The organism is Frigoribacterium sp. PvP054 (assembly GCF_040547465.1).
Lineage (GTDB): Bacteria > Actinomycetota > Actinomycetes > Actinomycetales > Microbacteriaceae > Frigoribacterium.
In genome coordinates this window covers 1-57362 of sequence record NZ_JBEPPU010000006.1, presented here as the reverse complement: position 1 = coordinate 57362, position 57362 = coordinate 1, and the positions used below count along the sequence as shown (strand labels likewise).

General features: G+C 70.7%; 52 protein-coding genes, 1 tRNA gene, 1 rRNA gene and 1 pseudogene (1 of these 55 running past the window's edge). 18 read left to right on the top strand and 37 right to left on the bottom strand.

Going from position 1 to position 57362, the window contains the following annotated elements; genetic code table 11:
- The 4 genes from ABID81_RS09835 to ABID81_RS09820 all read right to left on the bottom strand — a co-directional run.
- Positions 1 to 173, bottom strand: partial view of a glycoside hydrolase family 43 protein gene (locus tag ABID81_RS09835; protein WP_354594617.1) — the start only. It extends 907 nt beyond the left edge of the window; only the first 173 of its 1080 coding nucleotides appear in the window; it begins with the start codon at positions 171 to 173; its stop codon lies beyond the left edge, outside the window.
- A 171-nt stretch (positions 174 to 344) separates the two neighbouring features.
- Entirely contained in the window at positions 345 to 1256 is a 912-nt protein-coding gene (locus ABID81_RS09830) for a carbohydrate ABC transporter permease (RefSeq protein WP_354594616.1), read from the bottom strand.
- Positions 1256 to 2191: a carbohydrate ABC transporter permease gene (locus tag ABID81_RS09825; protein ID WP_354594615.1), complete on the bottom strand. Its 936-nt coding sequence runs from the start codon at positions 2189 to 2191 to the stop codon at positions 1256 to 1258. The genes ABID81_RS09830 and ABID81_RS09825 overlap by 1 nt, the downstream gene beginning before the upstream one ends.
- Complete coding sequence (locus ABID81_RS09820; RefSeq protein ID WP_354594614.1) at positions 2184 to 3497, bottom strand: ABC transporter substrate-binding protein; 1314 nt, start codon at positions 3495 to 3497, stop codon at positions 2184 to 2186. Before ABID81_RS09820 ends, ABID81_RS09825 begins: the two co-directional genes overlap by 8 nt.
- A 168-nt stretch (positions 3498 to 3665) precedes the next feature.
- Between ABID81_RS09820 and ABID81_RS09815 the strand changes: the two genes are divergently transcribed.
- The 4 genes from ABID81_RS09815 to ABID81_RS09800 all read left to right on the top strand — a co-directional run bounded on the left by ABID81_RS09815 (position 3666) and on the right by ABID81_RS09800 (position 8305).
- The gene (locus tag ABID81_RS09815; RefSeq protein WP_354594613.1) at positions 3666 to 4691 is read left to right on the top strand and encodes a LacI family DNA-binding transcriptional regulator; all 1026 of its coding nucleotides are present in this window, start codon (positions 3666 to 3668) and stop codon (positions 4689 to 4691) included.
- Between the two features lie 36 nt (positions 4692 to 4727).
- Complete coding sequence (locus ABID81_RS09810; RefSeq protein ID WP_354594612.1) at positions 4728 to 6584, top strand: glycoside hydrolase family 2 protein; 1857 nt, start codon at positions 4728 to 4730, stop codon at positions 6582 to 6584.
- A gap of 215 nt (positions 6585 to 6799) precedes the next feature.
- Entirely contained in the window at positions 6800 to 7780 is a 981-nt protein-coding gene (locus ABID81_RS09805) for an amidohydrolase family protein (protein WP_354594611.1), read from the top strand.
- 81 nt (positions 7781 to 7861) lie between these two features.
- The gene (locus ABID81_RS09800; RefSeq protein WP_354594610.1) at positions 7862 to 8305 is read left to right on the top strand and encodes an Lrp/AsnC family transcriptional regulator; all 444 of its coding nucleotides are present in this window, start codon (positions 7862 to 7864) and stop codon (positions 8303 to 8305) included.
- A 181-nt stretch (positions 8306 to 8486) separates the two neighbouring features.
- Here the strand turns inward: ABID81_RS09800 and ABID81_RS09795 are convergent, their stop codons facing one another.
- A complete protein-coding gene (locus ABID81_RS09795) occupies positions 8487 to 9857 on the bottom strand; it encodes an aspartate aminotransferase family protein (protein ID WP_354594609.1) in 1371 nt (456 codons plus the stop codon).
- Positions 9858 to 10056: 199 nt separating this feature from the next.
- On the opposite strand from ABID81_RS09795, the gene ABID81_RS09790 reads away from it, so the two are divergent.
- Together ABID81_RS09790 and ABID81_RS09785 are read left to right on the top strand one after the other, a co-directional pair.
- Positions 10057 to 10353 (top strand): hypothetical protein, encoded by a 297-nt coding sequence (locus tag ABID81_RS09790; protein ID WP_354594608.1) that lies wholly within the window; start codon positions 10057 to 10059, stop codon positions 10351 to 10353.
- A gap of 12 nt (positions 10354 to 10365) precedes the next feature.
- Positions 10366 to 10647, top strand: a complete 282-nt coding sequence (locus tag ABID81_RS09785) for a hypothetical protein (RefSeq protein WP_354594607.1) — start codon at positions 10366 to 10368, stop codon at positions 10645 to 10647.
- A gap of 59 nt (positions 10648 to 10706) precedes the next feature.
- On the opposite strand, the gene ABID81_RS09780 is transcribed toward ABID81_RS09785, so the two are convergent.
- Together ABID81_RS09780 and ABID81_RS09775 are read right to left on the bottom strand one after the other, a co-directional pair.
- Positions 10707 to 11516 carry a nuclease-related domain-containing protein gene (locus tag ABID81_RS09780; protein WP_354594606.1) on the bottom strand — a complete coding sequence of 270 codons (810 nt, stop codon included), beginning with the start codon at positions 11514 to 11516 and terminating at the stop codon, positions 10707 to 10709.
- Positions 11517 to 11734: 218 nt separating this feature from the next.
- A complete protein-coding gene (locus tag ABID81_RS09775) occupies positions 11735 to 12499 on the bottom strand; it encodes a G5 domain-containing protein (RefSeq protein WP_354594605.1) in 765 nt (254 codons plus the stop codon).
- Between the two features lie 254 nt (positions 12500 to 12753).
- Here ABID81_RS09775 and ABID81_RS09770 point away from each other — a divergent pair, with 254 nt between their 5' ends.
- Positions 12754 to 13305, top strand: coding sequence for a hypothetical protein (locus ABID81_RS09770; RefSeq protein ID WP_354594604.1), 552 nt, complete (start codon positions 12754 to 12756; stop codon positions 13303 to 13305).
- A gap of 49 nt (positions 13306 to 13354) precedes the next feature.
- Here the strand turns inward: ABID81_RS09770 and ABID81_RS09765 are convergent, their stop codons facing one another.
- The gene (locus tag ABID81_RS09765; protein WP_354594603.1) at positions 13355 to 13720 is read right to left on the bottom strand and encodes an SdpI family protein; all 366 of its coding nucleotides are present in this window, start codon (positions 13718 to 13720) and stop codon (positions 13355 to 13357) included.
- Between the two features lie 192 nt (positions 13721 to 13912).
- On the opposite strand from ABID81_RS09765, the gene ABID81_RS09760 reads away from it, so the two are divergent.
- From ABID81_RS09760 to ABID81_RS09750, 3 genes are all read left to right on the top strand, one after another.
- A complete protein-coding gene (locus ABID81_RS09760) occupies positions 13913 to 14410 on the top strand; it encodes a GNAT family N-acetyltransferase (RefSeq protein ID WP_354594602.1) in 498 nt (165 codons plus the stop codon).
- Positions 14411 to 14687: 277 nt separating this feature from the next.
- Complete coding sequence (locus tag ABID81_RS09755; RefSeq protein WP_354594721.1) at positions 14688 to 15047, top strand: GrpB family protein; 360 nt, start codon at positions 14688 to 14690, stop codon at positions 15045 to 15047.
- Between the two features lie 69 nt (positions 15048 to 15116).
- Entirely contained in the window at positions 15117 to 16034 is a 918-nt protein-coding gene (locus tag ABID81_RS09750) for a pentapeptide repeat-containing protein (protein WP_354594601.1), read from the top strand.
- 188 nt (positions 16035 to 16222) lie between these two features.
- Here ABID81_RS09750 and ABID81_RS09745 read toward each other — a convergent pair whose 3' ends face one another.
- Complete coding sequence (locus ABID81_RS09745) at positions 16223 to 17986, bottom strand: DNA recombination protein RmuC (protein ID WP_354594600.1); 1764 nt, start codon at positions 17984 to 17986, stop codon at positions 16223 to 16225.
- A gap of 618 nt (positions 17987 to 18604) precedes the next feature.
- Between ABID81_RS09745 and ABID81_RS09740 the strand changes: the two genes are divergently transcribed.
- Both ABID81_RS09740 and ABID81_RS09735 read left to right on the top strand, forming a co-directional pair.
- Positions 18605 to 18967 (top strand): uracil-DNA glycosylase family protein, encoded by a 363-nt coding sequence (locus ABID81_RS09740; protein WP_354594599.1) that lies wholly within the window; start codon positions 18605 to 18607, stop codon positions 18965 to 18967.
- A 420-nt stretch (positions 18968 to 19387) separates the two neighbouring features.
- Positions 19388 to 19993, top strand: coding sequence for a hypothetical protein (locus ABID81_RS09735; RefSeq protein WP_354594598.1), 606 nt, complete (start codon positions 19388 to 19390; stop codon positions 19991 to 19993).
- Here the strand turns inward: ABID81_RS09735 and ABID81_RS09730 are convergent.
- The 3 genes from ABID81_RS09730 to ABID81_RS09720 form a co-directional block, all read right to left on the bottom strand.
- Positions 19990 to 20745 carry a small multidrug efflux protein gene (locus ABID81_RS09730; protein ID WP_354594597.1) on the bottom strand — a complete coding sequence of 252 codons (756 nt, stop codon included), beginning with the start codon at positions 20743 to 20745 and terminating at the stop codon, positions 19990 to 19992. The two genes, ABID81_RS09735 and ABID81_RS09730, sit on opposite strands and share 4 nt — an antisense overlap.
- A gap of 107 nt (positions 20746 to 20852) precedes the next feature.
- Positions 20853 to 21563: a GOLPH3/VPS74 family protein gene (locus ABID81_RS09725; RefSeq protein WP_354594596.1), complete on the bottom strand. Its 711-nt coding sequence runs from the start codon at positions 21561 to 21563 to the stop codon at positions 20853 to 20855.
- Positions 21560 to 22438 (bottom strand): MerR family transcriptional regulator, encoded by an 879-nt coding sequence (locus ABID81_RS09720; RefSeq protein WP_354594595.1) that lies wholly within the window; start codon positions 22436 to 22438, stop codon positions 21560 to 21562. The genes ABID81_RS09725 and ABID81_RS09720 overlap by 4 nt, the downstream gene beginning before the upstream one ends.
- 195 nt (positions 22439 to 22633) lie before the next feature.
- On the opposite strand from ABID81_RS09720, the gene ABID81_RS09715 reads away from it, so the two are divergent.
- Positions 22634 to 23581: an SRA domain-containing endonuclease gene (locus ABID81_RS09715; RefSeq protein WP_354594594.1), complete on the top strand. Its 948-nt coding sequence runs from the start codon at positions 22634 to 22636 to the stop codon at positions 23579 to 23581.
- A gap of 94 nt (positions 23582 to 23675) precedes the next feature.
- On the opposite strand, the gene ABID81_RS09710 is transcribed toward ABID81_RS09715, so the two are convergent.
- A tRNA-Pro gene (locus ABID81_RS09710) sits at positions 23676 to 23752 on the bottom strand.
- A gap of 266 nt (positions 23753 to 24018) precedes the next feature.
- Here ABID81_RS09710 and ABID81_RS09705 point away from each other — a divergent pair.
- The 3 genes from ABID81_RS09705 (at position 24019) to ABID81_RS09695 (ending at position 27226) form a co-directional block, all read left to right on the top strand.
- Positions 24019 to 25101: an ABC transporter ATP-binding protein gene (locus ABID81_RS09705; protein ID WP_354594593.1), complete on the top strand. Its 1083-nt coding sequence runs from the start codon at positions 24019 to 24021 to the stop codon at positions 25099 to 25101.
- Positions 25098 to 26156: an aliphatic sulfonate ABC transporter substrate-binding protein gene (locus ABID81_RS09700; RefSeq protein WP_354594592.1), complete on the top strand. Its 1059-nt coding sequence runs from the start codon at positions 25098 to 25100 to the stop codon at positions 26154 to 26156. Before ABID81_RS09705 ends, ABID81_RS09700 begins: the two co-directional genes overlap by 4 nt.
- A 113-nt stretch (positions 26157 to 26269) precedes the next feature.
- On the top strand, positions 26270 to 27226 hold the full coding sequence (locus tag ABID81_RS09695; RefSeq protein WP_502915207.1) for an ABC transporter permease: 957 nt from the start codon (positions 26270 to 26272) through the stop codon (positions 27224 to 27226).
- A 534-nt stretch (positions 27227 to 27760) separates the two neighbouring features.
- On the opposite strand, the gene ABID81_RS09690 is transcribed toward ABID81_RS09695, so the two are convergent.
- From ABID81_RS09690 to nirB, 3 genes are read right to left on the bottom strand one after another with little or no spacing between them, the layout of a single operon-like run.
- Positions 27761 to 28900, bottom strand: coding sequence for a uroporphyrinogen-III synthase (locus tag ABID81_RS09690; protein ID WP_354594590.1), 1140 nt, complete (start codon positions 28898 to 28900; stop codon positions 27761 to 27763).
- On the bottom strand, positions 28897 to 30036 hold the full coding sequence (gene cobA, locus ABID81_RS09685; RefSeq protein ID WP_354594589.1) for a uroporphyrinogen-III C-methyltransferase: 1140 nt from the start codon (positions 30034 to 30036) through the stop codon (positions 28897 to 28899). Before cobA ends, ABID81_RS09690 begins: the two co-directional genes overlap by 4 nt.
- 2 nt (positions 30037 to 30038) lie before the next feature.
- Positions 30039 to 32660, bottom strand: a complete 2622-nt coding sequence (gene nirB, locus ABID81_RS09680) for a nitrite reductase large subunit NirB (protein ID WP_354594588.1) — start codon at positions 32658 to 32660, stop codon at positions 30039 to 30041.
- 262 nt (positions 32661 to 32922) lie between these two features.
- Between nirB and nirD the strand changes: the two genes are divergently transcribed.
- Positions 32923 to 34053 (top strand): nitrite reductase small subunit NirD, encoded by a 1131-nt coding sequence (gene nirD, locus ABID81_RS09675; RefSeq protein ID WP_354594587.1) that lies wholly within the window; start codon positions 32923 to 32925, stop codon positions 34051 to 34053.
- A 184-nt stretch (positions 34054 to 34237) separates the two neighbouring features.
- The gene (locus ABID81_RS09670; RefSeq protein ID WP_354594586.1) at positions 34238 to 35530 is read left to right on the top strand and encodes an NADH:flavin oxidoreductase/NADH oxidase; all 1293 of its coding nucleotides are present in this window, start codon (positions 34238 to 34240) and stop codon (positions 35528 to 35530) included.
- Positions 35531 to 35728: 198 nt separating this feature from the next.
- Here ABID81_RS09670 and ABID81_RS09665 read toward each other — a convergent pair whose 3' ends face one another.
- The 21 genes and pseudogenes from ABID81_RS09665 to rrf form a co-directional block, all read right to left on the bottom strand.
- Complete coding sequence (locus ABID81_RS09665) at positions 35729 to 36295, bottom strand: hypothetical protein (RefSeq protein ID WP_354594585.1); 567 nt, start codon at positions 36293 to 36295, stop codon at positions 35729 to 35731.
- 212 nt (positions 36296 to 36507) lie between these two features.
- Positions 36508 to 36921 carry a hypothetical protein gene (locus tag ABID81_RS09660; RefSeq protein ID WP_354594584.1) on the bottom strand — a complete coding sequence of 138 codons (414 nt, stop codon included), beginning with the start codon at positions 36919 to 36921 and terminating at the stop codon, positions 36508 to 36510.
- Between the two features lie 125 nt (positions 36922 to 37046).
- On the bottom strand, positions 37047 to 38831 hold the full coding sequence (locus ABID81_RS09655; protein ID WP_354594583.1) for a hypothetical protein: 1785 nt from the start codon (positions 38829 to 38831) through the stop codon (positions 37047 to 37049).
- Positions 38828 to 39136 carry a hypothetical protein gene (locus ABID81_RS09650; RefSeq protein WP_354594582.1) on the bottom strand — a complete coding sequence of 103 codons (309 nt, stop codon included), beginning with the start codon at positions 39134 to 39136 and terminating at the stop codon, positions 38828 to 38830. Before ABID81_RS09650 ends, ABID81_RS09655 begins: the two co-directional genes overlap by 4 nt.
- Positions 39137 to 39289: 153 nt before the next feature.
- Complete coding sequence (gene der, locus ABID81_RS09645; RefSeq protein WP_369814040.1) at positions 39290 to 40738, bottom strand: ribosome biogenesis GTPase Der; 1449 nt, start codon at positions 40736 to 40738, stop codon at positions 39290 to 39292.
- Positions 40739 to 40809: 71 nt separating this feature from the next.
- Positions 40810 to 41487 carry a (d)CMP kinase gene (cmk, locus tag ABID81_RS09640; protein ID WP_354594720.1) on the bottom strand — a complete coding sequence of 226 codons (678 nt, stop codon included), beginning with the start codon at positions 41485 to 41487 and terminating at the stop codon, positions 40810 to 40812.
- 134 nt (positions 41488 to 41621) lie between these two features.
- Positions 41622 to 42719 carry a prephenate dehydrogenase gene (locus tag ABID81_RS09635; RefSeq protein WP_354594719.1) on the bottom strand — a complete coding sequence of 366 codons (1098 nt, stop codon included), beginning with the start codon at positions 42717 to 42719 and terminating at the stop codon, positions 41622 to 41624.
- 1469 nt (positions 42720 to 44188) lie between these two features.
- Positions 44189 to 44989: pseudogene (locus ABID81_RS09630) on the bottom strand (pseudouridine synthase); the annotation flags it as partial.
- The gene (scpB, locus tag ABID81_RS09625; RefSeq protein WP_354594581.1) at positions 44979 to 45608 is read right to left on the bottom strand and encodes an SMC-Scp complex subunit ScpB; all 630 of its coding nucleotides are present in this window, start codon (positions 45606 to 45608) and stop codon (positions 44979 to 44981) included. The gene scpB and the pseudogene ABID81_RS09630, both read right to left, overlap by 11 nt.
- Positions 45598 to 46452 carry a segregation and condensation protein A gene (locus ABID81_RS09620; RefSeq protein WP_502915203.1) on the bottom strand — a complete coding sequence of 285 codons (855 nt, stop codon included), beginning with the start codon at positions 46450 to 46452 and terminating at the stop codon, positions 45598 to 45600. Before ABID81_RS09620 ends, scpB begins: the two co-directional genes overlap by 11 nt.
- Positions 46436 to 47335 carry a ParA family protein gene (locus ABID81_RS09615; RefSeq protein WP_354594580.1) on the bottom strand — a complete coding sequence of 300 codons (900 nt, stop codon included), beginning with the start codon at positions 47333 to 47335 and terminating at the stop codon, positions 46436 to 46438. The genes ABID81_RS09620 and ABID81_RS09615 overlap by 17 nt, the downstream gene beginning before the upstream one ends.
- Before the next feature lie 196 nt (positions 47336 to 47531).
- Positions 47532 to 48446, bottom strand: a complete 915-nt coding sequence (gene xerD, locus ABID81_RS09610; RefSeq protein WP_354594579.1) for a site-specific tyrosine recombinase XerD — start codon at positions 48444 to 48446, stop codon at positions 47532 to 47534.
- A 49-nt stretch (positions 48447 to 48495) separates the two neighbouring features.
- Positions 48496 to 49092, bottom strand: coding sequence for an NUDIX domain-containing protein (locus ABID81_RS09605; RefSeq protein WP_354594578.1), 597 nt, complete (start codon positions 49090 to 49092; stop codon positions 48496 to 48498).
- Positions 49089 to 50798 carry a CTP synthase gene (gene pyrG, locus ABID81_RS09600; RefSeq protein ID WP_354594717.1) on the bottom strand — a complete coding sequence of 570 codons (1710 nt, stop codon included), beginning with the start codon at positions 50796 to 50798 and terminating at the stop codon, positions 49089 to 49091. The genes ABID81_RS09605 and pyrG overlap by 4 nt, the downstream gene beginning before the upstream one ends.
- Positions 50799 to 50849: 51 nt before the next feature.
- Positions 50850 to 52571: a DNA repair protein RecN gene (gene recN / locus ABID81_RS09595; protein ID WP_354594577.1), complete on the bottom strand. Its 1722-nt coding sequence runs from the start codon at positions 52569 to 52571 to the stop codon at positions 50850 to 50852.
- Positions 52568 to 53557, bottom strand: coding sequence for an NAD kinase (locus ABID81_RS09590; RefSeq protein WP_488627867.1), 990 nt, complete (start codon positions 53555 to 53557; stop codon positions 52568 to 52570). The genes recN and ABID81_RS09590 overlap by 4 nt, the downstream gene beginning before the upstream one ends.
- Positions 53521 to 54336: a TlyA family RNA methyltransferase gene (locus tag ABID81_RS09585; protein WP_354594576.1), complete on the bottom strand. Its 816-nt coding sequence runs from the start codon at positions 54334 to 54336 to the stop codon at positions 53521 to 53523. The genes ABID81_RS09590 and ABID81_RS09585 overlap by 37 nt, the downstream gene beginning before the upstream one ends.
- Positions 54333 to 54578 carry a hypothetical protein gene (locus ABID81_RS09580; protein WP_354594575.1) on the bottom strand — a complete coding sequence of 82 codons (246 nt, stop codon included), beginning with the start codon at positions 54576 to 54578 and terminating at the stop codon, positions 54333 to 54335. The genes ABID81_RS09585 and ABID81_RS09580 overlap by 4 nt, the downstream gene beginning before the upstream one ends.
- A 58-nt stretch (positions 54579 to 54636) precedes the next feature.
- Complete coding sequence (locus ABID81_RS09575) at positions 54637 to 55641, bottom strand: HAD-IIA family hydrolase (protein WP_502915201.1); 1005 nt, start codon at positions 55639 to 55641, stop codon at positions 54637 to 54639.
- The gene (locus tag ABID81_RS09570) at positions 55634 to 56596 is read right to left on the bottom strand and encodes a hypothetical protein (RefSeq protein ID WP_354594573.1); all 963 of its coding nucleotides are present in this window, start codon (positions 56594 to 56596) and stop codon (positions 55634 to 55636) included. Before ABID81_RS09570 ends, ABID81_RS09575 begins: the two co-directional genes overlap by 8 nt.
- A 674-nt stretch (positions 56597 to 57270) precedes the next feature.
- Positions 57271 to 57362: ribosomal RNA gene (gene rrf, locus ABID81_RS09565) — 5S ribosomal RNA — on the bottom strand; the annotation flags it as partial.

The following is a 57362-nucleotide window of genomic DNA, read 5'->3' as shown; positions in this document are numbered from 1 at the left end:
AACCAGACCGAGGGGTCGGCTCCGTTCGAGATCGGGTTGGACAGGGTGCAGGCGGGTGCGGCCTCGACGGGCGAGGCCGGTGTGGCGGCCAGGGGGACGGCGAGTCCGACGGCGAGCAGCAGGGCCCCCGCCCCGGCGGCCACCGCGCGGGTGAATCGTGTGCGTGTGATCATGTGCGGCCCGCCTCCTCGCGGGCGTTCCCGGGTCTCCGTCGATCCGGGCGGTCCTGCTCGACGTCGAGCAGGAGGCGCGGGACGCTGAGGTGCATCCGCGCCGGTCGTTCGGCTGGTCGTGGGGTGCACCACGGGCGCGCCGTGCGGTCGACGACGCCGTGCACCCCTCGGTCAGCCCTTCACCCCCGACGCCGCGACGCTGTCGACGATCTGGCGCTGGGCCAGGGTGAAGAGGATCAGCACGGGCACCGAGGCGACGACGGCGCCGGCCATGACGACGCCGTAGTGGGTCGAGAAGGCCCCCGAGAGCACCGACAGGCCGGGCTGCAGGGTCAGGTTCTCGGGGCTGAGCAGCACGTACACCGGCCACAGGAAGTCGTTCCAGTTCGCCAGGAAGCTCAGCACGGCGAGGGTCGCCAGGGCCGGCCGCGACAACGGCAGCACGATCTGCAAGAAGATGCGCAGGTCGCCGGCGCCGTCGAGCCGGGCGGCCTCCTCGATCTCGGTCGGCAGCCCGACGAAGAACTGCCGCAGGAAGAAGATGCCGAAGGCTCCCGCCGCGCCGGGGACGGTGATCGCCCAGATGGTGTCGAGCCAGCCCAGGTTCTGCACGATCAGGTAGTTCGGGATGAGGAAGATGACCGGGGGCACGAGCAGCGTCGCCACGATCATGCCGAAGACGATCTTCTTGCCCCGGAACTCGAGCCGGGCGAGGGCGTAGGCGCCGGTGGAGGCGGTGACCAGGATGATCGCGGTCTGCAGCACGCCGGCGGCGAGGCTGTTGACGAACCACCGCAGGATGGGCTGCTGCCCGCCCGCGAGCGTCTGGTAGGCCTCGGTCGTGAACGGGTCGGGGATCGGCGAGGCCGGTCGGCTGATCGCGTCGAAGTCGGTCTTGAACGACGTCAGGACGATCCAGACGAGAGGCAGGACGATGCCCAGGGCGACCACGCCGAGCACGACGTAGAGGACCGCGTTCGGCACGTGCCTGCTCCAGCGTCGACGACGAGGAGGCGCGCTCGGCAGACGGTCGAGCGGTTGCGGTGCCGCGGCGGGCAGCCGTTCGGGGGCGAGCTGCGTCATCACGCCTTCTCTCGTTGGATGCGGAAGTTGACGATGCTGATGACGGCCAGGGCGGCGAACAGCACGTAGCTCATGGCGGAGGCCGCGCCCATGTTGCCCTGGGACAATCCCTGGTCGGCGATGTACATGATCGCCGTGCGCGTCTGGTTGCCCGGTCCGCCCTGGGTCAGCAGGAACGACTGGCCGAACATGTTGGCCGAGGCGAGGATCGTCGTCGTCGTGACGAAGACCATGACCGGTCGCAGGCCCGGCAGGGTGACGCTGACGAACTTGCGCACGGGCCCGGCGCCGTCGAGCGACGCGGCCTCGTACAGGTCGGCGCTGATGCCCTTCAGCCCGGCGAGGACGATGACGGTGTTCAGGCCGGCCGTCCACCAGATGGTGACGCCGACGAGCGAGATCCACGCCCAGGGCACGTCGACCGTCCAGGGCGTCCGGTCGGGCAGTCCGAGCAGGCCGAGCAGGTGGTTGACGACGCCGGCCTGGGGGTCGAGCAGGTACTTCCAGATGACGCCGATGACCGCGACGCCGAGGACGTAGGGCGCGAAGAACACGGCGCGGAACACGGTGGTGCCCCGCAGCCTCTGGTTGAGCAGCACCGCGGCGACCAACGGCACCGCCACCAGCAACGGGACGCTGAACAGCGTGAAGATGCCGGTCGCCCGCATGCTGGTCCAGAAGTCCGAGGACGTGAGCGAGTCCGGCGTGAAGAGGTCGACGTAGTTCTGGAGGCCGACGAACGGGTGGATCGGCACGAGGCTGTTCCACCGGTGCGTGCTGATGTACAGCCCGTAAACCGCGGGGGCGATGACGAACACCGCGAAGATGAGCAGGAACGGGGCGAGGAACGCGTAGGCGGTGAGGTCCCGCCGGGGGGCGCCCGCCCGCACCGGCCGGGTGGCCTGTGCGGGCGAGCGCGTGAGGGTGTCAGCCACCGTAGGTCTGCGCGTTCTGCTCGAGGATCTTGTCGGCTTGAGCCGCCGCGTCGTCGAGGGCGTCCTGGGGCGACTTCTTGCCGAGCACGGCCTCGCCGACCGCCGTCGTGATCTCGGCCGTGGCGGCCGAGATGCCGGGGGCGACCGTCTCGTAGTGGGCGTAGGGCAGCTGCTCGAGGAACGGCTCGAGGTTCGGGTACTTCTCCACCAGTGCCGGGTCGTTGCGCACGTCGTTGGCGGCGGGCAGCTCACCGGTCTCGGCCCAGCCGGCCGAGTTGTCGTTCATCCACTTGACGAACGTCGCGGCGGCCGAGGTCTCGTTGGTGTCCTGACCCTTGTTGTTCGGGAAGATCCAGTCGGTCGAGCTCGACCAGACAGCCTTCTCGGTGCCGATCTGTGGCACCGGGGCGACCGAGAAGTCGACGTCCTGCAGGGCCTCGTTCGTCGTCTGCCAGACGCCGTTCCAGTTGTAGGCGGTCTCACCGGCCACGAGGGCGTTGAAGTTGCCGTCCTGGGGCACGTTCGCCGGGCTGTAGCCCTTGTCGATCTGGTCGACCATGTGGGTCAGGGCCTTGACCCCGGCCTCGCTGTTGAAAGTCGCCTTGGTCACGTCGTCGTTGAACAGGTCGCCGCCGAACTGCCAGACCAGCGACTCGAACTCGAAGGTGCCCGTGAAGACGTAGCCGTCGACCCACTCACCCTGCACGCCCGCAGCCTTCAGCGCGGCCAGGTTCTCCTCGTAGGACGCGGCGTCGGTGGGCGCCGTTGTGTCGACCCCGGCCGCCTTCAGCACGTCGTTGTTCGTGTACAGGCCGAGCGGGGTGACGCTCCACGGGATGCCGTACTGCGTGCCCTGGTACTGGTTGCCCTCGAACAGGCCCTCGGGGAAGTCGTCCTCGCCGTAGCCGAGCGTGTCGACGATGTCGCCGCTGTCGAGCAGCAGCCCCTGGGCGGCGTAGGTCGCGACGTCGTCACCGTGGGCGACCGCGACGTCCGGGCCCTTGCCGGCCTTGATCGCGAGCGGCATCTTGGCGGCGATGTCGGCCCACTCCATGGCCACGTTCTTCACCTCGATGTTCTCGTGCTCCGCGTTGAACTTCTCGATCAGGGCGGGGACGATCTTCGGGGCCGCGCCACCCGTCCAGCCGTTCCAGAAGTCGATGGTCACCTTCGGACCCGTGTAGTCGGCGCTGTCGACCGCCGCCGCTCCGCCCGTGGCGCCTCCGCTGCTGCAGCCGGCCAAGGTGATTCCGAGGCCGACGGTCGCGACGATCGCGACGGCCTTCGTGACGAGGTGCTTGTTCATCGTGGGTGCTCTCCTTTGAGTACGGACCCGCTGCCGTGCCAGGGGTGGCACGCTGTCGGCAGCCTCGCCGTGAGTGGGGGTCCTGGGTTGTTTTTACAGCGCTGTAAAGCGTCCGTCAAGCCGTCCCCCTAAGATCGGTCCAGAAAAGTCCGACGAGGGGACGCCGCCGTGGCCAAAGCGAGATTGCAGGACGTCGCCGAACTGGCGGGCGTGTCGATGAAGACCGTGTCGAACGTGGTCAGGGGCTACGTGCACGTGCGGCCCGACACCCGCGCCAGGGTGCAGCGCGCCATCGACGACCTCTCGTACAGCCCGAACGCGTCGGGCCGCAGCTTGGCGACGGGGCGGAGCGGCCTGCTGGCGCTCGCCTTCAGCGACATCAGCATCCCCTACTACTCGGAACTGGCCCGCTGCGTCTCGACGCTGGCGCGCGACCGGGGCTACCGGCTGCTGCTCGAGCAGACCGACGGCACCCTCGAGGCCGAGCGCGCGATCGTCTCGGCGTCCGAGGCCGGGCTCGTCGACGGCGTCCTCTTCCAGCCGTCGGTGCTCGGCTCGGCCGAGATCGCGCAGCACCGGGGCGACGTGCCGGTCGTGCTGCTGGGTGAGGCGACGGCGCCGATCTCGGTCGACCACGTGATGATCGACAACGTCCGCGCCGCGTCCGAGGTCACGCAGCACCTGGCGTCCCTCGGTGCGAAGCGCATCGCCTTCGTCGGCCACGAACGCGCGACGCTCAGCCCGACCTCGAAGGTGCGCCTGGCCGGGTACCAGCAGGGCCTCGAGGAGGCGGGGCTGTCGCTCGACATGGACCTGCTGCTGCCCAGCCACGCCGTGTCGTCGCACGACGCGGCCCGAGCCGTGAGCGGCGCGTTCGACGCCGGCGTGGCGTTCGACGGACTCGTCTGCCGTGACGACCTGGCCGCCATCGGCGCCCTCCGAGCCCTGGACGAGGCCGGCGTCCGCGTGCCCGACGACGTCGTCGTCAGCGGGTGGGACGACGTCTCGATGGCGTCGTTCACCCGGCCCGGCCTGACGACCGTCCGACCCGACCTGCTCGCCCTGGCGACGTCGGCGCTCGACATGCTCGAGCAGCGCATCGCGGGCTACGACGAGATCGGTCGACACCGTCTCGTCGACTTCGAGCTCGTCTACCGGGGCAGCGCACCCGAGCGACGCGTCGCTGCCGGTTAGATTTACAGCGCTGGAAAATTACGCCACACTGTCGCCATGCAGAACTACGACGGCGACGGTGCCGCCCCGCTCGCACCCGCCACCGGGCAGGACGGCACGTACCCCCGGCCCCAGCTGATGCGGCCGAGGTGGACCGACCTCGGCGGCCCGTGGGGTTTCGCCCACGACGACCTCGACGTCGGGTCGGCGGAGGGCTGGCACCGACGCGCGCTCGTCGAGCGGACGATCGTCGTGCCCTTCCCGCCCGAGTCGCCGGCGTCCGGCATCGGTGACACGGGGTTCCACCCCGTCGTCTGGTACTCCCGGTCGGTGACCCGCGCCGAGATCGAGGCGGCGGGCGCGTCGTCAGGCGACCCGCGCCTCCTGGTCCACTTCGGGGCCGTGGACCACCACGCCCGCGTGTGGCTCAACGGCGTGCTGCTCGGCGAGCACCGGGGCGGGCACACGCCGTTCACCCTCGACGCGACGGACGCCGTCGACGATTCGCTCGACGAGCAGCTGCTCGTCGTCCGCGCCGAGGACGACCCCCACGACGTGACCCAGCCCCGCGGCAAGCAGGACTGGAAGCTCGATCCGCACGACATCTGGTACCACCGCACGACGGGCATCTGGCAGACGGTCTGGCTCGAGGCCGTGCCCGAGGTCGCGGTGCGGTCGCTGAGGTGGTCGAGCGACCTCGTGCGCGGCGAGGTGCGACTGGGGGCCGACCTGCGCGGGCGCGTGACGGCCGGCCACCACCTCCTGGTCTCGCTCTCGTACGAGGGCGAGCCCCTCGGCTCGACCCGGGTGCCCGTCACGTCGTCGCACGTCGACGTCGTGGTCGACCTGCCGCGTCAGCACAACGGGCAGGCGTACGAGCACCTGCTCTGGAGCCCCGAGCACCCCCGCCTGGTCGACGCCGAGGTCCGGCTCGTCGCCGCCGACGCCGCCGGCGGGGGCGGAGGCGCGACGGTCGACCGGGTCGCGTCGTACCTCGGGCTGCGGTCCACCGTCGTCGCCGAGGGGGCCTTCGTGCTGAACGACCGCCCCTACCCGGTGCGCAGCGTCCTCGAGCAGGGCTACTGGCCCGAGTCGCACCTCGCCGCGCCGTCGGTCGACGCGCTGCGCGTCGAGGTCGAGCTGATCAAGTCGCTGGGCTTCAACGCCACGCGCATCCACCAGAAGATCGAGGACCCGCGGTTCCTGTGGTGGGCCGACAGGTCGGGCCTGCTCGTCTGGGGCGAGATCGCCGGGGCGTTCGAGTTCTCGCCGACGGCCGTGGGCCTGCTCACCCGCGAGTGGATCGAGGCGGTCGAGCGTGACGTGTCGCACCCCTGCGTCGTCACGTGGGTGCCGGTCAACGAGAGCTGGGGCGTGCAGCACATCGCCCACGACCCGGCGCAGCAGGCCTTCGCCCGGTCGCTGGCCGAGCTGACGCGCGCCCTCGACCCCACCCGACCCGTCATCTCGAACGACGGTTGGGAGCACGTGTCGTCGGACATCCTCAGCGTGCACGACTACGAGGCCGTCCCCGAGGTCGTGAGGGCGCGCTACGCCGACGACGACGCACGGGCCGCGCTGCTGGCGGGCTTAGGGCCGGCCGGGCGACGGATGCTGGTCGGCGGCGTGGTCGACGCCGGGGCACCGGTCATGCTGACCGAGTTCGGCGGCATCCAGTTCGACGTCGGCGATGCGCAGGCCGACGGCTGGGGGTACTCACGGGCCACGGACGGCGACGACTTCGTCGAGCGTCTCGGTGGTCTGCTGCGGGCCGTGCAAGCCAGCTCGTTCCTGGCGGGCTGGTGCTACACGCAGCTGACCGACACGGTGCAAGAGGTCAACGGCCTGCTCGACGAGAACCGTCGCCCGAAGGTGCCGATCGAGACGCTGCGGGCGCTCATCGACCCGAGCTGATCGTCGCCCCCGGCCACTCAGACCTCCGTTCGAGGTCGACTCCGTCCCTCGGGCCCGTCCTCGCACCTCGATCGAGTGGTCGGAAATCGTCCTTCGCGGCGTGATGAAGGACGATCTGGGACCACTCGACCGGCCGACCCTGGCACCCGACGGCGGGCAGGCGTTGACTGGCGCTCGCGACGGCGCACCCGCGCACGCCCGACGAGAGGTGCCCCATGCCCCTGATCGGCATCGAAGAGCACTGGACCACCCCCGAGCTGAAGGCCGCGCTCGAGTCGCTGCCGCCCGAGCTGCGCGACGACAGCCTCGCCTTCAACGAGCGGGGCGACCACCTGGCGCGGCTCGAGGACGTGGGTGACGGGCGGATCGCCGCGATGGACGAGCAGGGCGTCGACGTGCAGGTGCTGTCGGTGGCTCCTCCGGCGACCGGGCCGTTGCCGCCGGCCGATGCCCGTCGGCTCGCGCGAGAGCTGAACGACGTCGCGGCCGGGGCCGTGGCCCGGCACCCGACGCGCCTCCGGGCGTTGGCGACGCTGCCGATGGCCGATCCGGCTGCGGTGGCGGGCGAGTTCGAGCGGGCGTCCGCGGCCGGCTTCGTCGGGGCGATGGTCTACGGCCGGACCGGCGACGTGCCGCTCGACGACCCGCGGTACGACGACCTCTTCGCCACGGCGGCGCGACTCGGCAAGCCGCTCTTCATCCACCCGCAGATACCGACCCGGGAGGTGCGCGCGGCCCAGTACGGAGGCCTCGGCGACCTGACGGGGCTGGCCCTGTCGACGTTCGCGTGGGGCTGGCACCTCGAGGCGGCGACGGCGGCGTTGCGGTTGATCGCGAGCGGCGCGTTCGACCGGCACCCCGAGCTGCAGATCGTGCTGGGGCACTGGGGAGAGCTGCTGCTGTTCTGGCTCAGCCGTGCCGACGGGTTGTCGGGGCTGGCGGGCCTCGATCGCACGGTGAGCGAGTGCATACGGCAGAACGTGCACATCACGGCGTCGGGCATGTTCGAGCCGGCCTTGCTCAGGCACGCGCTCGAGGTCACGACGATCGACCGGCTGCTTTTCTCGACCGACTACCCCTTCCAGCACCCGACGGGCGACGAGGTGCAGGCCTTCCTCAGCGAGTTCGCGACGGACGCCGACCGTGACGCCTTCACCGGCGGCAACGCGGCGCGCCTGTTCGGCATCGACGTCTGACCAGGAGGCGCGGGTCGCGTCAGCCGTGCCCGTCGCCTCCCGGCCGCGGCCGTCGTCCCCGGGGCACGGCACAATCGACCCATGGACCGCATCGATCGCGCAATCATCGACCAGTTGCGCCGCAACGGTCGCCTGTCGAACCTCGAGCTGGCCGAGGCGGTCGGGCTGTCGCCGTCGCCCTGCCTGCGGCGGGTCCGGCGCCTCGAGCAGGACGGCGTGATCGCGGGCTACCACGCGCGCATCGCACCCGCGGCGCTCGACCGCTCGTTCGAGGTGCTGGTCGACATCGAGCTCAAGGAGCAGTCCGCCGAGATCCTCGCCCGCTTCGAGGCCGAGCTCGTCGCGTTGGACGAGGTCCTGGAGGCGCGGCGCACGTTCGGCGCGCCGGACTACCTCGTGCTCGTGGGCACGAAGGACCTCGCCGCGTACGAGGCGTTCGTCGCGACGAAGCTTTTCGCGCTGCCGGGACTGGGGCGCTTGCAGTCGCGGTTCCCGATGGCGACGATCAAGCGCGACCTGGGGTGAGGCGGGCGTGTCTCGGAGAGGCGGGCGTGTCTCGGTGAGGCGGGCTTGTCTCGGTGAGGCGGGCGCGCCTCCTCGGCGTGGGTGCGCCTCCCCATGGCGGGTGCGCTTCCTCGGGGCGGGTGCGCCTCCTCGGGGCGGGTGCGCCTCCTCGGGGTGGGCGCGCCCCCTCGGGGTGCGCGCCTCAGCTCTGCTCGTCCGCCAGGGTGAGTGCCTGGTCGAGGATCGCGAGGGCGGTGTCGAGCTCGTCGTCGGTGACGGTGAGCGGCGGGGCGAGCCGCAGGATGCTGTTGACGCCGGGCAGCTGGGCGATGTTGAGATGCAGGCCGAACTCGAGGCAGATCGACGTGACCAGGGTGCCGTAGGCGTCGGCCGGGGTCTTGGTGACGCGGTCGGTGACGAGTTCGACGCCCTGCAGCAGTCCGCGACCGCGGACGTCGCCGATGCGCTCGTGGCGTGATTGCAGGTCGAGCAGTCCGGCGCGCAGGCGGTCGCCGAGTCGGCGGGCGACGGCGTCGAACCCGCCGGCCTCGAGCGTCTCGACGACGGTGAGTCCGACGGCGGCGGCGAGCGGGTCGGACACGTGGGTGGTGGTGAACATGAAGCCGCGCTCGGCGGCGACGGCCTCGATGGCGTCGGTGGTGACCACGGCGGAGACGGGCAGGCCGGCGCCGAGGGTCTTCGACAGGGTGAGGATGTCGGGCACGATGCCGTGTCGGGTGAAGGCGTACCAGTCTCCGGTGCGGCACAGGCCCGTCTGGGCCTCGTCGACGATGAGGAGCATGCCGCGCTCGTCGCACTTCTGCCGCAGGGCGGAGAAGTAGCCGGGAGGTGGCTCGATGACGCCGCCCGTGCTGAGGATCGGTTCGGCGATGAAGGCGGCGAGCCTGCCGACCGACTGGCGGTCGACCATCGCGAAGCCGAAGTCGAGCTCGGCCTGCCAGTCGTGGACGCCGTCGCGCACGAAGGCCGACCGGTAGGCGTTCGGGGTCGGGATGACGTAGTTGCCGGGGGCGACCGGCCCGTAGCCCGAGCGCGAGATGCTGAAGGTCGCGGCCCCCGAGGCGTGGGTGACGCCGTGGTACGACTGGTCGAAGGAGACGACCTCGAACCCGCCGGTGACCAGCTTGGCCATCTTGAGGGCGGCTTCGTTCGACTCGCCGCCCGTGCTGAGGATCATCGTCTTGGTCAGCTCGTCGGGCAGGGTGCGCGACAGGGCGGCGGCGAGGTCGACGACGGGCCGGCTGAGCATGCCGCTGAAGAGGTGGTCCAGGGTGCCGATGGAGGCGCGGACGGTCTCGACGACGGCCGGGTGAGAGTGGCCGAGCAGCGAGCTCATCTGGCCCGAGGTGAAGTCGATGATGGCGCGGCCGTGCTCGTCCCAGAGCGTCGCCCCGGAGGCGCGCTCGACGATCGAGGGCACGAACCCGCCGCGTCCGTACCGGATGAGGTGCCGTTCGGCCGTCGCCCAGAAGTCGGCCGGGGTCTGGCGGGGGTGGCCGGCGTGGTCGTTCGCGGCGGGGCGCGTCGGGTTCGTGGCGTCGATCGTCGTCATGGCGTCCACGCTAGGGAGGTGGCTCAGCCACGCGATGGCGCATCTGCCCGTTCGGATCGACCTGACGCAACGGCGCATCACTTCCGGCTGTCGGAGCGCAACATCGTGCTCATGCCCCCGCGCAGCACTCGACTCGAAGCCCCGGTTCTGGTGCGCAAACGACGTGGTGCTCGGCGTAACAGGCCCCTACCCTGGGCACATGAGCGCGTCGCCCTCGATGAGATCTCTCCCCCTCATGGGGCGCTTCGCCATCGCCTTCGGCTTCGTCGGCCTGCTGGCCTTCGGAGGGGCCGCGCTGGTCGACTGGCTGGCCTTCGAGCACACCGGCAGCGTGCGGTATTCGACCGGGCCCGTGATCGACTGGTTCTCGATCGCGTTCGTGGCTGGGCCCCTCATGCTCGTCACCGCCGCGATCGCCGTGGTGACGGCGGCGGTGTTGGCGCTGATCGTGCTGGTGCGGTGGGTCGTCCGTTCGCGCGCCACCCGCGCCTCCTGATCGGGGCCGCCCGTGGTCAACCTCGTCGCACTCGTCCCGGCCCTGCTCACGGCGGTCGCTCTTGCTGCCGTGCGCTGGGCGCCACGAGGGACGCCCACAGACCTCCGCCGGTGGAGCACCCGAGCCCTCACGCTCTGGTCGGCCGTCGCGGCGGGCACCCTGGTCGCCCTGCTCGTCGGCCTCCACCTGCAGCACGCCGGCCTCGCCGTCTGGTCGGCGTTCGCGCTCATCGCGGCGGCCCTCGCGGCCGTGACCGCGGTCGCCGTGCGGGCGGCGTCGTCGTTCGCGCGTTGATCCGGTACGTACCGGATCACCGCACACGGGGCCCTCGTGTCGGCTCAGCGGGCCGGCTGCTACCCCAACGTCGAGACGACCGTGCTCGTGACCGTCGCCACGAGTGCGATGGCGACTCCCCCGCCCGCCCCCAGCACGCCGAGCGCCGTGCCGACGCGCCACCGCCGACGCCGCCGGGCCGCGTCGTCGATCTCGCGGCGCAGGCGGTCGAAGCGGTGTTCGTGACGGAGCGTGTCCGTCAGCACCAGCGCCTCCGTGTGCCAGGTGCCGCGTTCTTCGGCGAGCAGCGCGAAGTAGGCGACCGCCTCGTCCGAGTGCTTGCGCGGCAGGGTCAGCAGCCACTTCCGCAGCTGGGCGACGGTGAGCACGGGGACGACCGGTGCCTTCTTGCCGAAGCGGAGCGAGGCCGCCCCCACCAGGACGATCACCGGCGCGACCTCGACGTCGGTCTGCGCCGCCGTCGACAACAGCCGGGAGGCGCGGGTCGCCTCGAACTGCGAGTTGCGGACGTGATCGGTCCGGTGTCCGCCGACCATGAACGTGCCGCCGCCCACCCAGATCTTCTTGTCGGCGTGGTGCTTCGTGTTGACGGTGAAGATGCCCGTGGGTCCGAGGACGACGTGGTCGATGTCGGACGCGCCCGAGCCGACCGGGACGGAGTGCAGGACGGTCCAGCCGGGCCCGAGCTCGCTCAGCACGCGGGCGACCTCGATCTCGCCGAGGGCGCCCTGGTACCAGCGGCGGGCGTCGGGGCTCAGGGGCGTGCTGCCGAAGAAGCGGGCCCGTCTGCTGAGTGCAGGTGCCTCGGCCTGGACGCGCAGGCACTCCTGCATCACCGAGTAGGCCGGCCGTCGGGCCTTCAGTGTCATCGCCACGCTTCCGCGTGCCACGGTCTCGTTCATGATGTTCCCCCCAGCCCACACGGTAGGGCGACACGTGATGCCTGGACGAGCCCCCGTTGGGAGGCCACTTCGCACCTGCGCGGGTTGGGCAGAAACGGTCGAGTGGTCCGAAAACGTCCTTCCGCACCGCAGGAAGGACACTTTCTGACCACTCGACCCGCCTCAGCGACACTGCCGGCGAGCGCCTAGCGGTCGCAGGCGATGCCGTCTCCGTCGCGGTCGAGGTCGTAGACGTCGGAACCGACGACCGTGACCGGCCCCTGGACGTACGCGGGACCGTTGCCGCTGCCACCGGCGCAGTCGACGTCCGAGGCGACGGGGACGCACGCCCCGGAATAGTTCGAGTCGCACCCGCCTGCGGCGGGTGCAGCTGCAGGTGCAGGTGCAGGGGCCGGTGCAGGCGCCGCGACGGGCGCGGGAGCGACGTAGGGAACGCGTGTCCCGACGCTCGTCACTTGCTGCACGGGGGCGACGGTGACGGTCTCGCCGATGAGGGTCCTGTTCGTCTCGACCCCGTCCGTGGTCGTCACCTCGTAGGTGCGGACCCTCGTACCGGCTTGACCGGTCGTCGTCACGGCACTGCTGCCGACGTCTCGATTCGCGTCATCGACCGAGACCGACTCGAAGGGGACGCTCTCGCTCTCGTCGACGCGTGTCACCTCGACGACCGGCGTCGGCGTCGGCGTCGGCGTCGGCGTCAACGTTGGCGACGGGCGCTGGGTCGCTTCGACGGCGGCGAAGGGCTCTGCCGCGCCATGTGGATCGGCAGCACCGGCGGCTCCGCTGAAAGCGCCGAGGGCAGCCGCGTTCGCCGCCCCGCCGACCACCAGCAAGAAGGCCATCAGCCCACACGCGATCAACACGCGGCCCGTGTTCGTGAGCCTGTTCCACCACAACGACATCGTCGTTCTCCCCCCGCCAACCGGCCGCTCGGCCTCGCACAGTGTCATCGGCGGCGAGGAACCGGAACAGCCCCCGTCCGGGGGTAGAACGCTGGATTTCACCCGCTGGTGAGGACCCCTCATGCCTCGGCCACCTGCGTGTCACCTGGCGGTGAATCACGTGTCTCGAAGGGGGTGAAAGGGACACCCGTCGCCTGAATCGAGGCGTAGTGCCCGGTCGCCGCGCATAAGGTCCTGAGGATTGCTCTGCACCCGAATGCCGAGCATCCTCATCGCTCAGCACCCGTAGAAAGAGACGCACGATGTCCCGCGCCACGAAGATCACCACCGCCCTCGCCGCCGCTTCCATCGTCGGCATGACCCTCGCCGGCTGTTCAGGCAGCCCGGCGACCGGAACGAGCGGCGAAGCCGCACCCAACATGACCGAGGTCGCCGCCGCCGCGGCGGAAGGCGCAGCGCCTGCGACCGAGGCCGCCAAGACGACGTTCACGTTCGGCGAGACCGCGACCTTCGACGGCCTCACGCTCGCCATCAGCGCACCGGAAGCGTTCACCCCGAGCCAGTACGCCTACACGGGGTCGCAGCCGAGCAACGTCAAGTTCACGGTCACCATCACCAACACGGGCACCGAGGGCTACGACCCGACGCTGACCTTCATCTCCGCATCGTCGGGCAGCCAGGAGGCGGAGCAGATCTTCGACACCGAGGGCGGGCTCACCAGCACTCCGTCGACGACCATCCTCCCGGGTTCGTCGGTCAGCTACCCGGTCGGTTTCAACGTCGCCGACCCGGCCCAGATCGTCATGGATGTGACAGGCGGCTTCGACTACGAGAAGACCACCTGGACCAACTGACCCGTCCCCGAAGACGCCCTTCCCGCACGCGGGGAGGGCGTCTCCGCCGTCACGCGTCCTTCGTCGACCCACTGAGCACCACCACGGCAGCTCGATCCGCTCGCCACGCCCCACCGAGCACCCCCACCAGCAGCACGATCGTGCTCCCGACGATCCAAGCCCCCTGGGCCCCTTCGGACAGTCCTCGAGCGACGACCGGCACGGTCGCCGTCACCACGGCGAGCGCGCACCCGACCGTCACGGGCACGAGCGCAGCCCGGTGCCCGGCCTGCCACGCCTCGGGCGAGGCCAAGACGTGGTCGAAACGAATGCCGGCGACGTGGTTCACCCCGAGCCGACCTCGGGCGGCGGCGAGCGTCGTCCCGAAGACGACGGCGCACCCGGCGAACACGATGAGCGGGACGACGAAGGGCATCCCCCGAGGCTAGGAGGGCGCGAGCTCGCACACCTCCGTCGCGCGGCCCGTTCTGAGTCGTCGTCGCCCGACCCGGCGGCATCGAGCGGGCTCGGCATGTCCTTCCGTCGCGCGCCGACGACCATTCCTACCCACGCGGCCCGACGAACCAGGCGATCTCCGACGCGGCCGAGCCCTCCAGCCCCGGCGAGAATGGCCTCCAAGCCCCTCGTCCCCCTCGCCTGGACCGATGCCGACGCCCGCAACGACCTTCGGGGTTTCCTCGCCGCCGCAGACCTCACCCTCGCCGGTCTCGACTCCCCCACGCCGCGCCTCCGGCTCTGGGTCGACCGCGACGCCAGCGGCACGGTCGTCGGCAGCACGGGCTACGAGGTCAGCGTCGACGGTGAGCACGCACTCATCCGCAGCGTCGCCGTAGCTCCGACTGGCCGCACGCGCGGCGCGGGCTCCCGCCTGGCCCGTCATGCCCTGGCCGACGCCGCCGCGCACGGAGCCCGCCACGCCTGGCTCTTCTCCCGCCGCTCCGGACCGTTCTGGCGAAAACTCGGCTTCACCCCCGCCGACCGCGACGCCCTCGCCGCGGCCCTCCCCGACACGCACCAGGTGCAGCTCTTCCGCGCCACCGGCCAGCTCGCCCGCGAGGTCGCCTGGTCGCGCGCCCTCGCCGACCCCCGCCCGACCACCCTCTAGGAGGCGCGGGTCGGTCCACGCCCGCCCCTCCGGTCCTTGAGTGGTCCCGATCCGTCCTTCCCATCCCCGCGAACGACAATTCGGGAACACTCGACCCCGCGCCACGGAGAGTGACACCCCGCACGATCGCCCCGATGGTCGATCTGCAGCCGCACTCCCCCGCCTGGGCCGACGACTACTGCCGTGAGGCCGAGCGTCTCGCGGTCGCCCTCGGCACCCAGGTCGACGCCTTCGAGCACATGGCAGCACGGCCGTCCCCGACCTCCTCGCGAAGCCGATCATCGACGTCGCCGTCCGCACGTCCCCCGGCACCGACCCGTCCACCCTCGGCGCCGACCTGATCGACCTCGGCTACGAACGACACGCATCGAGCCCGAAGACCTACGCGGTCTACGTCCGCCGGGACGGAGCGCGACGCACGCACATCCTGCACGTCTTCCGCCCCGATCAGTGGGACGCCTGCAACCAGCGGCTGTTCCGCGACCTTCCGCTGCGCGACCCGGTCGCACGACAGCGCTACGCGGACCTGAAGGAGGCGCTGGCCGGCCTCGACGACGGACGCACCTACACAGCCGCCAAGACCGCGCTGATCACCGAACTCGTCGACGACGAGCGGGCCGTGGTCTGCCTGCGGTGACGATGTGGGAGACGTGATCGGCCCCTGTTCGATCGCCACCACACAACCCGCCCGCTAGCCTTGCCCCCGATGACCACCCGCACACGCATCGAACTGGGCCGCCGCGCCGACCTCGGAGCCGACTGTGCTAACTGCTTCGGCCTCTGCTGCGTCGCACTGGCGTTCACAAAGAGCGCGGACTTCCCGTTCGACAAGCCGGCCGGTGATCCGTGCACGAACCTCGACGAGCACGACGGCTGCCGCATCCACCCGCAGCTGCGCGACCGGGGGTTCAAGGGCTGCACGGTGTTCGACTGCTTCGGGGCGGGTCAGAAGGTCAGCCGGCAGACGTTCGCCGGGCGTTCCTGGAGGGACGACGCCGCGACGCGTGAGGCGATGTTCTCGACGTTCCCGCTCGTGCGGAGGCTGCACGAGCTGCTCTGGTACCTCGACGAGGCAGTCACGCTGGTCGAACGCGAACGCGAGCGCGAGCGCCAGCCCGCCGGCGCTCCCGCTGGCGCCGGCGCAGGCACCCCCGATCCCGGCCCCTGGCTCGCCGCCTTCGAGCACGTCCGCCACCTCACTGACGGCACCCCCGACGAGCTCGCCGCAATCGTTGTCGACGCCGAGTACGACGCGGTGCGCGCGCTGTTGGTGCAGGCGAGTGAGGTGGCACGGGCGTCGGTACCCGCGCCTCCTCGGCGGTCGAAGGGCAAGGGGCTGGCCCTCGAGCCGGGCAGCGACCTGATGGGTGCCGCGCTGGCCGGGGCGGATCTGCGGGGTCGGACGCTCCGCGGCAGCATCGCGATCGCAGCGGACCTGCGCGGGGCCGACCTCGATCGCTGTGACGTTCTCGGTGTCGACCTACGCGATGCCGACCTCGCCGGGGCCGACCTGTCGGGAGCGATCTATCTGACGCAGTTGCAGGTGAACAGTGCCCGGGGTGACGCGGCGACGCTCCTGCCCGAGGGGTTCGCGCGGCCGACGCACTGGGCTGACAGGCGTTAGCACCCGCGCCTCTGGTGGTGCCTTCGCAGTGGGGCTCGCCTCCCCGGCATGGAGACGCTTACGTGCTCCATCAACGTCACGCTCGACGGCTGCATCGACCACCGTGAGGGCTGGCCGGACACCGATTGAGACTCATCACCCTTCGGCGGCGAGCACAATTGTGCTGGTTGCTTGAGGCAGCCCTGACGTCACCGCTCGAGCTCGGCAACAGGCTCTGCGCCAGTCACCTCATCGTTGTACAAGTCGCTCTTCTGAGGGGCGACAGCCAGGCTCTCCACGAGCACGGGTGCCTCGAGCGCCTCGGGTACCCCTTGAAGCTCGCTGAATCGACGAGCTTGAGTGACGACGTTGCGATCGAGAGAATTCGCGAAAGAGTTGTAGGCGGTCACGGTCGAGTTGAGCCGTTTCGCGAGCGTCTGAAGGTGCGCCCCGACGACCCCGAGGCGCTTGTGCAACTCGCGACCGACCTCGTGAATCTGCTGGGCTTCCCCGGCGAGACGCTCCTGACGCCAGGCGTAGCCAACGGTGCGAAGGAGGGCAACCAGGGTCGACGGCGTCGCGATGACGATGTTTTTTGCAAAGGCATGCTCAAAGAGGGTGGGATCTTCGTCTAGGGCAGCCGTGAGGAACGGCTCAGCCGGCACGAACATCACCACGAATTCAGGGGTGCCATCCACGACTTCCCAATACGCCTTCGACGACAGGTCATCGATGTGCTTTCTGAGGTGTCTCGCATGGGCTGTGAGCTTGAGCGCCCGCGTCTGTTCATCGCGAGCTTCCAGAGCTTCGAGATAGCCGTGGAAAGCTACTTTTGAGTCGACAACGACCTGCTTGCCTCCGGACAGCCGGACGACGAGGTCGGGGCGGCGCAAACCGTCGTCTGTCCGGACGGATTCTTGCTCTACGAAATCGACGTGATTCAACATGCCGGCCGCTTCCACGACTCGCCGTAGCTGAAGCTCGCCCCACCGACCTCGAACTTGTGGCGCGCGAAGTGCTGTCACGAGCTGGCGGGTTTCCGTCGTCAGCTGGTCGGAAGAGCGCCGCATGGTGTGCAACTGCTCAGTCAGCGCAGCCGTGGCTTCGCCTCTTGCTTTCTCAGCGTTCGTGACCTCCTGCTTGACACTCTCAAGGGACTTCGCGATGGGTTCGACCATTTGTTTGACAGCTGTCTCCCGCTGTTCGAAAGCTGCCTGGCCGGCTTCTTGTGCTCGTTTGAAGCGCTCCTCCGCATGCTCCATGAACTGCTTGCTGTTCGTTGCAAGGGCCTGCCGGCTCAGAGCCTCAAACTCGTCAGCGAGCCTTTTCTGATCGAGCCGCAGCTCATCGAGCTGCCTCTTGGCTTGCTCTTGCGTCTCGACGACACGGGCATCCGCTTCCGCCTTGAGCTCGGCAACGCGTTCGATGTGACGGTCGCGCTCCGTCTCAGCCTGAAGCTCTAGTGCATCCTTGACGCTTCTTAAGTGCGCATCGGCCGCGGACTTGAGATCACCAATGACGCCAATGTGCACGCCCTTGATCTCCTCGAGCTGGCGGTCATGTGCTGCGGACACTTGCGCGGCCCTGTTGAGGTGCTCTTCCTCTCGATCCGAGTATCGACTTATCAAGGCCGCTTCCCGGGCCTTTAGCTCGGAGGTGTGCTCGCCCTTGAGGACGCTCAGGCGGAGTTCCCATGAGCTGTGCGCGCTGCTGAGCTGGGCTTGGGCCTCACGCCTGGCCTCGTCGAGACGTTCGGAACCAACGGCGCGCTCTTCGGCCGCCCGTCGGTCGCTCGCGGCTACAGCGCGATTGCGCTCGCCTTCGAGGGTTTCTAGCTGACCCCGTGCAACTTCGAGTTCATTGCTGGCATTGTCAGCCGAGGCGCCCTTCCTCGCTCTCCCCAAAAGCACTCCCGCCAGAAAGGCGACCGCAGCGAAAACAACGGCCATGACGAGGAGTAACGTGAGATCCATTCGCTTATTGGATCACGAGATCATGGCTCCGCGCCGCAACCTTTCCGGGGGTCACGATTAGACCGCGGCTCACGCCGAGGGCGTGGTCGCGGCGGGCGGTCGGGGTGCGGTCGAGGGGACGGGGCACATCACGTCGTCACAGAGACCCAAGCGAGGCGGCCCCTTGGGTCGAGCCATAGGCCTTGCAATAAGTGCCCGCATCCGGCCCGGACGCAGTACGCAGCCTGCCCCGCCGTCGCGACGACGTACCGCCCGCGGCGCGAGAGCCTCGCTCCCGTCACGTCCGAAGAGGCAGCCACCCCGAGGAGGCGCGGGTCATCCCGGTGATGGACATCGCCTTGCTAGGTTCGCGACATGTCCCGACAGATGGCCGACCCTGCGTTCCTCGCGGATCAGACCGCACGAGCGTTCACGGCACCCCACATCGCCCCGATCAACGCCTTCGTGGACAGCATCGGGGATCGTGACGGACGCGGCTGGGTGCCCTACGTCCCGCCTCACCACGGTGGCATCGATGCGCGAGTGATCAGCATCTTGCGCGACCCGGGCCCGGCCACTTAACTCGGAACTGGCTCCGGCTTCATCAGTGTCGAGAACGACGATCCGACAGCCGAGCGAATGGCCCACCTCTTCGATCGCTACGGCGTCCCGGTCAGGACCGTCTTGCCGTGGAATGCGTACCCCTGGTACATCGACGCGGCCCCCAGTGCTCAGCAGTCGAAGGCCGGGGCAGGCGTCCTCGTCGAATTACTCGAACTCACACCGGAGATCGAGGTCGTCCTTCTTCAAGGTCGGGACGCGGAGAGGGCCTGGCGGCGAACCGTCGCCCTCCAACCCCGCCTGGCGGACCGCTTGTCGATTCACGCCACCATCCATCCGGGGAGGCGAGCACTCTTCCACCCTGACCCTGAAGAGCGCCGTCGTCGCGTCGCTCAACAAGAGCGCACCTTCGAGGAAGTCAGCGAACAGCTCGCACGTTGACAACAGGAGACGCAATTGTCGGCGTGACGCTAAGTCGTCAGGGTCTGTGGTCAGCCCCGCCGGTTGGCGAACGGGTAGCTGCCGTGCTCAGCCTTGAAAGCCTGCAGGTAGAACTGCTCGACCGCCAGCGCCGCCGTGCAAGATTCAGGGCCTCATCCAGTTCAGCCAAGGTGCGGTGGGGGCCTAGACGACCCCGCCGTGCTCGGGGAGAGGGGGGCACGCCCCATGTCGCAATTGGCGATGCAGCAGCAGACGTATGAGATCAGCGACTACCCCGATGAGATTTACGCCTAAGTTACTGACGTCCTCCGCTAGCTCTGCCCTAGATGAGTCTCAAGGTCACGCCGTTGCACAAAGTCACACTTGCTAACCGACTGGGTTTGTGCGAGGTTCTGGAACCCCCTCTAGAAGGAGATCGTCTTGGATGAGTCCTTGCAGCAAGCGAACACAATTCTTGCCGCGACAGAGGCGATTAAACGACTCTTGGACGAGCGCGTTTTGCTGGCCGATGAGATTGCGAAGGCAGAAAAGCAACGCCCTTCTACCTCCGATAAGGCGCAATTGGCCCGCAGGGCTGCAAACGTAGGCGCGTGTAATGTCAAACTTGCCAAAAACGAGTGCAAGATCCAAGAACAGCTAGCACGAGAACACACGGCGCGAGAGCAACTGGCCAAACTAAGCCAAATCAAGGATTCAAGGCTCGAGACGATCGAGAACGAGGCTTATCGTACACGGCGACCTCCAGTCGGTCAAGGCATTCGACTGACGCCAACGGATTTGCGAGTGGCTCAAGATAGCGTTCCTCAAGGCGTGTTCTTCGTCGCCATGATCAGTGTGACGATGATAGCTATCGTCTCCATTTCAAATCTGTCCCTCCCAAGTTGGCTTTCAATATTGATCGCCGTCTTCGCGTTTGCCGTCCCGACGGCGCTAGGAGTCGTTCAAGTGCACTACGCAAGGCTCGCCGAGAAGCGGGCTCGGAAAGCGGAAGATGAACGAAAAATGACGAAACAAACTGACGCCTAACCACCCACAACGCTCAACACCCCCGTAGCAGCAGCCGTCACCGCCGTCGTCCACAGCACGATCGCGATGACCTGCCAGAGCATCACCCAGCCCTTCGACACCCCTGTGCCCACGAGGGTCGCCGCGGTGAACATCGTCGGCAGTGCGAGCGGTGCCAGCAAGCTCGCCCCGGGCACTCCGAACTTCACCAACCAACGCTTGAGCCTCTGCTGCCCCTTCTTCTCGGGCTTCGACTCCGGCGCCCCGTCGCGTGACACGACCCGGGGCGCAGCGGGCATTCCGGCAGCACTCGAGCCGGCACCGGCACCGGCACCGGCGTCCGCACCACCCGACGCCGCCCCCGCACGCCCGTCGACAACCTCACCCGCCCCCGGCTCACCCGCCGCCACACCCGACCCGCCGGCCGGTGCCCCACCGACCCCGCGCCTCTTGCGCCGCTCCACGACCCCCGACCGCACCCACGACCCCAGCCACACCACCGCGGCCACGCACATCACGTTGCCGACGATCGCCGCCAGTGCCGCGACGATCGGGTTGACCCCGCTCAGCACCCCGAGCGCGGCCGCACCCTCCCCCTCGAAGAACGGGATCGCCCCCGCCAGCACCAGGATCAGCGGCTGCGCGAGCTCGGGCACCTGACCCATCAGCTCCTGCAACCAGGCGAACGGGCCGCCCGACGAGGCATCGGACGCAGAAGCCGACGCCGCGGCTGACAAGCGGGACGGGGCCGAGAGGGTGAGTGCGATGGACATGGTGATCTCCTTCGATGGGTGTCACTGAGGTGTGTGGGCACGCCGAACACCGGCGTGGTGAAGAGGGAGCAACGACGCGGTCCGACACCGCCGCAAGAAGAACGACCTCAGTCGTCCCGAAGCCCCGGCAGGCCGACCGTCACGAACAACGCCGTCGAGAGCATCGCCGCAGCCGCCACCGCGATGGCGTCCCCCGCGATCCGCGCGCCCCACTTGCCCTGCTGCAGCTCGCGCCCGCGGGTGTAGACGTCGCCCGACCACGGGATGTCCCGGTGCATCGCCGGCAGCGCACCGCTCGCCGACACCAGTGCCGCGAGGGCGGCGGTGCGCACCGACGGCTCGGCCCCCTCCGTGAGGACGCTCCTCAGCGACGCGACGAGTTCGTCCCGCCGACCCGCGCCTCCTGCCCCTTCGGCCAGGCGCAGCCGCGTGCCGGTGATGAAGCCGAGCGTGGTCGTCTTCTCCCGCAGCAGCGCACCGAGCGCCACCAGCCGGTCGAGGGTCACCGCCCGCAGCGCCGGACCGATCTCGAGCACGAGCGAGTACGCATCCGTCGGCTTGCGTTCGACCCGCTGCCAGGTGCCGAGCAGCAACTCGTCGGTCGGAGCCGCGGAGGACGTCACCCGCACCTGCCTGCCGCGCAGCGTGGTCTTCCGGTCGATGTCGACCGCACCGGACAGCGCCAGCTCGGTCAGCACCGCCCCGGCCAAGACGTGGAACAGCGGAGACCCCTCGCTGTGGATCGATCCCGACCGAGGGTCGAACAGCACGAGCAGCAGGTCCTCGGCCAGTGTGGGCGCGAGTGTCGTCTCGCTCATCGCCGGCCTCCTTCGGAGTCGGAACCTAAGGAGGCGCGGCTCGGCCCGGAGCCGCCACCCGCGTCCCCGACACGGGTCGCCTCACCACCGATTGACTCGGCACCGCCAGGCGTCTCCGCGGCATCGAGCGCTGCCTCGAGTGCGGCCAGCTCGTCGAGCTTGCCGGCACCGATCAGCGACGCCCGGTAGAGCACCTCGCGCTGAGCGCCGTTGTAGAGCTCGGCGACCGCCTCGGTCACGGTCTGCTGCGCGAACGCCGCACCCCGCGGAGCCCGCTCCCCCGGGGCACCCAACCACTCGTAGCGCTGGGTAACCGCCGCCAGCACGGGATCGTACTGCTCCCCCAACCGTCGCCGCCTCTCGCGGTCGGCGTCGTCGGTGAGCTCGTCGAGCTCGGCGTCAGCAGCCGTCTTGGGCGAGTCGATCAGCATCTGCTTCAGGTCGTCCATCGCCCCCTCGTCGAACACCTTCGACCAGATCAGCAGCAGCGACTGGTCGGCTTCGCTGAGGTCGCGTCCCGCTTCGGCGAACCCGGCAGGCAAGGAGGCGCTGGTCCGGTTCTCGAGGATCGCCGCCAACTCGACGCGGATGCGTTGCAGCCGCTCGATGGTGGCGGCGAGCTCGGCGTCGAACGTGCGGAGGGCGCCTGCGGGGTCGTCGACGGACGAGCCGATCGACTCGATCCGGGCGAGCGGGACGCCCAGGTCGGTCAGGCGGGTGATCTGCAGGAGGCGCACCAGGTGCCGCACCTCGTATTGCTTGTACCCGTTCGTCAGCCGCTCGGGCTCGTCGAGCAGCCCGAGCTGGTGGTAGTACCGCACCGACTTGACGGTCGTGCCGGCCAGCTCGGCCAGCTCGCGTGTGCTCCAGGCCACGGCAGGCTCCTCTCGGTCACGCCGGCGCGGTGCCGGTGTGAGACCAAGTAGAGACCATGCCCTCGGGGCAGGGTCAAGGGGCAATGACTGGATCGCTCCGGCCGCCCGCCGAGCCGACGTTGGTATTGCTCGATCACCTCGAGATCACCCGTTTCTGCGAGGTGCAGATTCCTACTCCGCACCTAGTCTCGAAAAATGAGCTTTTCTTGGAATTTGCAAGCGGGTGACATGACAACGCGAGCGGAACTGGCCGCCACGTATGGTGGAAGCGTCTACTCCGGCGGGGTCGTTCCCTCGACGAGAAGCGAGTACGTCATGGTTTTCTCCGACCTGCGCGAAGGGGCACAGTTTGGCTACGCGCTCCATGACGGTGAGACATCAGACGGTAGAGCTTTCAATTACACCGGTGCGGGCCAGGACGGTGATCAGCAATTCAAGCTCGGAAACAAAACGCTTCTCAATCACAAATCGGGAGGCAAACGACTTCAGCTATTCGTAGCCGACGGCGTTGTACAAGGAACATCCACAAAGCGACAGAAATACATGGGCGAGTACGAGGTGCGTTCTGACGACGAACTCGGCTTCCACTTCGCCACGGCTCCGGATCGGAAGGGTCGTGATCGGAAGGTCATCGTCTTTCACCTTGAAAGAGTTTCCGAGGCGGGGCCCCCTTTGCCTCCAGCGTCGGCCGAGCCGGAAGAGAAAACTCCAATGCTCGTTCCCCTTGAAGTCGACAGGACGTTGATCTCAGCCAGGCAGGGAACGGAAGACGGTGAGGCGCATCGTCGTGAAGCCCAGTTGACGGCGCGCTTCGCTGCCTGGCTCTTGAGACAGAATGAGACGGCCAGACGCTGGTCCATTCCCCTGGCCGAGGGCAGAAGCATGCTCACGGACTTCTTCACGCCGCATGACAACACTCTTTTTGAGGCCAAGGCGAGTGCGTCACGAACCGACATTCGCATGGCCATCGGGCAGCTACTCGACTACGCGGCTCACCTCGAGACCGGCATCCGGCTCTCAGTTCTTCTTCCTGCAAGGCCTGTCGACGATCTGATCCAGCTGCTCCAGAACCATGGATTCGGATGCCTCGTCCAAGACGGTCCTGGCTTCTCGTGGATCACCAAACCTCGGGACCGAAGGTAGAGCGGGCACCGAGACGAACGCAGACGCTTGAGCCACCGAGGAGTGGCGAGATATGGGCACCAGACGTGTCCACCTCGGCCGATCACAATCGATTTGGTCGGGCTGACAGGATTTGAACCTGCGACCCCTTGACCCCCAGTCAAGTGCGCTACCAAGCTGCGCCACAGCCCGCGATCTGGGTTCGAAGTGCAACCCAGGTCTTGGTGTTGCCCCGACCGAGGCAACCCCACAACTATAGCCGATGAATGGGTGTACCTGAGACCGGGCACGAACGGGGGCGGCCCGACGGGCGAGACGAGCCACGACCCCATGTCGACCACGGGGTCGGCCGGCGACGGCAAGCTGAGACCACGCGACCGCAGGGCAGACCGAACGGAGTGTTTCGCCCCGTTACACCCGCCGCCCCGGCAGACCGCGCACGCACCTACCGTCGTGACATGCCCACCTCGACGACCCGCGCCTCCTCGGCTCTGCCGATCCGTCTGCGCGGCGTCGGGAGGCACTTCGGCGAGCGCCCCGTCCTCAACGACCTCGACCTCGACGTGACGGCCGGCGAGATCATCGCCATCGTCGGGCCCTCCGGCTGCGGCAAGTCGACGCTGCTGCGCCAGGTGGGCGGCCTCGACCAGCCCGACGCCGGCACCGTCGACATCGACGACTCCCCCACCCGGCCCACCGACCAACGCTGCGCCATCGCGTTCCAAGAGCCGCGCCTCCTGCCCTGGCGCACCCTCCGCCAGAACGTCGAACTCGGCCTGCCCAAGCCTGGCCGAAACCAAGACAAGACCGACAAGGCCGCCGGCCGCGCCCGCATCACCGAACTGCTCGACCTCGTCGGACTCGGCAGCTCGGCCGGCCTCCGCCCCCGCCAGGTGTCCGGAGGCATGGCCCAACGCACCTCCCTCGCCCGCGCCCTCGCCCGCGCCCCCAAGGTGCTGCTGCTCGACGAGCCGTTCGGAGCCCTCGACGCCCTCACCCGCCTCCGCATGCACGACCTGCTGCTCGACATCCACCGCGCCGAACCCACCACCGTCCTGCTCGTCACCCACGACGTCGACGAAGCCCTCTACCTCGCCGACCGCATCGTCGTCCTCGCTGACCTCTCGCAGCAGCAGCAGCAGCCGCCCGCCGGCGCCACGGGCACCGCCGACACCACCGCAGGAGGCGCGGCGCACGCCGACACCGCACCGGGAGCCCCCAGCATCCAGCGCATCGTCACCGTGCCCGGCGATCGACCCCGCGACCGCGACGACCCCGCCCTGGCCGAACTGCGCCTTCAGCTGCTCGCCGACCTCGGCGTCCACCGCGTCCACGTCGGCAACTCGACCACCAGCACCCTGACCTCGAGCGCCGCGACCACCACGACCGCGACCCCCGGCCACACCGGCGCGACGAGGACGCCCACCCCGGGCACGACCGCGAGCGCCACACCCGCCGGCCACACCGGCACCACGACCGCACCTGCACCGCCACCCACACACCACCGCACCGCCCCCGACAGCACGGAGACGAACCGATGACCTTCCGCACCCTCCCCACCACCCGCACCCGCGCCTCCTGGGCCGGCGGTCTCGCCCTCGCCGCGGCGAGCGCCCTCGTCCTCACCGGCTGCGTCGCGGGCGAGGACGCCGACACCGGCGCCCAAGCGGCTGGCGGCACCGGCGAGAGCACCGGCGAGTGGTCGACCGACACCCTCGACATCGACTTCGCGACCTACAACCCGCTCAGCCTGGTCGTGAAGAGCCAGGGCTACCTCGAGGACGCCCTCGGCGACGACGTCACCGTCAACTGGACCCAATCGGCCGGCTCGAACAAGGCCAACGAGCTGCTGCGTGCCGGAGCGGTCGACGTCGGCTCGACCGCCGGCTCGGCCGCGCTGCTCGCCCGCTCGAACGGCTCCCCCATCAAGACGATCGACGTGTACTCGCAGCCCGAGTGGTCGGCGCTCGTCGTCCCGGGCGACTCGACCATCACCGACGTCGAGGGGCTCCATGGCAAGACGATCGCCGCGACCAGCGGCACCGACCCGTACTTCTTCCTGCTGCAGGCACTCGACCAGGCGGGGCTCAGCGCGTCCGACGTGACGATCCAGAACCTGCAGCACGCCGACGGACGCGCCGCCCTCGAGAACGGCAGCGTCGACGCCTGGTCGGGCCTCGACCCGATCATGGCCGCCAGCCAGGCCGAGTCGGGCACCAAGCTGATCTACCGCAACGTCGACTTCAACAGCTACGGGTTCCTCAACGCGACCGAGTCCTTCCTCGACGCCTCCCCCGACGTCGCCCAGGTCGTCGTCGACTCGTACGAGAAGGCCCGCGCCTGGGCGATCGACAATCCCGACGCGACGGCCGACATCCTCGCCGAGGCCGCCGGCATCGACCCCGCCGTGGCCTCAACGGTGATCGACCGCACCCACCTCGACATCGACCCCGCCCCCGGAGCCGACCAGCGCGCCGTCCTCGAGACCGTCGGCCCGATCCTCGTCGAGTCGGGCGACGTGCCCTCGCAGGACGACGTCGACGCCGCCCTCGATTCGCTCTTCGACGACGGCTACGCCCGGTCCGCCACCTCATGAGCGACAACCTGAGCGGTCGCGAGGCGGACGCCCGCCAGGTCGTCCGCGACGAGGCGACGCGCGGCACGGGCACCGTCGTCGACGGAGCCTGGCGCGGCGACGTCACCCACGCCGTGACCGGCACTCCCCTCGTCGGGGCGCGGGTCGCGTCCGACGCGCACCGCGCCTCCCCGTCCGGACCGCAGGAGGCGCGGGTTGCCGGCACCGCGCGCCGCGCCTCCGCGTCCCGACCGCAGGAGGCGCGGGTCGCCGACGACGGACGCCGCGCCTCCTCGTCCGGGTCGCCCGCGCCGCGACGCCCGGGAGCCCCGGGCGCGCCTGCTCCCCGCCGCCTGGCCCTGCTCGGGGTGCTGGTGCCGGCCGCCGTGCTCGCCGCCTGGGTGCTCGCCACCACCGTCGGAGGAGTCCCCTCGTACCGCCTGCCGTCCCCCGCCGACGTGGTTCGGGCCGGCGTCGATCTCGCCGCGACGGGCCAGCTCGGCCTCTACGTCGCCATCTCGCTGCAGCGGGTGCTGATCGGGTTCGTGGTCGGCTCGGCGATCGGGCTAGTCGTCGGAGCCGTCGTCGGTCTGTCGCGAGTGGGCGAGGCACTGCTCGCGCCGTCGATCGCGGCCGTGCGGGCGGTGCCGTCGCTGGCCTGGGTGCCTCTGCTGATCCTGTACCTCGGCATCGGCGAGGACAGCAAGGTGACGCTGATCGCGATCGGCGCGGCCTTCCCGGTGTTCACCACGGTCGCGGGTTCGCTGCGACACGTCGACCCGCAGCTCGTCGAGGCCGGCCGCGCCTACGGCCTGCGCCGGGTGTCGTTGTTCACCCGGGTGCAGCTGCCGGCCGTGCTGCCGTCGCTCGTGTCGGGACTGCGGCTCGCGCTGGCGCAGGCGTGGCTCTTCTTGGTCGCGGCCGAGCTGATCGCGTCGTCGATGGGCCTCGGCTTCTTGCTGACCGAGTCGCAGTCGAACGGGCGCGTCGACCGGATCTTCCTCGCCATCGTGCTGCTGGCCCTGCTCGGCACGCTGAGCGACACCGTGCTGAACGTGGTGCAGCGCGTCGCGCTGCGGCGCTGGCGGTAGGCGTCGCGCGGGCCCGGCCCGACCCCGCCACGAGGTGAACACGCCGCCACGAGATCTCGTGGCGGCGTGTTTACCTCGTGGCGGGATGCGCGCCGACGTCCGCACGCCACACCTACGCCCGCCCTCAGCCGCACCTCTGCCCACGCAGGACGCCAGGCGGTGGACACAGCGCCACGTCTAGTTCTGGCGCTGTGTCCACTTCGTGGCGTCGTGGCCCGATGAAGCCCGCGCCCCGGCTGATCGACCTGCCCGCCCGCCCGGCTGCCCGCCCGGCTGCCCGCCCGGCCGCCTGCTCGCCCGCCCGAGCCGCACCCTCGCCGCCACCCCGCCACGAAGTACACACGCCGCCACGACATCCCGTGGCGGCGTCTTTACTCCGTGGCGGGATGCGCGCCGACCACCTCTCGTCCGGACGCCCGCCTCCCACCGGCCCGCGCCTCCTGCCCGGCCCGCGCCACGAAGTACACACGCCGCCACGAAATTGGGTGCGACGTGTTCACCTCGTGGCGGGGTCGCCCCCAGCAGCGCCCCGCGCTACCGCACCACCGTCAGCCGGTACCCGCGCTTGATGACCGTCTGCACCAGCCCCGGCTCGGGCAGCGCCCGCCGCAGACGGCTGACCGCGACGTCGACCCCGTGGTCGTCGAGCTGCTCGGGTGCCGCGAGGGCCAGCTCGTCCCGCGACACCGTCGCCCCCTGGGCGGTGACCAGCGCCCGGAACAGCGCGAGCGCGACCGGGCTGAGCGTGGAGCGCTGCTCGGCGAGGCGCACCTGATGCCCCCGCAGTTCGACGTCGCCGTAGTCGGTGCTCAGCCGGTGCGCCGCGTTCTGCTCGAGGTGCTGGCAGAGCAACCGGATCAGCGCTCCCATGCGGAACCGGTCGGGCACGATCGGCAGGACCCCGGCCTCGACGAGCGGCGCCGCCGTCACGGGTCCGACCGCGGCCACCACGACCTGGTCGCGCAGGGCGTTCTGCAGCTCGTCGAGCCGACCCGCCCCGTCCGCGATCGAGAAGAGGGCGTCGACGGCGGGGGCGCTCGTGAAGGTGATGGCGTCGACGCTGCCGCCACAGAGCGCGGAGATGAGACGACGGACGCGACTGACGTCCTCGTGCACCGTCCAGCGGTACGGCGACACCGTCAGCACGGTGGCCCCCGCGTCCCTCAGGCGGTCGAGCTGCGCCGGGTCGGTCAGTCCGTGCAGCTGCACGGCGACGGTCAAGCCCGCGACGTCGCTGCGCAGGACCAGGTCGACCAGCGACGTCGTCGTCTCACGCTCGCTCATCCCCTGGTCGTCGAGTCCGGCCGCACGGATGGCCCCGCGCGCCTTGGGCCCGCGCACCACGATGCGGGCGTCGGCGAGCACCGTGACCAGGTCGTCGCCGATGCCGGCCGCGTCGGCGGCGTCGAACCACCGCCGCATGCCGTACGAGGTGGTGGCGAGCAGCACGTCGGGTCGGGCCGAGATGATGCCGAGCGTCTCGTCGACGAGCGTCTCGTCGTCCTGCACGCCGGTCATCCGGATGGTGGGCGCGTGCACCACGTCGGCACCACGACGCTCGAACGCGGCGATCAGTTCTTCCGACCGACGGTCCGAGGTCACCGCCACCCGGAACCCCTCGAGCTGGTCGGGCTGGAACGCCGCGACGCTCGCCGCCCCGTCGGCGTCGCTCACGCCGTCACCCGGGCGTCGGCAGCCGACGCGGCAGCCCCGGCACGGGACGCGGCAGCCCCAGCCCGAGCTCCGGCCCGAGACCCCTCCGACCCGACGGGACGCGGTGCCGCGAACGCCACGAGGTCGGCGACCTCGTCGAGCCCGGCGTCGGCCACCCGCACGACCTCGCCGATCACGATGACGGCCGGCGACCGGAACGTCCCGATCAGTGCGTCGACCTCGCCCACGGTCGTGACCGTGCGTCGGCTGCGGTCGGTGAACCCGCTCTCGAGCACCGCCATCGGCATGTCCACGCTCATCCCGTGACGGCGGAGTCCGGCCGCGGTCTGCGGCAGGTTCGCGACGCCCATCAACACGACGATGGTGCCGCCGAGACCCACGAGGTGTCGCAGTTCGTCGTCCGAGAACGGCACGTGACCCGACAGCACGGTGAAGGCCCGGCTGACCTCGCGGTGGGTCACGGGGATGCCGGCCTCCTCCGGCACGGCGATGGCGCTCGTCACGCCCGGCACCACGGTCACCGGCACACCGGCCCGTCGGCAGGCGGCGACCTCCTCGCCCCCGCGACCGAACACGAACGAGTCACCGCCCTTCAACCGGACGACCCGACGACCGCGCACCGCGTGCTCGACGAGCAGTGCCTCGATCTCGCGCTGCGGCACGGCGTGGTGACCGGGGGTCTTGCCCACGTCGACCAGCTCGGCACCCGGCGCCAGCTCGGCCACCCGGTCGCCCGGCCCGAGTCGATCGTGCAGCACGACGTCGGCCGCGGCGAGCGCCGCACGACCCGCGACGGTCAGCAGCTCGGGCGCACCCGGTCCCCCGCCGACGAGCGTCACGTGCCCGTGCGGAGACGGGTCGGTGGCGGGTGCGGTGGCCAGGGGCACCTCGAGGGCGGCGGCCGACGCGGCGATCGCGACCCGCGCCTCCCCGGGTCCCTCGACCCAGACCACCAGGTGCAGGAGGCGCGGTCCGGCACCCGCGAGCAGCGCGCGGAGGTGCCGCGCGGCGTCGTCCGCGGGCCGTGACTCGACGACGGCTCCGTCGGCCCGCACCGCGGCCACGGCGTGGCGGGCCCGGTCGGGTCGACCGACGACGAGCACGTGTCGACCGGTCAGGTCGAGGGTCAGCTGCATGGTCAGGCCTCTCGCACGGGGATGCGGTCGCCCGCGAGCAGAACGCTCGCGGAGCGTCGTTCGTCGGGTGTCGCGGGTCGGGGCTGGTCGCGTTCGGTGACGTGCGCGATCGACGGGTCGGGGGTGTCGGGGGCGTTGACGAACGACCGGAACCGCTTCAGCCGCTCGGGGTCGTCGAGGGTGAGCGCCCACTCGTCGACGTAGTCGCCGACGTGCTGCACCATCGCCGCCTCGAGCTCGGCCGCGATGCCCAACGAGTCGTCGCAGACGACGGCCCGGACGTGGTCGAGGCCGCCGTCGAGCTCCTCCTGCCAGCGGGCGGTGCGCTGCAACCGGTCGGCCGTGCGCACGTAGTACATGAGGTAGCGGTCGATGTAGGCGATCAGCGTCTCGTCGTCGACGTCCTTCGCGAGCAGCTGGCCGTGCACGGGTTGGAACCCGCCGTTGCCGCCGACGTAGAGGTTCCAGCCGTTCTCGGTGGCGATGACGCCGACGTCCTTGGCCCGGGCCTCGGCGCACTCGCGGGCACAGCCCGAGACGCCCATCTTGAACTTGTGGGGCGAGCGCAGGCCCCGGTAGCGCTCCTCGAGGTAGATGGCCATGGCCACGCTGTCCTGCACGCCGAAGCGGCACCAGGTCGAGCCGACGCATGACTTCACGTTGCGCAGGCTCTTGCCGTAGGCCTGGCCCGACTCGAACCCGGCGTCGACGAGCAGTCGCCAGATGTCGGGCAGCTGTTCGAGCCGGGCCCCGAACATGTCGATCCGCAGGCCGCCCGTGATCTTCGTGTAGAGCCCGAACCGTTCGGCGACCTCGGCGATGACCTTGAGCTTCGCAGGGCTGATCTCGCCGGCCGGGATGCGGGGCACGACCGAATAGGTGCCGTCCTTCTGCATGTTGGCGAGGGCCCGGTCGTTGGTGTCCTGCAGCGGTCCGGTGTCGCCGTCGAGGATGTACGCGTGCGTCTGCGTGGCGAGCACCGAGGCGACGACGGGCTTGCAGACGTCGCAGCCGAGCCCGCCGCGGCCGAATCGCTCGAAGACCGCCGCCGCCGAGCTGAGGCCGAGGACGCGGACGGCCTCGAACAGCTCGGCCCGCCCCATGGCGAAGTGCTCGCAGAGCGCGGTCGACACCGCGACGCCCGCCTTCGTCAGCTCGGCGTCGAGGGTCTTCTTCACCAGCGGCACGCACGACCCGCATTGCGTGCCCGCCCGCGAGCAGGTCTTGAGCGTCGCGAGGTCGGTGCAGGCCTCACCGTGGGCACCCGTGATCCAGCCCCGGACGTCGCCGACCGAGACGTCGTTGCAGGCGCAGATCTGCGCGTCGTCGGGCAGCTCGACGTCGACGGCGCCCTCGGCGCCGGACGCCGCCAGGAACGCCGCGGGCTCCGCGGGCAGTTCGCGGCCCAACAGGGGGCGCAGGGTCGTGTAGGGCGTCGCGTCGCCGACGAACATGCCGCCGAGCAGCGTCTTGGCGTCGGCGCTGACGACGAGCTTCTGGTACAGGCCGCGGGCCGGGTCGGCGTAGACCACCTCGAGGGCCCCCTCGGTGCGGGCGGTCGCGTCACCGAACGAGGCCACGTCGACGCCCGCGAGCTTGAGCTTGGTCGCGTCGTCGATGCCGCCGAACACCGCGGCACCCCCGGCGAGGCGGTCGGCGACGACCTCGGCCATGGCGTTCGCGGGGGCCACGAGACCGGTGCAGACGCCGTCGACGCTGGCGACCTCGCCGATCGCGTACACGTGCGGTTCCGAGGTCGAGCAGTCCGAGCCGACGACGACACCGCCGCGCGGGGCGACCTCGATGCCCGCCGCACGGGCCAGCTCGTCCCGCGGGGTGATGCCGATCGAGAAGACGACCACGTCGGCCCCGACGGTGCGGCCGTCTTCGAGGACCACGCCCCACACGGCCCCCGAGGGTGCGGTGAGCACCTCGGCGGGGCGGGTGCCGAGGTGCAGGCCGATCCCTCCGGCCGTCACGATCCGACCGAGTGCCCGCCCGGCGCCCTCGTCGAGCTGGGCCGACATGAGCCAGCGACCGCTGTGCACGACGCTGGCCGTCGCGCCCAACGCGGCCGCGCCTCCTGCCGCCTCGAGTCCGAGCAGCCCGCCGCCCACCACGACGACCCGTGCCGGTCGTCCGTGGCGCTCGGCGAACGTGGCGACCTCGTCGCGGAGGGCGTCCACGTCGTCGATCGTGCGGTACACGCGACCGGCCGCGGCCCCGGGGATCGGCGGCACGGTGGCGGACGACCCGGTGGCGAGCACGAGGGCGTCGTATCCGTGCGTGCGGCCGTCGCTCGTGGTGGCCGTGCGACGGTCCACGTCGACGGCCTCCACCCGGACGCCGCCCAGGTACGAGACGCCGCCAGCGCTCCACACCGACCCGGCGCCCAGCGTCAGGTCGACGGCCCCGGCGAGCCGGGTCGAGAGCGCGACGCGATCGTAGGGCAGGTGGACCTCCTCACCGACGACCGTGACCTCCGCGACCGGCCCGTCCGCCGTGGCGCGGGCGGCGAGCGCCTCGGCCAGGCGGTGGGCGGCAGGGCCGCCGCCGACGACGAGCACCCGCGGGACCGGGCTCGCGGACGAAGTGCTGACGGGTGCGGTCGTGATGTCGTCCACGGGGTCCTCCTCGGGCGGGGGCTGGTCGGGTCGACCCGGTCGTGGGTCGGGCGGGTCGGCCCGAGCCCGACGCTACGACGCCGGCGTCACCGGCACGTTGCGCGCGTGTGACGCACTGTGTCGCGAGTCTCACCGTTCGCTCGGAGAACGGTGAGGTCTTCGTTACCTGGCCGTCATGCCGCCGGGCCGTCCCCGAAACACGCGACTCGTAGCGTCACCGATGCCCGGACACGACCTGCCGCACCCTGCCGAGAGGGACCCCGTGACGACGACCGACGTGACGACGACGACCACCCGCCGCTCGTGCACGACCCCCTGCACGCTCGTGAGCGCCTGTGCCTGCGCGGCCGCCGAGTCGGCCGTGACCGCCACCCCGGTCTGGACGGCCGTGTGCCGGCTCGACGACCTCGCCCCGATGTGGGCGGAGGCCGCCCTCGTGGGCAGCTCGCAGGTGGCCGTCGTCCGGTTGCCGGACGACTCCGTCCGCGCCTTCGGCCACCTCGACCCGCTGACCGGATCGGCCGTGATGGCCCGGGGCATCGTGGGCTCGCGCGGGGGACGACCGACCGTCGCCTCACCCCTCCACAAGGACGTCTACGACCTCGAGACCGGTGCCTGCCTCACGAAACCCGACCTGCGCCTCCCGATCTGGCGGTCGCGGACCGTCGACGGCACGGTCGAGGTGTCACCGGCCCGAGCCCTGGTGGGTGCCTCGCACGGCACGTCCGACCCGGTCGGGCGGCGCGCGGTGGCCGCCCTCTTGGCCGGAGTGCGTGAGGCCGCACCCGAACTGACGGTCGTCGACTCCTTCGTCGACGTGCAGCAGCCCGACGTGCCCACGACCGTCGACGGCCTCGACGACGACCGCGGTGCCACCCTCGTGCCCCTGCTGCTCTCGGCCGGGTACCACGTTCACGTGGACCTCGCCGAGGCCGCCGCCGACGCCGCCCCCCGACCCGTCGTCGTCACGGGCGCCCTCGGCCCGGACGACCGCCTCACCGCCGTGCTCCAGCGTCGGTTGCTCGAGGCCGGCTGGCGCGAGGGCGACCTCGTCGTGCTGGCGGCGGCCGGGTCGAGCGACGCGCGGGCGGTCGCCGACTGCGTGACGACGGCCCGAGCCCTGGAGGCGCGGCTCGGCAGCCCGGTCACCGCGGCCTTCATCTCCGCCGCCGAGCCGCGCGTCCCCGCGGCGGTCGCCTCCGCCCGTGCGTCCGCCCCGAGCGGCGCGCGGGTCGTGGTGGCGACCTACCTGCTCGCGCCCGGCTACTTCGCCGACCTCGCCCGCGCCTCCGGAGGCGACCTCACCAGTGCCCCGCTGCTGGTCGACGACGGGGAAGCTCCCCCACCCGAACTCGTCGAGATCGTGCTCGAGCGCTGGCGGGCCGGTGCCTGAACGCAGCCCGGCGGGTGCCGGTCAGCCGAGCCCGCCGTCGCCCGCGTCCGCGATCTCTCACCGCCGTCCGGCCGACGAGAGCAGAACGTTACGGTCGCGCAACCCGGGCGAAACCGTTGCACGTACCTCCCGGTGATCGACTGACCTCAGCCCCCACATCCCGCCCCCGAACCGAAGGAACCCGATGCCGAACCTCTTCTCCCCGTTCACGCTCAAGGGTGTCACCCTGCGCAACCGCATCGGCATGTCGCCGATGACCATGTACCGGTCGACCGACGGCAAGATGGACGACTTCCACGTCATGTACCTGGGCGCGCGTGCCGCCGGCGGGTTCGGCCTGGTCTTCCCCGAGCAGATCGCGATCACCCCCGACGGTCGCACCACGACGCACTGCGCCGGCCTCTACGACGACGACCAGATCGAGGGCCACAAGCGCGTCACCGACATGATCAAGGCGATGGGTGGCGTGCCGGCCATCCAGCTCGGCCACACCGGTCGCAAGGGCAGCCTCGTCACGCCCTGGGAGGGCGGTCACATGCTGCCTCCCGAGCACGAGGCGGGATGGCAGACCCGTGCACCGTCCGCCATCGCGTACGGCGGCACCCTGCCCTACACCCCGCGTGAGCTGACCGTCGACGAGATCGCCCAGCTCATGAAGGACTACGCCGCGACGACCGAACGCGCCCTCGCCGCCGGCTACGAATGGGTCGAGATGCACTTCGCCCACGGCTACCTCGGCAGCGAGTTCTTCTCGCCGCTGGCGAACCAGCGGACCGACCAGTACGGCGGTTCGCTCGAGAACCGGGCGCGGTTCCACCTCGAGGCCCTCGACGCCGTGCGGGCCGTGCTGCCCGACCGCATCCCCCTGACCATGCGCCTCGGCATCGACGACCTCCACCCGGGCGGCATCGAGGTCGACGAGTCGATCACCGCCATCGGCTGGATGAAGGAGCACGGCCTCGACCTGGCCGACCTCAGCATCGGCTTCAACACCGACGACATGCGCGGCGACGTCCCCATCGGGAAGCTCGGCGGCATGCTCGGTCACGCGAAACGCGTCCGCGACGAGGTCGACATCCCGGTCGCGACCAGTTGGAACCTCGGCGTTCCCGAGCTCGCGAACCAGGTGATCGCCGACGAGGGCATCGACCTGATCTACCTCGGACGGTCGGCCCTGGCCAACCCGCACTGGCCGGTCTACGCCGCGCGCCAGCTGGGTTTCGACGACCCGTTCAGCCTCGTGCCCGAGGACTGGGCCTGGTGGCTGCGCAACCTGCGGGGCGCCCCCGAGGCGATCGGCTGGCCCCTGCCTCCGGAGTCGGCCGCGGCCGGGCTGGCCGGAGCGGCGGGCGTCTCGGCCTCGGCACCGATCGTGGACGAGCTCGCTGCCTCGGGCCCCGCCCCGACGTCGCCGCCCGTCGGTGAGACCGTCCCCGACACCGCCGGCGGCGGTTCGGCCGAACTCGTCGACGCGTAGGCACGCGGGTCTGCCCGACGGGCTGGTGGGTCGGCGCGGCGGCGCGCCGTCCGCCGACCCGCCCACCCGCCGACCCGCCGACCCGCCGACCCGCCGACCCGCCGACCCGCCGACCCGCCACGAAGTAAACATCCCGCCATCGAATCCGGTGGCGGGATGTTTAGCTCGTGGCGCGATGGACGTGCTCTCGGCCTGGCCTCAGTCCGGCGGGTCCGTCGAGCCGGGCTTGGCCGGCCGCGGGAAGGCTGCGCGCATGTGGTCGCTGGTGAGGAGGTCGCCGATGCCGATCATCAGCAGCGAGAAGACGATCTGTTCGACCACCATCCATCCGGGGTAGAGCCCCGGGATGGTGGCGACGATCAGCGTGACGATCGGGAAGATGCGGCTGAACAGTCGCAGGCGCGAGTAGGCCCAGTAGTAGCCGAGTTGGGCGCGCCACGCGAAGACGTACAGCGAGGCGGTGATGAACAGGACGACGGTGGACCGGAACCACACCGCCCACGGCACGTGCTCACCGCGGCTGGTGAGGACGGCGGCGATGAAGATCGCGGTGAGCCCCACCACGGTCTCGCCGAACAGCAGCCAGCGGATGCCGACGAAGCTCCGCACCGTGCGTGGGTGCTGCCGCATGTCTTCGTGGATGACGTAGCCCGAGTGCCGCCCGCCGGCCAGCCGGTCGAGCTGCAGCCGCTGCCACACCCGGTCGGCCGCCGCCGACAGCCCCGCCCCCGAGGAGGCGCGGTGCCACAGCCCAGCCCCCGTCACCTTCGCACCCCGTCCGCTCGCTCCACGAACACCAATGGTGCCCTACCCCGCCCTCTTCCCCACACCCCACCTCGGATCTCGCCACAAGGCGGCTGGGCTGGCTCTTGTCATGAGCGAGGTCACCTGCCCTGGGCAGCTGCCCCGAGTCACAGACGAGTCATGGCAAGGATGACCCAGGGACACACGTGCGGCGGTCACAAATGACCTACAGGTCAGTACGAGAGTCCAGCGTCAGGCAGCACCTCGAGTTCGAAGCACGACGAGAACGACGTTATCTCGACCGTCGAATCTGTCTGATCGGCCGATACGTAATAGCTGGCACCATGGTCACCCCGCAACACGAAATCATGCGAATCCCCACGTCCCTTTCTCTTCTCGTACACGAGACCCTGATCTCCAGCTTCCCCTGCATATGACTTCGCGAGAGTGCCCACGATGTCTCTCGCAGAAGCATCGGTGGCTAAGGAGACCGAGCTACCCCCGCTCCACTGGTATGCGCCTCGGCTGCAGCCGAGGAGCGTCCCGGGATCTATGCGCTGGGTCCTGACGACCGCATCGACGTCGACGCGAGCTGCGACGTCGTCTTCGATGAGCTGAGCCTGTGACTTGGCCTCTGCCACGGTCATGGAGCTCACGGTCGGATCTCGTTGCGCGAAGTTCACAGCAGTCCTTTCTGCGCCGGGGCCACAGGACGAGAGGGTGAGGACGCACGCTACGGAGACAGCGCCGGCGAGGACTGAACGCGTAAGCCTCATCGGAGAAGGTCCTGTTTGAGATCCTCACGGACGTCGTTGTTGGCGTCAGTGGCCCTGGCGACCAGATTGTGGTTGTCGAAAAGGGTTCCGAAGTCGGGCATGATCAACCGCCCGGCCGAATCACGCACGAGGACGTCTTCGACGCCGCCGTAGTAGTCGTTGTGGACGAACGAGTCATCCTTTCGTGGGTTCTTTCCGTTCCAGACCACGTGGAGGTCCTGCGCTTGCTGCAGGATGTCGCGGTAGGAGTAGTCCCGGTAGACGGTTGAGGCGTCCGGGCGCCACTCGTTGAGCATGCCTGCCCCTGACAAAGAGACGACGCTGTCGTAGTGCGTTGCGTAGAGCTCGGACGACGTGATGTTCGTCAAGCCCCAGCTGTGCCCGATGGCTGTCGTCCGGGCGGGAGTCTCGCCTGCAAAGACCGCATCGGCTCTCAAGCCCGCCTGAAACGAGGCCAGCTGTCTGCCGGCGTCCCGGGCACGACGTGGGTCGTTCGCCTCCCCGATCCGAGTCAGGTCCGCCTCTCCGTTGAGCGCCTCCTCACCAGGGAAAGGCCCGTCCTTGTACACAAAGGCGACGACGCCCGAACCCCCCTGGCGTTGGAGCCACTGGGGCATCTCTTGAATGCTGTGGCGATAGAAACCGTGCAGGCTCGAGTAGGTCCCGGGCACGTAGGTGATGACGTGATCGACGGTGGCTGCGTCCCAGGTGCCCAACATCTCGATGATGCGTGACCGCGGGGCGTCATACAGGTACAGCTGCACCGCCGGCGGCTGCGCCACCGCGCCCTTCAGGTAGGCGCGTTCGCGCGCCAACGCCGCGAGCAGCTCGGCATCGCCCGTCAGCCCCCGTCGCCGGAGGGGCCCCACCATCCGGTCGATCTCGGCGATGCGTCGGGCCGCGTTGATCGCGTTCGCCGCGATCCGCACCGACGGCGGCAGGCCGTCCAAGGCACCGATGATGGCCGGCGCCCCGCGGACCAGTGCCAGCTGCAGCGCCGTCAGCCCGTCGGTGTTCCGTGACCCCTGCTCGCCCAGCGCGTCCCACCACGCCCTGACCCGCCCGGGGGCGGCCAGGAACGCCTCGTCGACCAACTCGGGGTGCTGTTCGAGCAACATCGTCAGCTCGGTCGCGGACAGACCTGCCAGCAGGTCGAGCAGCGCACCGGCCGGGCCCGTCGCGAGGGCCGCCGCCGTGACCTGCGGCAACGCGCCCATCGCCTCGGGGCTCTGCAATGCGGCGATGCACCGGCGATCGGCCGCAGCACGCTCTTCGACCAGATCGGCCCAGAGGCTCGCGACGGTCTCGAGTTCCTGCCGCTCGTCGTCGATCCGCCGCTGCAACGTCGTCCGCTCGCCCGACCGGTACTCCGCCTCGACGACGAGGCCGAAGAGGTCGCCTCGTGCGGCCTCCGCCGCCTCGTGCACGATGGCCTTCAGGGTCGCCCCCGTCGACATGATGGTCTTCTCCGCCATCGCACGCCGCGCCTCCAGGGTCTGCTTCGTCCCCTGGATAAGAGCCACCTGCGCTGCATAGGCCTCGAGAGCCGCCGCGTGGTGTTCCAGACCTCGCGCGACGGCGGCCGCCTCGGTCGCGACGTCGGTCACCGCTGCCACGAACCGCTCGCCCGAACGCCCGTGCCAGCACTCCGCACCCCAACTCGCCGCCTCGGTCAACCGGTACGACGCCACCTCGAGGTCGTCGACCTCGTCACGCCGAGACGCGGCCAGACGCCGGATGCCGTCGACCGAACCGAGGCCCGGGTCGTCGTCGAGGCTCACTCCGACCCCACCCCGGCCAGGTCACCGAGCGGCAGACCGGCGGCCAGCCGGGCCTCGACCTCGGCGAACTCGAGCAGGAAGATCGTCGGGAAGTCGCCCACCGCCCGGATCGCCTCGACGGTCAACTCGGCTCGTCGGACGAGCTGCCCGGTCGCCTCGTCGAGCACGGCCGCCACGGTCGGCGAACCGACGTCGGCCGCCGACCCCGCCGCGAGTGCGGCCGACACCTCGGCGTCGACCGCCGCCGTCGACACCCGCCACGCCACGGACGTCAACGTCCGTTCGTCCACTGCCAGATCTGCCATGCACCCTCGTCCTCCGTCATGCGACATCCAAATATCGCGATCGATGAGAGCCACCCTAGCAATGCAGAACGCCCGGTGTGGAAACGATCCACAACCGGGCGTCCGATCCACAGGCGGGCCTGCGGGACGTGTCGGTCCCCCGACGAGAAAGGCCTAGGGACGCTTGCGCTTCTCGCGCACGCGCATGTTCACCGTGATCGGCGTGCCCTCGAAGCCGAAGATCTCGCGCAGGCGGCGCGTGATGAACCGACGGTACTGCGGATCGAGGAACCCGGTCGTGAACAGGACGAACGTCGGTGGGCGGTTCGCGGCCTGCGTGCCGAAGAGGATGCGCGGCTGCTTGCCCGACCGCAGCGGGTGCGGGTGCTCCGCGACGAGCTCGGCGAGCAGGGCGTTGAACTTGCCGGTCGGGATGCGGGTGTCCCACGACTCGAGCGCCAGCTCGAGGGCGGGCACGAGCTTCTCGAGGTGACGACCGGTGCGGGCCGAGATGTTGACGCGCGGCGCCCAGGACACGTGGTCGAGGTCTTGTTCGATCTCGCGCTCGAGGTAGCGGCGACGGTCGTCGTCGAGCAGATCCCACTTGTTGAACGCGAGCACGAGCGCACGGCCCGACTCGAGCACCAGGTCGATGATGCGGAGGTCTTGCGTCGAGATCTGCTCGGTCACGTCGATGACGACGACCGCGACCTCGGCCTTCTCGAGCGCGGCCGAGGTGCGGAGCGAGGCGTAGAAGTCGGCGCCCTGCTGCAGGTGGACGCGCTTGCGGATGCCGGCGGTGTCGACGAACGTCCACACCCGACCGGCGATCTCGACCTGCTCGTCGACGGGGTCGCGGGTCGTGCCGGCCAGCTCGTTGACGACGACGCGTTCTTCACCGGCGGCCTTGTTGAGCAGCGAGCTCTTGCCGACGTTGGGGCGGCCGAGGATCGCGACGCGTCGCGGGCCACCGATCTCTTGCTTGGCCACGGTCGACACCGCGGGCAGCTTGGTCATGCAGAGGTCGAGCAGGTCGGCCACGTTGCGACCGTGCAGGGCCGACGCCGGGAACGGTTCACCGAGCCCCAGCGACCACAGCGACGCGGCCTCGAGGTCTTTGCGGGCGTCGTCGCTCTTGTTCGCGACGAGGATCACGGGCTTGTGCGAGGCACGCAGCATGCGCACGACAGCCTCGTCGGTGGCGGTCGCCCCGACGTTCACGTCGACGACGAAGAGCACGGCGTCGGCCAGGTCGACGGCGATCTCGGCCTGCATCGCGACCGAACGGTCGATGCCGATCGCGTCGGGCTCCCATCCGCCGGTGTCCACGAGGGTGAAGCGACGTCCGCCCCACTCGGCCTTGTACGAGACGCGGTCGCGCGTCACGCCTGGTTTGTCCTCGACGACGGCCTCGCGCCTCCCGAGGATGCGGTTGACCATGGCGCTCTTGCCGACGTTCGGTCGACCGACGATGGCCAGCACCGGCAGGGCCGGGGCGTAGGTCAGCGCGTTCGGGTCCCACTCGCCGCCCTCGAGGACGTCGATGTCGCCCTCGTCGAGGTCGTAGTCCGACAGGCCGGCGCGCAGGGCCCTGGCGCGCTGGTCGGCGTCCTCGTCGGGCATCGTCTGGATGCGGTCGACCATCTGCTCGTCGAGCTCGGGGTACTTGTCGTCGTCTGCCATGGGGGCTTCCTCTAAGAAATGGGGGTGCTCGCTCGGACGAGCTCGACCACGGCCTGGACGGTCTGGTCGAAGTCGAGTGAGGTGGAGTCGACGGTGGAGACGCCGGGTGCGGCGGTCATGAAGTCGACGACCTTGCTGTCGAGCCGGTCACGGGTCGAGAGCTGCCGAGCTGTCTCTTCGGCACTCTGCCCGGTCACCTCGGCCGAACGCCTGGCCATCCTAGCCGCTTCGCTGGCGGTCAACAGGATTCTGACCTGGGCATCCGGTGCGACCACGGTCGTGATGTCACGCCCTTCGGTGACGATGCCGGGCCTGTCGGTCGAGGCGATGATGCGCCGGAACAGGTCGACCATGAACCGTCGCACCTCGGGCACCTTGGCCACGTGGCTGACGGCGGTCGTCACGCGGGGCGTCCTGATCTCGTCCGTCACGTCTCGACCGTCGACGGTCACCGAGGAGGCGCGGGCCGGGTCGATCTCGATCGCGTACCGGAACGAGGGCAGCGCCGCGATGATCGCCTCCGCGTCGTCGAGGTCGACGTCGCCGTCGAGGGCGTGCAGGGCGAAGGCGCGGTAGGCCGCCCCGGTGTCCTGGTAGTCGAAGCCGAGGGCCACGGCGGAGGCGCGGCTGACGCTGGACTTGCCGCTTCCGGCCGGTCCGTCGACGGCCACCACCACGTGGCGGTGCACGGCCTCGGCGGTCTCTGCACGCAGCTCTTCGACGTGGGCCTCGCCCGCCGGGCCTCCGACGCCGTGCTCCCCCGGCGAACGCTCGGGGTCGACGTCGTCGGGCTCCACCGGGCTCGTCACGCCGTGGTCGGCGCTCACGCGAACGCCCCCGCGACGGTCCAGCCCCGGGCTTCGAGCTCGTCCACGAGTCGGTCTTCTTGTTCGGGCACGATCGATACCTCCGCGAGTCCTACCTGCGCGCCCGGCGAATGCTCGAGCCGCAGGTCTTCCAGGTTGACGCCGATCTCACCGATCTCGGTGAGCAGGCGGGCCAGCTGCCCGGGGGTGTCGTCGACCATGACGATCACCGAGCTGAACTGGGTCTGTCGCCCGTGCTTGCCGGGCAGGCGGGCGACGCCACCGTTGCCGGCGCCGATGCTCTCGGCCACCGCTCGGCGGCTGCCGGGGGCGTCGGGCGCCTCGAGGGCGACGACGACGCGGTCGAGGTCGGCGCGCAAGTCGCGCAGCACGGCGGCCACGCGCGAAGCGTTCGCGCCGAGGATCTGCGTCCAGAGCGCCGGGTCGCTGCTCGCGATGCGCGTGACGTCGCGCACGCCCTGGCCCGCCAGGCCGAGGGACGCGTCGGGTGCGTCACGCAAGCGGGAAGCCATCAACGAGGCGACGACCTGCGGAACGTGGCTCACGAGGGCGACACCCGCGTCGTGCTCTTCGGGGGTCATCTCGATCGGGGTCGCCCCGAGGTCGAGGGCCAGGTCTTCGACGGCGGCCGCTCGTCGGTAGCTGATGTCGTCGTGCCCCGCGATCACCCACGGGCGGCCGACGAACAGGTCGGCGCGCGCCGAGACGGCTCCCCCACGTTCACGGCCGGCCATCGGGTGCGAGCCGATGTAGCGCGACACGTCCGCGCCGAGGGCCCGCAGTCCGGCGAGCGGAGCGACCTTGACCGACGCGACGTCGGTGACGAGCGCCTCGGGCCAGGCCTCGAGCTCGCGCGCGACGATCTCGCTGGTCACGTCGGGAGGCACGGCCACGACGACGAGCACGGGCGCGTCGCCCTCGGCCGGAGGTCGACCGGCGCCGTAGTCGACGGCGAGACTGCGGGCCGCCGGCGAGACGTCGTCGAGGATGACGTCCACGCCGTGCTGCCGCAGCCTCAGGCCGATGCTGGCCCCGAGCAGCCCCGATCCGACGATGCGCACCGGACCCACCAGCCGACGGCTGCCGGCCGTCAGGGCGTCTGCCGTCGGCCCACCGGCGCCCGGCACGTCAGTGCCCGGCGCGTCGACCGACGGGGCGACGTCCGCCGAGGAGGCGCGGTGCCCGTCGGTCACGACCGCCCGCCCCCTCGAGGACCACGTCCCCCGGAGTCGGGACGGCCACGGTAGGGACGGTCGCCGCCGCGGTCGTCACGGCCGGCGCGGTCGTCCCGCGGGCCACGGGCGGGCCCGCCTCGCGAACCACCCCGGTCGTCGCGCTGCTCGCGGCCCTGGTGGCCACCGCCGCGTGAGCCACCGCGGTCGTCGCGACCCTGATAGCCATCACTCGAGTCGCCACGGCCGCCACGCTCGTCGCGCTGATCGCGACCCTGGTACCCGCCACGCGACGCACCACGGTCGTCCCGACCCTGGTACCCGCCCCGCGACGCACCGCGATCGTCCCGACCACCGCGGTCGTCCCGACCACCGCGGTCGTCCCGACCCTGGTACCCGCCACGCGACGCACCACGGTCGTCCCGACCCTGGTACCCGCCACGCGACGCACCGCGATCGTCCCGACCACCGCGTTCGTCTTCGCCGCGCTCGGCGCTGCGGTCGACCCAGCCGCGGTTCGTCGCCTTGCCGCCGGCGCGGATGCCCGAAGGGCGCCCGGTGCGAGGGTCGCGGTTGGCGTCACGGTTCGGGTAACCCGCCGCGCGCTCTTCTCCGGGGCTCAGCGGACGGTCGCCGCCGCCCCGAGGCGCACGGTCGTCGCGCGACACGAAGCCACCGCGCGAGCCACGGTCGTCGCGGGACACGAAGCCACCGCGATCGTCGCGACCACGACCGTCGTCGTTGCGACCCTGGTAGCCGCCCCGCGAGCCGTCACGGTCGTCGCGACCCCGGTACCCGCCACGGTCGTCGCGGCCCTGGTACCCACCACGGGCCGGGCGCTCGTCGCGCCCCCGACCGTCGTCGTTCCGCCCCTGGTAGCCACCCCGCGACGCATCGCGTCCGTCGCCGTTCCGCCCCTGGTAGCCGCCACGGTCGTCACGCCCTTGGTAGCCGCCACGGTCGTCGCGCCCCTGGTAGCCGCCACGGGCCGGACGCTCGTCGCCGCCGTGGTAGCCGGTGCGGGCGGGTCGCCCCTCGCGTCCACGGCCGTCGTCGTTGGCGCCCTGGTACCCGCGGACGGGACGGTCGTCGCCGCCGCGCCCGTCGTGCCGGTTGCCCTGGTAGCCGCCTCGGGTCGGGCGCTCGTCGCGCTGACCGCGCCGCGCCTCCTGCTCTCGGCGCACCTGGGCACGGCGTGACGTCGACTCGGCCTGGTCTCTGGCAGCCGCGCGGCGTCGCTCGGCGCGAGCGTCGGTCGCGGGGTCGTACTCTTCGTCGTCCTCGTCGTAGTAGTCCTTCTCGACCTCGTCGTCGGCGAGGGCCAGCTCGACCACGTCGGCCTCGTCGACGGGAGCGTCGGGGCTCTCGGTGATCGGGGCGGCGTCGACCGTCGCCGCCGACGTGGCGTCGCGCGAGATCGTGAGGATGGCCCCGAGCTCGACCTTGGTCAGCGAGCGCATGTGGCCGACCTTCAGCGTGCCCAGGTGCAGCGGGCCGAACGACCGGCGGACCAGGTCGATGACCGGGTGGCCGACGGCCTCGAGCATGCGGCGGACGATGCGGTTGCGTCCCGAGTGGAGGGTGATCTCGATCAGCGACGAGTCGGTCGAGCGCGAGAGGCCTGCACCGCCGGCCACGAGCGTCGCCTTGTCCGCCGCGATGGGGCCGTCGTCGAGCTCGACGCCCGACGTCAGCTCGTTGAGCACGGCGGGAGTCACGACGCCCTTCACCTTGGCGATGTACGTCTTGGTGACGCCGAACGACGGGTGCGCGAGCACGTGCGCGAGTTCGCCGTCGTTCGTCAGCACGAGCAGGCCGCTCGTCTCGACGTCGAGTCGGCCGACGTTGAAGAGTCGCTCTTCGTACTGCTCGGTGAACTGACGGAGGTCGGGTCGACCGTTCTCGTCGCTGAGGGTGCTCACGATGCCGACCGGCTTGTTGAGCATGACGTAGCGGCGCGTGGCGTCGAGCTGGACCGCGCTGCCGTCGACGACGATCTTGTCGGTCGTCGGGTCGATGCGGCGGCCGGGCTCGGTGACGACCTTGCCGTTCACGGTGACGCGTCCGGCGGCGATCATGTCTTCGCTGACCCGGCGCGAGGCGACGCCCGCGGCGGCCATGACCTTCTGCAGGCGCTCGCCCGAGGCCAGCTCGGAGTCGTCGGCCGACGACGAAGAGGGACTACGCGACATCGTCGAAACCTCCCTGGCCGTCCGAGAGGAGGGGCGAGATGAGCGGCAGCTCATCGAGCGAGTTGATGCCGAGATGGGTCAAGAGGAGGCCTGTCGTTTCGTAGTTGATGGCGCCTGTCTCGGGGTCGGTGGACGACTCCGTGATCAGGCCGCGACCCAGCAGCGTACGGACGACCGAGTCGACGTTGACCGCCCGGATCTGGGCGATGCTGCTGCGGGTGATGGGTTGCTTGTAGGCGATGACCGCCAGCGTCTCGAGAGCCGCTTGTGACAGTTTCGTCGGGTTCTGCGTCAGCACGAAATCGCGCACGACCGGATCGTGCTCGTCTCGGACGTAGAACCGCCAGCCGCCGCCGACCTCGCGCAGCTCGAAACCACGCCGCACCGTGCCGTCGACGCCGTCGAAGTCGGCCACGAGCCCGACGACCGCCTGACGCACGGCGGCCACCGGCGCGCCGACCGCCGTGGCCAGTTCGACGAGCGACTGAGGCTCGTCGGCCACCATGAGCAGGGCCTCGAGCTGGCGGGCGATCGCGGTGGTGGGGCCCGCATCGGTCTCGGCGCCGCGCGGCTCGTCGGTCGCGACGGACGAGGAGGCGCGGGTCGTGTCACCCCTCATAGTCGGCCCCCAGCGCCGCCAGGTTCTCTTCGGTCCAGGTCTCGGCGACCCATCGCACGCTGAGCTCGCCGAGGGGCTCGACCTGCTCGAACGAGATGGACGCGTGCCGGTACAACTCGAGCAGGGCGAGGAAGCGGGCGACGACGACGCCCTTCTCGTCGACCCCGGCGACGAGCTCGCGGAAGGTCACGACAACGCCGTGGCGGAGCAGCGACACGACGAACGCCGCCTGCTCGCGGATGCTCACCAGTGGGGCGTGGAGGTGGTCGAGGCCGACGGTGGGGATCTCGCGGGGGGTGAGGGCCAGGGTGGCGAGGGCGGCGAAGTCGTCAGGAGAGAGGGTCCAGACGAGCTCGGGCGTCGACACGCGGTACTTCTGCTCGAGGCGCACCGACCGGGCGTGCCGTGCGGCCTCGGCGGCACCGTGGCGGGCGAACCACTCGGCCGCCTGCTTGAAGGCCCGGTACTGCAGCAAGCGGGCGAAGAGCAGGTCGCGGGCCTCGAGCAGGGCGACGTCCTCGGCGTCGACGAGCTCGCCCTGCGGCAGCAAACCCGCGACCTTGAGGTCGAGCAGGGTGGCCGCGACGACGATGAACTCGCTGGCCTGGTCGAGGTTCTCGTCGGTGTCGATGCGGCGGAGAAACGACAGGAACTCGTCGGTCACGGCACTGAGCGCGACCTCGGTGACGTCCATCTCGCGTTTCGAGATCAGCGAGAGCAGCAGGTCGAAGGGCCCGCTGAAGTTGTCGAGCCGCACCTCGAACCCGGGCGAGACCTCGGGGCCCGTGAGGACCGTCTCGCCGACGCCGACCTCGGCGGTCGCCGGCTCAGGCCGCGGCGCCACGCGCGATCAGCTCTCGGGCCAACTGACGGTAGGCCTGCGCCGCCGGGTGCTCGGGGGCGAACTTGGTGATGGGGGTGCCGGCGACCGACGCGTCGGGGAACTTGACCGTGCGCCCGATGACCGTCTCGAGCACCTGGTCGTCGAAGGCCTCGACCACACGCTCGAGCACCTCACGGCTGTGCAGCGTGCGCGAGTCGAACATCGTCGGCAGGATGCCGTCGAGCGTGATCGCCGGGTTGAGACGGTCGCGCACCTTCTCGATGGTCTCGACGAGCAGGGCGACGCCACGCAGGGCGAAGAACTCGCACTCGAGCGGGATCAGCACGCCGTGCGCGGCGGTGAGGGCGTTGACGGTCAGCAGCCCGAGCGAGGGCTGGCAGTCGATCAGGACGACGTCGTACTCGTCACTGACCTGACGCAGGATGCGCGCGAGGATCTGCTCGCGGGCGACCTCGTTGACGAGGTGCACCTCGGCAGCCGAGAGGTCGATGTTGGCCGGCATGACGTCGAGGTTGTCGACCCGCGTCGGCACGATGACGTCGTGGGCGTCCTTGACGGCACCGATCATGAGGTCGTAGACGGTGGCCTGGTCGTGCGACTGCACCCCGAGCCCCGCGGTGAGGGCGCCCTGCGGGTCGAAGTCGATGGCCAGCACGCGACGTCCGTACTCGGCGAACGAGGCGCCGAGGTTGATGGTCGTCGTGGTCTTGCCGACGCCGCCCTTCTGGTTGCAGAGGGTGATGATGCGAGCCGGGCCGTGGCTCGCCAGGGGCTCGGGGGTGGGGAACTCGGTGCGCGGGCGCCCGGTGGGGCCGTTCGCGGGGACGGTCGCCGGAGCGCTCTCGAAGAGGGCGGGGGTGCTCGAGGTCGGCTTGGTGCTCACGGGTACGAGAGTACCGGCGACCCCCGACGCCCCCGGGGTGCCGCGCCCGGCCCGTCACCAGGAAGCCTCATGCCTTGCTTGAGGGTTTTGCCTGGTCAGCGCCGTGGTGGGCGCCCTGGTCGACGCCCCTGTCGGCGCCCGGTCGGCACGAGGTCGGCGCCGCACCGGCCGGGGCCGGCCCGGCTCCGCCCCGGGGTCACGAGCCCCATCGTGCCCGGGGGTGGGCCGTCGAGTACACGTCCCTCAGGGCGTCCGCCGTCACCAGCGTGTAGATCTGCGTCGTCGCGACGGACGAGTGCCCGAGCAGCTCTTGCACGACGCGGACGTCGGCCCCGCCCTCGAGCAGGTGCGTCGCGAACGAGTGCCGGAGCGTGTGCGGCGACACCTCGACGTCGAGCCGGGCCCGCTCGGCCGCCGCCTGGATGATCAGCCAGGCGTTCTGCCGCGACACCCGGGCCCCGCGGGTGCCGAGGAACAGGGCGGGCGACGCCTCGCCGCGTGGCGAGAAGACCGGCCGGGCCCGCACCAGGTACGCGTCCAGCGCCCGGCGCGCGTAGCTGCCGAGCGGGACGACCCGTTGCTTGTTCCCCTTGCCGAAGAGGCGCACGACGTCGCCCTCGATCACGTCGTCCACGTTGAGCGACACGGCCTCGCTCACCCGCGCACCCGTCGCGTAGAGCAGTTCGAGCAGGGCCTTGTCACGCAACCGCGTCGGCTCGTCCCCGTCGGTCGCGGCGAGCAGGGCCTCGACCTGGCCCACCGAGATCGCCTTGGGCAGGCGACTCGGCAGCTTGGGCGGCCGGGTGGTGCCGGCGACGTCCGCCGCGACCAGCCCCTCCTCGAGGGCGAAACGGTGGAAGCCCCGCACCGACGACAGCACCCTGGCCACCGAGGAGGCGCCCAGCGGCTTCTCGGCACGGGTCGCCAGCGCCGCCGGGAACGCGGCGACGTCGGCGGGCTCGACCTCGTCGAGGGTGCGCCGTCCGGCCTCGGCCAGGTGCGCCCGCCAGAGGACCAGGTCGCGCCGGTAGGCCGCCGTCGTGTTCGGGCTGAGGCCCCGCTCGACCGAGACGTGCCTCAGGTAGCGGTCCAGCGCCTCCTCGATCGTCACGACCTCAGGCTACGGCGACGCGGGCCGCCCCGAGGGGCCGACCCGCTCGTCAGCGGGAGGCGACTGCGGCGAGCGCCGCGATGCTGAGGATCGAGTTGTGCAGGCGACCGGCCAGCACGCCCTCGACGATCTCGTCGAGCGAGACCCAGCGCTTCTCGATGTCGGCTTCCTCGTCGCTGCGCTCGAAGGCGTCGGCGGTGGCGCTGACGCCGGTGGCCCGGTAGACCGTGACCATCTCGTCGTTGCCGCCGGGGGTGGTGTGGAACGACACGAGTTCGTCCCATCTCGTCGCCTGCAGATCGGCCTCCTCGGCCAGCTCGCGCTTCGCGGCGTCGAGCTTGCCCTCGCCCTCGGCGTCGAGCAGGCCCGCGGGCAGCTCCCAGTCGCGGCTGCGGATCGGGTGGCGGTACTGCTTGATCACGAGCACGCGCTCGTCGTCGTCGACGGCGAGCACGGCGACGGCACCGGTGTGGGCGACGTACTCGCGCACCATGGGCGAGCCGTTGTAGTCGACGGTGTCGCGCCTGACGTCCCAGACGGCGCCCTCGAACACCACCTCGCTCGACGTGACCGTCGGCGACGCGGGCTCGTCGGCGAGGGGCGCCGGGCCCCCGGCCGTCGCGCCCGAGCCGACCGCGTCGGTCACGCGACGACCTCGGCGGCGTCGGCCTCGTCGGCGAACAGCTTGCTCGCGTCGTGACGCTCGAGCGACGCGGCGACGAGCCCGGCGAACAGCGGGTGCGCGTCGTTCGGACGCGACCGCAGCTCGGGGTGGGCCTGCGTGCCGATGTAGAAGGGGTGGACGGCACGGTCGAGCTCGACGTACTCGACGAGCGTGCCGTCGGGCGACGTGCCCGAGAAGCGCAGGCCCGCGTCGGCGATCTGCTGGCGGTACTGGTTCGAGACCTCGTAACGGTGACGGTGGCGCTCGGAGACCAGTTCGGACCCGTACAGGTCGGCGGCGAGCGAACCCGGGGTGAGCGCGGCCGGGTAGAGCCCCAGGCGCATGGTCCCGCCCAGGTCGCCGTCGGCGATGATGTCGACCTGCTCGGCCATGGTCGCCACGACGGCGTACTCGGTGTCGGGGTCGAACTCGGACGAGGAGGCGCCGGTCAGGCCCGCCTCGTTGCGCGCGTACTCGATGACCATGCACTGCAGCCCCAGGCAGAGCCCGAGCGCCGGCAGGCCGTTCTCGCGGGCGTACCGCAGCGCACCGAGCTTGCCCTCGATGCCTCGGATGCCGAAGCCACCGGGGACGCAGATGCCGTCCACCCCGCGCAGCGCCTTGGCCGCGCCCTCGGGCGTCTCGCAGTCGTCGGAAGGGATCCAGGTCAGCGACACCTTGGTCTGGTGCGCGAAGCCCCCGGCCTTCAGCGCCTCGGTCACCGACAGGTACGCGTCGGGCAGGTCGATGTACTTGCCGACCAGGCCGATGGTGACCTCGTGCTTGGGCTCGTGGACCGCCGTCAGCACCGGCTGCCAGCCCGACCAGTCGACCTCGCCGGCCTTCTCGCCGAGACCGAGGTGGTCGATGATGTAGGCGTCGAGCCCCTGGTCGTTGAGCATCGCGGGGATGTCGTAGATGCTCGCGACGTCCTTCGCGTTGACGACCGCGTCTTCGTCGACGTCGCACATCAGGGCGATCTTCTTCTTGTTGCTCTCGCTGACCGGTCGGTCGCTGCGCAGCACGAGCGCGTCGGGCTGGATGCCGATCGAGCGCAGGGCGGCGACGCTGTGCTGTGTCGGCTTGGTCTTCTGCTCGCCGGACGCGCCCATGTAGGGCACCAGCGAGACGTGGACGAAGAACACGTTCTTGCGGCCGAGTTCGTGACGCACCTGACGGGCCGCCTCGATGAACGGCTGGCTCTCGATGTCGCCGACCGTGCCGCCGACCTCGGTGATGATCACGTCGGGCTTCGGGTCGTCGTCGGCCTGCTGGCGCATGCGGCGCTTGATCTCGTCGGTGATGTGCGGGATGACCTGCACGGTGTCGCCGAGGTACTCGCCGCGTCGCTCTTTCGCGATCACGGTCGAGTAGATCTGACCGGTCGTGACGTTCGCCGACTGACCGAGGTCGATGTCGAGGAAGCGCTCGTAGTGCCCGATGTCGAGGTCGGTCTCGGCACCGTCGTCGGTGACGAAGACCTCGCCGTGCTGGAACGGGTTCATCGTGCCCGGATCGACGTTCAGGTACGGATCGAGCTTCTGCATGACGACCCGCAGCCCGCGGGCCGTGAGCAGATTGCCCAGGCTGGCGGCCGTCAGGCCTTTTCCGAGGGAGGAGACGACGCCTCCGGTGACGAAGATGTGCTTCGTCGTGCTGGCATCTGGACCCGAGTTCTCAACGTTCACCACGGGATTCCATCCTATGTCACACCGGGCCGATCCGACAGACCACCCCTGTTACGAACGTGTGTCGGCCGTCGCCGGGCGCCGGGCCGACGAGGCGAGCTCGAGCAGCTCGCGGGCGTGCTCGAGTCCGCTCGAGCTGTCGGGCAGCCCCGAGAGCAGGCGCGCCATCTCGGCGACGCGCTCGTCGCCCTCGAGCTGGTGGACGCTGCTGGCCGTGACCTCGCCCGAGGCGTCCTTGACGACGCGCAGGTGGTTCGTGGCGAACGCGGCGACCTGGGCCAGGTGCGTCACGACGATGACCTGCGCCCGCTCGGCCAGTGCCGCGAGACGGCGACCGATCTCGATCGCGGCCGAGCCGCCGACGCCGGCGTCGACCTCGTCGAACACGAAGGTCGGCACGTCGCTCGAGCCCGCCATGACGACCTCGAGCGCAAGCATGACGCGCGAGAGCTCGCCGCCCGAGGCCCCCTTGCCGAGCGGCCTGGGCTCGCTGCCCGGGTGCGGGCGCAGCAGCAGCGACACGACGTCGCCGCCGCTCGTGCCCAGCTCGTCACGGGGCGTGACCTCGACGACGATCTCGGCCCCCGTCATCGCCAGGGCGCTCAACTCGGCGCTGACGCGCGTCGACAGGTCCGCCCCGGAGGCGCGACGCAGCTCGCCGAGGACGCCCGCGCGCCGCTCCGCCTCGGCCAGCAGCTCGGCCACGTCGTCGTCGAGGTGCGCGAGCCGGTCGTCGTCGCCGTCGAGCTCGACCAGGCGGCGGCTGCCGTCGTCGAGCAGCCGGATGACGTCCTCGAGGGTGGGTCCGTGCTTGCGGACGAGCCCGGCCAGGTCGGCCCGCCGCGTCTGCACCGACTCGAGCTCGACGGCGACGTCGGCGTCGAGGGTGCCGAGGTAGCTCGACAGTCGGGACGCGGACTCGGCGACCTGCACGCTGACCTCGGCCAGCAGGTCGGCGATCGGCTCGAGCGCGGGGTCGTGCGGTGCCACCCGTTCGATCTGACGCCGGGCCTCCTCGACGAGGGACACCACGTCGCGCGTCCCGTCGACGGCGTCGGTCGAGAGGACCTCGTGGGCGAGGCCGGCCGCCAGCCGCAGGTCTTCGGCGTTGCTCAGTCGCTCGGCCGTCGCGTCGAGCTCGTCGAGCTCGCCCGCGACCGGCGCCAGGCCCTCGATCTCGTCGATCGCCGCCCGGAGCGTCTCGGCCTCGGCACGGCGGGCGTCACGGTCACGGGTGATCTCGTCGAGCTCGGCACGGGCGGCGAGCCACGCGTCGTAGGCGCTGCGGTAGTGCCCGGCCGCCTCGGCGAGGGCGGCACCGCCGTGCGCGTCGACGGCGGCGCGCTGCGCGGCCGCGGACTTGAGCCGGATCTGCTCGGACTGGCCGTGCACGACCACGAGGTGGTCGGCCAGGTCGCCGAGCACGCCGATGGGTGCCGAGCGACCGCCCACGACGGCTCGACTACGCCCCTCGGCCGACACGACGCGGCTCAGGAAGAGCTCACCGTCGTCGACGTCGCCGCCCGCGTCGCGCACCCGGTCGACGACGACCCCCTCGGCCGGGACGACCCACCGACCGTCGACGACGGCCTGGGGGCTGCCCGACCGGACGACGCCGCTCTCGGCGCGCTGCCCGAGCAGGAGGCCCAGGGCCGAGACGACCATGGTTTTGCCCGCACCGGTCTCGCCCGTCACCGCGGTGAAGCCGGGCCCGAGCGGCAACGTCGCCCGGCCGATGACGCCCAGGTCTCGGATCGAGATCTCTTCGATCATCGGGCGCCCTCGGTGGTCGGGTCGGCCTCGACGCGCGCCGGGCCACGCCACCCGGTGACGGGCAGTTGGAACTTCGCCACGAGGCGGTCGGTGAACGGGCCGGTCCGGAGTCGGGCCAGTCGGACGGGCTGGTCGGAGCGACTGCACTCGACCCGGGCCCCCGGGGGGAGGTCGTGTTCACGGCGGCCGTCGCACCAGAGGATGCCGCGCGCGTCGGTCCGGCTGAGCACCTCGACGGCCAGCACCGAGTCGGGCCCGACCACGAGAGGGCGGGCGAAGAGGGCGTGGGCGCTGAGCGGCACGAGCAGCAGGGCCTGCACCGCGGGCCAGACGACGGGGCCACCGGCCGAGAACGAGTACGCCGTCGAGCCGGTCGGCGTCGACATGACGACGCCGTCGCATCCGAACGACGACAGGGGCCGGCCGTCGACCTCGATGACGACCTCGAGCATGCGCTCGCGCGAGGCCTTCTCGACCGTGGCCTCGTTCATCGCCCAGGTCTCGTAGACGACCTCGTCGCCGTTGGTCACCTTGACGTCGAGCGCGAAGCGCTCTTCGACCTCGTAGTCCGCCGCGAGGACGCGGGCCACGGTGTCGGCCATCTCGTCGCGTTCGCTCTCGGCCAGGAACCCCACGTGCCCGAGGTTGACGCCGACGATCGGCGCCCGGGTGCCTCGGATCAGCTCGGCCGCCCGCAGGATGGTGCCGTCGCCACCGAGCACGATGACGCACTCGAGGTCGTCGCAGGCGACGCCGTCGAAGAGGATCTCGACGTCGTCGATCGCGGCGGTCGGTTCGGCCCGACGGATGTCGTCCCATTCGTCACGGGGCAGCACCGGCACGACGCCCGCGTCGCCCAGCAGCCCGCAGACCGCGAGGGCGGCGTCGATGGAGTCCGGGCGCCCGGTGTGCGAGACCACCAGGATGTGTCGTGTCGTCGAGATGTCGTTCACCCTCTCGTCAAGCTGTCGGCGGTGCTGAGCCATTCTGTCGGATTCGACCCGGCCGAGGCCGAGAAGTGCACACAGTACTCGCGGTTGCCCGCCCCCCCGACGATGGGGGACGAGATGAGACCGGCGGTGCCGAGGCCCAGGTCGTGGGCGGCCCACAAGACGCCGGTGACGGCCTCGTTCCGCAGCACCGGGTCGAGCACGAGCCCCTCGCGCACGCCCTGTCGCCCCACCTCGAACTGCGGCTTCACCAGGAGCACGAAGTCGTTGTCCACACCCAGGCTCGCCACGAGCGCCGGCAACACCATGGTCAACGAGATGAACGAGACGTCGGCGACGACGAGCGACACCGAGGAGGCGCGGGGCGTCAACTGCGCGAACCGCTCGGCCGTCAGGTACCGCGCGTTCTCGCCTTCGACGATCTTGACGCGCGGGTCGAAGCGGACGGGGTTGGCCAGTTGGCCGTGGCCGACGTCGAGGGCGATCACGTGGTCGGCCCCGCGCTCGAGGAGCACCTGGGTGAAGCCGCCGGTGGAGGCACCGACGTCGAGGGCCGTCCGCCCGGTCGGGTCGACGCCGAACGCGTCGAGGGCACCCAGCAGCTTGTGGGCCGCCCGACTCACGTAGTGGTCGAGGCCGGCGACGGCGACGTCGTCCGACTCGGCGACCCGGGCCGACGCCTTGACGACGCCGACGCCGTTGACCGTCACGAGGCCGTCCGCCAACAGTCGTGCGGCGTGCGTTCGCGACCGGGCGAGGCCTCGTCGTGCCAGGGCCGAGTCGAGCCGCTCGCCGGAAGCCTCGGAGGACGTCATCGACCGCCCTGACCGGTGTCGGTCGTCGTGCCCTCGAGCACGGCCCGGAGCTCGTCGTGGACCACCGCGAACCCGGCGGCACGGGAGGCCAGCGGTCGGGACTCGATGTCAGCCGCCCGCGCGGACCAACCGGCCCGCGCCTCCTCGGCCTCGTCGACGCCTGCATCGGGGACGACGCCCCGCCGGAGGGTGCCGGGGGGCGTGCCGTCGACGGCGGTCTCGTCGGGGTGGTCGTCGCTCATGGTGCCGTCCAGACTAGCCGCCACCACCGACGGCCGAGGCGGGAAGCCGGGCGGGCGATCAACGGTCGGCGTGCAGCGCCGGGTCGACGTCGAGGCCGTAGATCGCCTTGCCGGTCCCCCACACGGCTGCCGCTCCGGCTCGCAACAGGTCGACGGGATCGTCCCCGGCGGACAGCACGCGCACCACGTGACCGCGGACCGCGACGCTCGCAGCGCGGACGGTCACGACGTGGACGTCGTCCTCGTCGTGCTCGACGGTCTCGGGGTAGGGCTGCAGCAGCTCTCGGAGGTCGCCGACGATGAAGTCGGGTCGGGACTTCGCGTCGGCCGCCAGGACCTGCTTCGCGCCGTCGATGCCGGTCAGCACGAGGACGGAGGTCAACCCCGCCGCGTTGGCCCCGACGATGTCGGTGTCGAGCCGGTCGCCGATGAAGGCGGCCTCGGTCGCCCCGAAACGTTCGACGGCGGCCGCGAAGATCGGCGTCTCGGGCTTGCCCGCCGTCACGGGCAGCCGTCCGACGGCGGTGTGCACCGCCGAGACGAGCGTCCCGTTGCCGGGTGCGATGCCGCGCTCCTGCGGGATGGTCCAGTCGGTGTTCGTCGCGATCCAGGGGATGCCCGTGTGCAGCGCGTACGACGCCTCGGCCAGCTGCGCCCACCCGACGTCGGGGCTGAACCCCTGCACGACCGCCGCCGGCGCGTCGTCGGCCGAACGGGTCACGACGAACCCCTCGGCCTCGATCACCGACGTCAGTCCTTCCCCGCCGACGACGAGGACCGTCGCCCCGGCAGGGACCGCGTCGACCAGGAGGCGCACCGCGGCCTGCGGGGACGTCACCACGTCGTCCGCCCCCACCTCGAGCCCGTAGCCCGACAGTTGCGAGGCCACGGCCTCGGCCGTCCGCGAGGCGTTGTTGGTGATGTAGCCCACCCGGCGGGTCCTGGCCACGTCGGTCAGGCTCTCGACCGCGTGGTCGATCGCGTGCCGACCGCGGTAGACGACCCCGTCGAGGTCGGCGAGGACGGTGTCGACGCCCTCGAGGGGGGTCCGGGCGTCAGCCACGGTGTTCGTCGGCGGCGTCGTCCTGCGCGGTCGTCTCGGGATCGGCAGTCTCATCGTGCTGGTGGTCCTCGTCGTCGGGCGTCTCGGGGTCGTCGTCGGCGGGCGTGACGTCCACGGCGTCGGCGTCGGCGTCGGCGTCGTCGGTCTCGGTCGACACGTCGGCGTCGACCTCCTCGTCGAAGACTCCTTCCTCATCGACCTCGTCGGGGCCGCCTTCGGCGTCGAGGCCGACCGGACGCTCGTCGGCCGCAGGGACCTCGATCTCCTCCTCGACGATCTCGACGGTCTCACCGTCGGCACCTCCGTGCTCGAGCGAGGCCAGGGCGTCCTCGGCACGGTCGGCCAACTCGAGCCACTTCTCACCCTCGTCGGGTCGGCCGAGGTCCTCGAGCACCGTGCCGTAGGCCGCGAAGAGGGCCGGGCTGTAGCTGAAGGCCTTGGTCCGGTCGAGCTGAGGGATCTCGAGCTCGCCGAGAGCCGCCTGCGGCTGACCGAGGTCGAGACGCGCGCCCGACATGGCGATCGCCAACGACACACGGACCTGCGGGTCGAGCGTGGACACGTCGACGGATCGCCCGAGCTCGAGGGCACGCTCGGGGCGACCGAGACCGCGTTCGCTGTCGACCATCAGCGGCAGCTGGTCGTCGCGGCCGGAGATGCGGCGGTACGTGCGTAGCTCTCGAAGGGTCAACGCGTAGTCCCCCACCTGGTACGCGGTGATGGCGATCGTCTCTCGGACCACCGAGATGCGCCCGGCACGTCGGCCGGCCGACAGGGCGTGCTTGTGTGCCTCGGCAGGGTCCTCGTCGATGAGTCGACCGGCCATCACGAGATGCTTGGCGACCCAGTCGGCGTTCTCCTTGCTGAGCGTCTTGAGTTCGCCGCGTGCGACCTTGTCGAGGTCGCGGGGCTCGACGTCGTCGGGAACGTGCGCGACCTCCTGGGCGGGACGCACCGACTTGATGCCGAACGGGTCGCGGTCCTCGGGGGTCTCGCGGGGCTTCCACCCGTCTCGCCGGTCCCCGCGCCCCGTCGAGCCCGCACGAGGCCCGCCACTGCGACGGTCGTCACCACCGGGACGACCGGTGCGCTGGGGACGGTCTCCGTACGACGGCCGATCACCACGCTGCGGACGATCACCGTACGACGGCCGATCACCACGCTGCGGACGATCACCGTACGACGGCCGATCACCACGCTGCGGACGATCACCCGACGACGGCCGATCACCACGCTGCGGACGATCGCCCGAGGGACGACCACCGGCGGGCCGACCGCCGGTCGGGCGGTCCCCGCGGGGCGGCCTGGCACCAGTCGGGCGGTCTGCTGCGCCGCGACCCCGATCACCGGACGAGGGGCGGTCGCCGCCACGATTCGAGTCGCGGCGGCCGGACCCAGAAGAGGGGCGGCGCGGGCCGTCCGTGCGGTCGTCGTCGTCGCGATCAGTCACCGAAGTGCTCCTCTGTTGTTCTCTACCAGCTGTCGAGTTGTGAAGGGACGACTCTACCAAAGCGGCCCCGAACCGCGGGAGGTGCGGTTCGACCACTCGAGACATCGCCCCGAACGCAGAAAAGCCGCCCCACTGGGGCGGCTCTTCTGGTGTTGCATGTGCTCTTCGCACTAAAGGGAGTCCGGCGGTGTCCTACTCTCCCACAAGGTCCCCCTTGCAGTACCATCGGCGCTGAGAGTCTTAGCTTCCGGGTTCGGAATGTGACCGGGCG

Coding starts and splice junctions, on each gene's coding strand:
- ABID81_RS09830 (WP_354594616.1), bottom strand. CDS start 1,256: ATGACGCAGCTCGCCCCCGAACGGCTGCCCGCCGCGGCACCGCAACCG.
- ABID81_RS09820 (WP_354594614.1), bottom strand. CDS start 3,497: ATGAACAAGCACCTCGTCACGAAGGCCGTCGCGATCGTCGCGACCGTC.
- ABID81_RS09810 (WP_354594612.1), top strand. CDS start 4,728: ATGCAGAACTACGACGGCGACGGTGCCGCCCCGCTCGCACCCGCCACC.
- ABID81_RS09805 (WP_354594611.1), top strand. CDS start 6,800: ATGCCCCTGATCGGCATCGAAGAGCACTGGACCACCCCCGAGCTGAAG.
- ABID81_RS09800 (WP_354594610.1), top strand. CDS start 7,862: ATGGACCGCATCGATCGCGCAATCATCGACCAGTTGCGCCGCAACGGT.
- ABID81_RS09795 (WP_354594609.1), bottom strand. CDS start 9,857: ATGACGACGATCGACGCCACGAACCCGACGCGCCCCGCCGCGAACGAC.
- ABID81_RS09790 (WP_354594608.1), top strand. CDS start 10,057: ATGAGCGCGTCGCCCTCGATGAGATCTCTCCCCCTCATGGGGCGCTTC.
- ABID81_RS09780 (WP_354594606.1), bottom strand. CDS start 11,516: ATGACACTGAAGGCCCGACGGCCGGCCTACTCGGTGATGCAGGAGTGC.
- ABID81_RS09775 (WP_354594605.1), bottom strand. CDS start 12,499: ATGACACTGTGCGAGGCCGAGCGGCCGGTTGGCGGGGGGAGAACGACG.
- ABID81_RS09770 (WP_354594604.1), top strand. CDS start 12,754: ATGTCCCGCGCCACGAAGATCACCACCGCCCTCGCCGCCGCTTCCATC.
- ABID81_RS09765 (WP_354594603.1), bottom strand. CDS start 13,720: ATGCCCTTCGTCGTCCCGCTCATCGTGTTCGCCGGGTGCGCCGTCGTC.
- ABID81_RS09760 (WP_354594602.1), top strand. CDS start 13,913: ATGGCCTCCAAGCCCCTCGTCCCCCTCGCCTGGACCGATGCCGACGCC.
- ABID81_RS09750 (WP_354594601.1), top strand. CDS start 15,117: ATGACCACCCGCACACGCATCGAACTGGGCCGCCGCGCCGACCTCGGA.
- ABID81_RS09745 (WP_354594600.1), bottom strand. CDS start 17,986: ATGGATCTCACGTTACTCCTCGTCATGGCCGTTGTTTTCGCTGCGGTC.
- ABID81_RS09740 (WP_354594599.1), top strand. CDS start 18,605: ATGGCCCACCTCTTCGATCGCTACGGCGTCCCGGTCAGGACCGTCTTG.
- ABID81_RS09730 (WP_354594597.1), bottom strand. CDS start 20,745: ATGTCCATCGCACTCACCCTCTCGGCCCCGTCCCGCTTGTCAGCCGCG.
- ABID81_RS09725 (WP_354594596.1), bottom strand. CDS start 21,563: ATGAGCGAGACGACACTCGCGCCCACACTGGCCGAGGACCTGCTGCTC.
- ABID81_RS09715 (WP_354594594.1), top strand. CDS start 22,634: ATGAGCTTTTCTTGGAATTTGCAAGCGGGTGACATGACAACGCGAGCG.
- ABID81_RS09705 (WP_354594593.1), top strand. CDS start 24,019: ATGCCCACCTCGACGACCCGCGCCTCCTCGGCTCTGCCGATCCGTCTG.
- ABID81_RS09700 (WP_354594592.1), top strand. CDS start 25,098: ATGACCTTCCGCACCCTCCCCACCACCCGCACCCGCGCCTCCTGGGCC.
- cobA (WP_354594589.1), bottom strand. CDS start 30,036: ATGCAGCTGACCCTCGACCTGACCGGTCGACACGTGCTCGTCGTCGGT.
- ABID81_RS09670 (WP_354594586.1), top strand. CDS start 34,238: ATGCCGAACCTCTTCTCCCCGTTCACGCTCAAGGGTGTCACCCTGCGC.
- ABID81_RS09660 (WP_354594584.1), bottom strand. CDS start 36,921: ATGACCGTGGCAGAGGCCAAGTCACAGGCTCAGCTCATCGAAGACGAC.
- ABID81_RS09650 (WP_354594582.1), bottom strand. CDS start 39,136: ATGGCAGATCTGGCAGTGGACGAACGGACGTTGACGTCCGTGGCGTGG.
- der (WP_369814040.1), bottom strand. CDS start 40,738: ATGCCCGACGAGGACGCCGACCAGCGCGCCAGGGCCCTGCGCGCCGGC.
- scpB (WP_354594581.1), bottom strand. CDS start 45,608: ATGAGGGGTGACACGACCCGCGCCTCCTCGTCCGTCGCGACCGACGAG.
- recN (WP_354594577.1), bottom strand. CDS start 52,571: ATGATCGAAGAGATCTCGATCCGAGACCTGGGCGTCATCGGCCGGGCG.
- ABID81_RS09590 (WP_488627867.1), bottom strand. CDS start 53,557: ATGGCTCAGCACCGCCGACAGCTTGACGAGAGGGTGAACGACATCTCG.
- ABID81_RS09585 (WP_354594576.1), bottom strand. CDS start 54,336: ATGACGTCCTCCGAGGCTTCCGGCGAGCGGCTCGACTCGGCCCTGGCA.
- ABID81_RS09580 (WP_354594575.1), bottom strand. CDS start 54,578: ATGAGCGACGACCACCCCGACGAGACCGCCGTCGACGGCACGCCCCCC.